The 57,057-nt window shown below is 68.6% G+C and carries 52 protein-coding genes and 1 pseudogene (1 of these 53 only partly in view); 27 read left to right on the top strand and 26 right to left on the bottom strand.

From position 1 onward, the window contains the following. A protein-coding gene (locus CXY82_RS06715) for a hypothetical protein (protein ID WP_233199235.1) crosses the window boundary here: on the top strand, positions 1-210 show its 3' end. Its footprint begins 456 nt before the window's first position; 210 of the gene's 666 nt are visible here — the last part of the coding sequence; its start codon lies beyond the left edge, outside the window; its stop codon occupies positions 208-210. Between the two features lie 192 nt (positions 211-402). Here the strand turns inward: CXY82_RS06715 and CXY82_RS06710 are convergent, their stop codons facing one another. The 3 genes from CXY82_RS06710 to CXY82_RS06700 all read right to left on the bottom strand — a co-directional run bounded on the left by CXY82_RS06710 (position 403) and on the right by CXY82_RS06700 (position 2,108). Further along, complete coding sequence (locus tag CXY82_RS06710; RefSeq protein ID WP_199180897.1) at positions 403-1,257, bottom strand: IS3 family transposase; 855 nt, start codon at positions 1,255-1,257, stop codon at positions 403-405. Then, positions 1,254-1,565, bottom strand: coding sequence for a transposase (locus CXY82_RS06705; RefSeq protein WP_104170229.1), 312 nt, complete (start codon positions 1,563-1,565; stop codon positions 1,254-1,256). Before CXY82_RS06705 ends, CXY82_RS06710 begins: the two co-directional genes overlap by 4 nt. A 210-nt stretch (positions 1,566-1,775) precedes the next feature. Continuing rightward, entirely contained in the window at positions 1,776-2,108 is a 333-nt protein-coding gene (locus CXY82_RS06700; RefSeq protein ID WP_104170228.1) for a helix-turn-helix domain-containing protein, read from the bottom strand. A 211-nt stretch (positions 2,109-2,319) separates the two neighbouring features. Here CXY82_RS06700 and CXY82_RS06695 point away from each other — a divergent pair, with 211 nt between their 5' ends. Beyond that, a complete protein-coding gene (locus CXY82_RS06695; RefSeq protein WP_104170227.1) occupies positions 2,320-2,952 on the top strand; it encodes a hypothetical protein in 633 nt (210 codons plus the stop codon). A 2-nt stretch (positions 2,953-2,954) separates the two neighbouring features. Beyond that, on the top strand, positions 2,955-4,211 hold the full coding sequence (locus tag CXY82_RS06690; RefSeq protein WP_199180894.1) for a regulator: 1,257 nt from the start codon (positions 2,955-2,957) through the stop codon (positions 4,209-4,211). A gap of 87 nt (positions 4,212-4,298) precedes the next feature. Here CXY82_RS06690 and CXY82_RS06685 read toward each other — a convergent pair whose 3' ends face one another. Together CXY82_RS06685 and CXY82_RS06680 are read right to left on the bottom strand one after the other, a co-directional pair. Beyond that, on the bottom strand, positions 4,299-6,005 hold the full coding sequence (locus CXY82_RS06685) for a DUF5671 domain-containing protein (RefSeq protein WP_233199234.1): 1,707 nt from the start codon (positions 6,003-6,005) through the stop codon (positions 4,299-4,301). Next, positions 6,005-6,469, bottom strand: coding sequence for a hypothetical protein (locus CXY82_RS06680; RefSeq protein ID WP_104170226.1), 465 nt, complete (start codon positions 6,467-6,469; stop codon positions 6,005-6,007). Before CXY82_RS06680 ends, CXY82_RS06685 begins: the two co-directional genes overlap by 1 nt. A gap of 76 nt (positions 6,470-6,545) precedes the next feature. On the opposite strand from CXY82_RS06680, the gene CXY82_RS06675 reads away from it, so the two are divergent. Then, the gene (locus CXY82_RS06675; protein WP_104099852.1) at positions 6,546-8,039 is read left to right on the top strand and encodes a sensor histidine kinase; all 1,494 of its coding nucleotides are present in this window, start codon (positions 6,546-6,548) and stop codon (positions 8,037-8,039) included. 177 nt (positions 8,040-8,216) lie between these two features. On the opposite strand, the gene CXY82_RS06670 is transcribed toward CXY82_RS06675, so the two are convergent. After that, entirely contained in the window at positions 8,217-8,465 is a 249-nt protein-coding gene (locus CXY82_RS06670; RefSeq protein ID WP_035837005.1) for a WhiB family transcriptional regulator, read from the bottom strand. Positions 8,466-8,648: 183 nt separating this feature from the next. Between CXY82_RS06670 and CXY82_RS06665 the strand changes: the two genes are divergently transcribed. After that, the gene (locus CXY82_RS06665) at positions 8,649-9,104 is read left to right on the top strand and encodes a hypothetical protein (protein ID WP_233193992.1); all 456 of its coding nucleotides are present in this window, start codon (positions 8,649-8,651) and stop codon (positions 9,102-9,104) included. Positions 9,105-9,268: 164 nt separating this feature from the next. Here the strand turns inward: CXY82_RS06665 and bcp are convergent, their stop codons facing one another. The 3 genes from bcp to aroA form a co-directional block, all read right to left on the bottom strand. Beyond that, positions 9,269-9,748, bottom strand: coding sequence for a thioredoxin-dependent thiol peroxidase (gene bcp / locus CXY82_RS06660; protein ID WP_104099853.1), 480 nt, complete (start codon positions 9,746-9,748; stop codon positions 9,269-9,271). Positions 9,749-9,923: 175 nt separating this feature from the next. Then, positions 9,924-10,973 carry a ribosome small subunit-dependent GTPase A gene (rsgA, locus tag CXY82_RS06655; protein WP_104170225.1) on the bottom strand — a complete coding sequence of 350 codons (1,050 nt, stop codon included), beginning with the start codon at positions 10,971-10,973 and terminating at the stop codon, positions 9,924-9,926. Then, positions 10,970-12,328 carry a 3-phosphoshikimate 1-carboxyvinyltransferase gene (aroA, locus tag CXY82_RS06650; RefSeq protein WP_104170224.1) on the bottom strand — a complete coding sequence of 453 codons (1,359 nt, stop codon included), beginning with the start codon at positions 12,326-12,328 and terminating at the stop codon, positions 10,970-10,972. Before aroA ends, rsgA begins: the two co-directional genes overlap by 4 nt. Before the next feature lie 110 nt (positions 12,329-12,438). Between aroA and CXY82_RS06645 the strand changes: the two genes are divergently transcribed. Both CXY82_RS06645 and CXY82_RS06640 read left to right on the top strand, forming a co-directional pair. Then, positions 12,439-13,044, top strand: a complete 606-nt coding sequence (locus CXY82_RS06645) for a sigma-70 family RNA polymerase sigma factor (RefSeq protein WP_233193997.1) — start codon at positions 12,439-12,441, stop codon at positions 13,042-13,044. After that, positions 13,041-13,283, top strand: coding sequence for a zf-HC2 domain-containing protein (locus tag CXY82_RS06640; RefSeq protein WP_104170222.1), 243 nt, complete (start codon positions 13,041-13,043; stop codon positions 13,281-13,283). Before CXY82_RS06645 ends, CXY82_RS06640 begins: the two co-directional genes overlap by 4 nt. Here the strand turns inward: CXY82_RS06640 and CXY82_RS06635 are convergent. Continuing rightward, on the bottom strand, positions 13,280-14,116 hold the full coding sequence (locus tag CXY82_RS06635; RefSeq protein ID WP_104170221.1) for a VOC family protein: 837 nt from the start codon (positions 14,114-14,116) through the stop codon (positions 13,280-13,282). The two genes, CXY82_RS06640 and CXY82_RS06635, sit on opposite strands and share 4 nt — an antisense overlap. Before the next feature lie 445 nt (positions 14,117-14,561). After that, the gene (locus tag CXY82_RS06630) at positions 14,562-18,374 is read right to left on the bottom strand and encodes a multifunctional oxoglutarate decarboxylase/oxoglutarate dehydrogenase thiamine pyrophosphate-binding subunit/dihydrolipoyllysine-residue succinyltransferase subunit (protein WP_104170220.1); all 3,813 of its coding nucleotides are present in this window, start codon (positions 18,372-18,374) and stop codon (positions 14,562-14,564) included. A 132-nt stretch (positions 18,375-18,506) separates the two neighbouring features. On the opposite strand from CXY82_RS06630, the gene CXY82_RS06625 reads away from it, so the two are divergent. The 3 genes from CXY82_RS06625 to CXY82_RS06615 all read left to right on the top strand — a co-directional run bounded on the left by CXY82_RS06625 (position 18,507) and on the right by CXY82_RS06615 (position 22,622). Continuing rightward, a complete protein-coding gene (locus tag CXY82_RS06625) occupies positions 18,507-19,946 on the top strand; it encodes a GuaB1 family IMP dehydrogenase-related protein (protein ID WP_104170219.1) in 1,440 nt (479 codons plus the stop codon). Between the two features lie 179 nt (positions 19,947-20,125). Continuing rightward, the gene (locus CXY82_RS06620) at positions 20,126-21,568 is read left to right on the top strand and encodes a hemolysin family protein (RefSeq protein ID WP_104170218.1); all 1,443 of its coding nucleotides are present in this window, start codon (positions 20,126-20,128) and stop codon (positions 21,566-21,568) included. Continuing rightward, the gene (locus CXY82_RS06615; RefSeq protein WP_104170217.1) at positions 21,561-22,622 is read left to right on the top strand and encodes a hemolysin family protein; all 1,062 of its coding nucleotides are present in this window, start codon (positions 21,561-21,563) and stop codon (positions 22,620-22,622) included. Before CXY82_RS06620 ends, CXY82_RS06615 begins: the two co-directional genes overlap by 8 nt. A 6-nt stretch (positions 22,623-22,628) precedes the next feature. Here CXY82_RS06615 and CXY82_RS06610 read toward each other — a convergent pair whose 3' ends face one another. Next, positions 22,629-23,720 carry an NADH:flavin oxidoreductase/NADH oxidase gene (locus tag CXY82_RS06610; RefSeq protein ID WP_104170242.1) on the bottom strand — a complete coding sequence of 364 codons (1,092 nt, stop codon included), beginning with the start codon at positions 23,718-23,720 and terminating at the stop codon, positions 22,629-22,631. A gap of 74 nt (positions 23,721-23,794) precedes the next feature. Between CXY82_RS06610 and CXY82_RS06605 the strand changes: the two genes are divergently transcribed. The 3 genes from CXY82_RS06605 to CXY82_RS06595 all read left to right on the top strand — a co-directional run bounded on the left by CXY82_RS06605 (position 23,795) and on the right by CXY82_RS06595 (position 26,305). Continuing rightward, complete coding sequence (locus CXY82_RS06605) at positions 23,795-24,655, top strand: ADP/ATP-dependent (S)-NAD(P)H-hydrate dehydratase (protein WP_104170241.1); 861 nt, start codon at positions 23,795-23,797, stop codon at positions 24,653-24,655. 71 nt (positions 24,656-24,726) lie between these two features. Beyond that, complete coding sequence (locus tag CXY82_RS06600; RefSeq protein ID WP_158252137.1) at positions 24,727-25,965, top strand: glycosyltransferase 87 family protein; 1,239 nt, start codon at positions 24,727-24,729, stop codon at positions 25,963-25,965. A 4-nt stretch (positions 25,966-25,969) separates the two neighbouring features. Next, positions 25,970-26,305, top strand: coding sequence for a thiamine-binding protein (locus CXY82_RS06595; protein ID WP_104170215.1), 336 nt, complete (start codon positions 25,970-25,972; stop codon positions 26,303-26,305). 324 nt (positions 26,306-26,629) lie between these two features. Here the strand turns inward: CXY82_RS06595 and CXY82_RS06590 are convergent, their stop codons facing one another. From CXY82_RS06590 to CXY82_RS06560, 7 genes are all read right to left on the bottom strand, one after another. Next, complete coding sequence (locus CXY82_RS06590) at positions 26,630-27,316, bottom strand: response regulator transcription factor (RefSeq protein ID WP_255408575.1); 687 nt, start codon at positions 27,314-27,316, stop codon at positions 26,630-26,632. A 60-nt stretch (positions 27,317-27,376) separates the two neighbouring features. After that, positions 27,377-28,675 (bottom strand): hypothetical protein, encoded by a 1,299-nt coding sequence (locus tag CXY82_RS06585; RefSeq protein ID WP_104170214.1) that lies wholly within the window; start codon positions 28,673-28,675, stop codon positions 27,377-27,379. Further along, positions 28,672-29,841, bottom strand: a complete 1,170-nt coding sequence (locus tag CXY82_RS06580; protein ID WP_104170213.1) for a sensor histidine kinase — start codon at positions 29,839-29,841, stop codon at positions 28,672-28,674. Before CXY82_RS06580 ends, CXY82_RS06585 begins: the two co-directional genes overlap by 4 nt. A 130-nt stretch (positions 29,842-29,971) precedes the next feature. Then, a complete protein-coding gene (locus CXY82_RS06575; RefSeq protein ID WP_104170212.1) occupies positions 29,972-31,459 on the bottom strand; it encodes a DUF4389 domain-containing protein in 1,488 nt (495 codons plus the stop codon). 125 nt (positions 31,460-31,584) lie between these two features. Continuing rightward, a complete protein-coding gene (locus tag CXY82_RS06570; RefSeq protein WP_104170211.1) occupies positions 31,585-32,811 on the bottom strand; it encodes a homoserine O-acetyltransferase in 1,227 nt (408 codons plus the stop codon). A gap of 357 nt (positions 32,812-33,168) precedes the next feature. Continuing rightward, positions 33,169-34,500 carry a bifunctional o-acetylhomoserine/o-acetylserine sulfhydrylase gene (locus tag CXY82_RS06565; RefSeq protein WP_104170210.1) on the bottom strand — a complete coding sequence of 444 codons (1,332 nt, stop codon included), beginning with the start codon at positions 34,498-34,500 and terminating at the stop codon, positions 33,169-33,171. Between the two features lie 117 nt (positions 34,501-34,617). Further along, positions 34,618-35,814 carry an acyltransferase family protein gene (locus tag CXY82_RS06560; protein WP_104170209.1) on the bottom strand — a complete coding sequence of 399 codons (1,197 nt, stop codon included), beginning with the start codon at positions 35,812-35,814 and terminating at the stop codon, positions 34,618-34,620. Positions 35,815-35,840: 26 nt separating this feature from the next. Between CXY82_RS06560 and CXY82_RS06555 the strand changes: the two genes are divergently transcribed. Then, positions 35,841-36,620, top strand: coding sequence for an SDR family oxidoreductase (locus CXY82_RS06555; protein WP_104170208.1), 780 nt, complete (start codon positions 35,841-35,843; stop codon positions 36,618-36,620). A gap of 84 nt (positions 36,621-36,704) precedes the next feature. Here the strand turns inward: CXY82_RS06555 and CXY82_RS06550 are convergent. The 4 genes and pseudogenes from CXY82_RS06550 to CXY82_RS06535 all read right to left on the bottom strand — a co-directional run. Beyond that, positions 36,705-36,932, bottom strand: a pseudogene (locus tag CXY82_RS06550) (alcohol dehydrogenase catalytic domain-containing protein); the annotation flags it as partial. A gap of 138 nt (positions 36,933-37,070) precedes the next feature. After that, positions 37,071-38,714, bottom strand: a complete 1,644-nt coding sequence (locus CXY82_RS06545) for a cation acetate symporter (protein ID WP_104170207.1) — start codon at positions 38,712-38,714, stop codon at positions 37,071-37,073. Continuing rightward, a complete protein-coding gene (locus CXY82_RS06540) occupies positions 38,711-39,070 on the bottom strand; it encodes a DUF485 domain-containing protein (RefSeq protein ID WP_104099874.1) in 360 nt (119 codons plus the stop codon). The genes CXY82_RS06545 and CXY82_RS06540 overlap by 4 nt, the downstream gene beginning before the upstream one ends. 78 nt (positions 39,071-39,148) lie before the next feature. Beyond that, entirely contained in the window at positions 39,149-41,083 is a 1,935-nt protein-coding gene (locus CXY82_RS06535) for an AMP-binding protein (RefSeq protein ID WP_104170206.1), read from the bottom strand. An 87-nt stretch (positions 41,084-41,170) separates the two neighbouring features. Between CXY82_RS06535 and CXY82_RS06530 the strand changes: the two genes are divergently transcribed. From CXY82_RS06530 to CXY82_RS06485, 10 genes are all read left to right on the top strand, one after another. Then, positions 41,171-41,887 (top strand): GntR family transcriptional regulator, encoded by a 717-nt coding sequence (locus CXY82_RS06530; protein ID WP_104170205.1) that lies wholly within the window; start codon positions 41,171-41,173, stop codon positions 41,885-41,887. A 60-nt stretch (positions 41,888-41,947) separates the two neighbouring features. Then, a complete protein-coding gene (locus CXY82_RS06525; RefSeq protein ID WP_104170204.1) occupies positions 41,948-43,483 on the top strand; it encodes an MmgE/PrpD family protein in 1,536 nt (511 codons plus the stop codon). After that, positions 43,483-44,394, top strand: coding sequence for a methylisocitrate lyase (gene prpB / locus CXY82_RS06520; protein WP_104170203.1), 912 nt, complete (start codon positions 43,483-43,485; stop codon positions 44,392-44,394). Before CXY82_RS06525 ends, prpB begins: the two co-directional genes overlap by 1 nt. Positions 44,395-44,440: 46 nt before the next feature. Further along, the gene (locus CXY82_RS06515) at positions 44,441-45,571 is read left to right on the top strand and encodes a bifunctional 2-methylcitrate synthase/citrate synthase (protein WP_104099879.1); all 1,131 of its coding nucleotides are present in this window, start codon (positions 44,441-44,443) and stop codon (positions 45,569-45,571) included. A 36-nt stretch (positions 45,572-45,607) separates the two neighbouring features. Next, positions 45,608-46,225: a phosphoribosyltransferase gene (locus CXY82_RS06510; RefSeq protein WP_104170202.1), complete on the top strand. Its 618-nt coding sequence runs from the start codon at positions 45,608-45,610 to the stop codon at positions 46,223-46,225. After that, positions 46,222-46,941: a Type 1 glutamine amidotransferase-like domain-containing protein gene (locus CXY82_RS06505; protein ID WP_104170201.1), complete on the top strand. Its 720-nt coding sequence runs from the start codon at positions 46,222-46,224 to the stop codon at positions 46,939-46,941. The genes CXY82_RS06510 and CXY82_RS06505 overlap by 4 nt, the downstream gene beginning before the upstream one ends. 10 nt (positions 46,942-46,951) lie before the next feature. Next, entirely contained in the window at positions 46,952-47,638 is a 687-nt protein-coding gene (locus CXY82_RS06500; RefSeq protein ID WP_104170200.1) for a uracil-DNA glycosylase, read from the top strand. 26 nt (positions 47,639-47,664) lie between these two features. Continuing rightward, positions 47,665-48,243, top strand: a complete 579-nt coding sequence (locus tag CXY82_RS06495; RefSeq protein WP_174720224.1) for a GNAT family N-acetyltransferase — start codon at positions 47,665-47,667, stop codon at positions 48,241-48,243. Positions 48,244-48,287: 44 nt separating this feature from the next. Beyond that, a complete protein-coding gene (locus CXY82_RS06490) occupies positions 48,288-48,650 on the top strand; it encodes a hypothetical protein (RefSeq protein WP_104170198.1) in 363 nt (120 codons plus the stop codon). 72 nt (positions 48,651-48,722) lie between these two features. Continuing rightward, positions 48,723-50,177, top strand: coding sequence for an amidase (locus CXY82_RS06485; RefSeq protein ID WP_104170197.1), 1,455 nt, complete (start codon positions 48,723-48,725; stop codon positions 50,175-50,177). A 151-nt stretch (positions 50,178-50,328) separates the two neighbouring features. On the opposite strand, the gene CXY82_RS06480 is transcribed toward CXY82_RS06485, so the two are convergent. Continuing rightward, positions 50,329-52,395 (bottom strand): MMPL family transporter, encoded by a 2,067-nt coding sequence (locus CXY82_RS06480; protein WP_104170196.1) that lies wholly within the window; start codon positions 52,393-52,395, stop codon positions 50,329-50,331. A 61-nt stretch (positions 52,396-52,456) separates the two neighbouring features. Here CXY82_RS06480 and CXY82_RS06475 point away from each other — a divergent pair, with 61 nt between their 5' ends. The 3 genes from CXY82_RS06475 (at position 52,457) to CXY82_RS06465 (ending at position 55,067) form a co-directional block, all read left to right on the top strand. Further along, the gene (locus CXY82_RS06475; protein WP_104170195.1) at positions 52,457-52,981 is read left to right on the top strand and encodes a MarR family winged helix-turn-helix transcriptional regulator; all 525 of its coding nucleotides are present in this window, start codon (positions 52,457-52,459) and stop codon (positions 52,979-52,981) included. A 92-nt stretch (positions 52,982-53,073) separates the two neighbouring features. Beyond that, positions 53,074-53,574 carry a Fur family transcriptional regulator gene (locus tag CXY82_RS06470; protein WP_233199233.1) on the top strand — a complete coding sequence of 167 codons (501 nt, stop codon included), beginning with the start codon at positions 53,074-53,076 and terminating at the stop codon, positions 53,572-53,574. Beyond that, positions 53,571-55,067, top strand: coding sequence for a catalase (locus CXY82_RS06465; RefSeq protein WP_104170193.1), 1,497 nt, complete (start codon positions 53,571-53,573; stop codon positions 55,065-55,067). Before CXY82_RS06470 ends, CXY82_RS06465 begins: the two co-directional genes overlap by 4 nt. A 102-nt stretch (positions 55,068-55,169) precedes the next feature. Here CXY82_RS06465 and CXY82_RS06460 read toward each other — a convergent pair whose 3' ends face one another. Next, positions 55,170-55,883, bottom strand: a complete 714-nt coding sequence (locus CXY82_RS06460) for a hypothetical protein (RefSeq protein WP_158252136.1) — start codon at positions 55,881-55,883, stop codon at positions 55,170-55,172. A gap of 51 nt (positions 55,884-55,934) precedes the next feature. After that, a complete protein-coding gene (locus CXY82_RS06455) occupies positions 55,935-56,354 on the bottom strand; it encodes a DUF302 domain-containing protein (protein ID WP_104170191.1) in 420 nt (139 codons plus the stop codon). Positions 56,355-57,057: the final 703 nt, after the last annotated feature.

Genomic DNA, 57,057 nt, shown 5'->3' with positions numbered 1-57,057 from the left:
CTGGCGTTCGTGTTGCGAGACCTCTGCCGACGGCGCTCCAACGTGGAGGTGCACACCCGTGCCGGTGTGCTCCCCGGCACCATCGACCGGGTGGGCCGGGACCACATCGACCTGGCCCTGCACGCGCCGGGTACCCTGCGCCGCGAAGCGGAGGTGCACCAGTACCGCATCGTGCCGGTGGCCGAGATCCAGCTCGTTCGGCTGCCCTAACCCGCTGCCCTAACCCTCTGCCCTAACCGTCCGCGCCAACCGTCCGCGCCAACCGTCCGCGCTGAGCCGCCGTGTCTTTCGCGTTCACAGCCCGCAGCAACTCGTCCGAACGAATTCGACGGAGATTTGAGTCTGAACAGCTTGTTTGGGCTTGGGGTGACCCGTGGTTTCCGGACTGGGTCCGTAGTTTCATTATGCGACCAGGGTCAACTCTGCCAGTCGCTCGTGTGGTGTGGCATAGTTCAGGGTTTGGTGTAGGCGGGCCGTGTTGAAGTGGTGGATGTAGCTGATCACTTCGGCTCTCGCGGCTCTGCGGGTTGTGAAGGTGCGCCAGTTGAGTCGTTCGCTCTTGAGTTTTGAGAAGAACGTTTCGGCGGCAGCGTTGTCCCAGCACTGCATCCGGGCGCCCATGGAGCGGAGGATGCCGTGCGTGCCGCAGTACTTCGTGAACCGTTTCGAGCGGTATTGAACGCCGTGATCGGAGTGGAAGACGGCGCCGGGCTTCACATGCCCGGTCTCGATGGCCATGTTCATCGCCCGGGTGATCAGCTGGGTCGTCATCCGGGTTCCCGTCGCGTGGCCGAGGACGGCCCGTGAGGCAAGGTCGATGACGGTGGCAACGTAGAGCCAGCCCTGCTGGGTGTGAACGTAGGTGATGTCGCCGACCATGATCGCCCCGGGCGTCAGGGAACTGAAGTCGCGCAAGAGCAGATCGGCGGGGTCGGAGACGCGCTGGGACCGGCGGTTGGCGACCTTGAAAGCGCGTGCTGCGGCGGGTGAGATCAGCCCGAGGCCCCGCATGATGCCGGCCACGGTCTTCCGGTCCACGATCATGTTCTGGCGGGCCAACGCGGCGGTTACCTTCCGGTATCCGGCCGCGCCCGCGGAGACGGCGAACGCGGTGATCACGTGCTCGGTCACCACGTCATGCCGACGCTGAGCCGGAGACAGCTCCCGGTCCACCCACTCATAAAAACCGGACGTGGACACGGCCAGCTTCCGGCAGAGATACGAAACGGGCAGGTCGGCCTTCAACCGGGCGATCAATTCGAACCGTTCTCGCGTTGATCGAGCTCCCTGAAGAAGGCCTGCGCTTTTTTCTGGAAGTCCAGATCCCGCCGCAGACTCACGTTCTCCTTCTCCAGGTCCCGGATCCGTTTCCGGGCCTCCGGTGTGAGCTCCCCGCCCGGATCGATTCGCTCGAGCTTGGCATCGTTGACCCACTTCCACAGGGTCCGGTGATCGACGCCGATTTCCTCAGCGACTTTCACAATCGATTTCCCACTCACCTCCACACGGGCAAGGGCCTCCGCCCGGAGCTCGGGCGTGTACCGCCCATATTTTCGCTGTGCCATAAGTCCATCCAATCTCAACTTCTCAGAAAGACTGTCCGGAAACCACGGGTCACCCCAGCTCGAGAACGGTTGTTTGACCAAGAATCTCCGTCGAATTGGTTCAACGCCGGGGACAGCGGTCCGCCGTGATGGACACCCCCCCCGTGCGGTCAGCCCTGACCCTCCGGGAGCGGCACAACCACACGACGAGGATTCATCAATCTAGCCGGGTCAGTCGTCGGGACGGATGATCGTGCCGCCGGAAAGCTCGGGGATGTTCCCGAAGTCGGACTGCTGCCACAGCGACATGCGCCGGGCCTCTTCGTACTTGGCCTCGATGAAAGACTCGAGCACGACCCGTTCGACCCGCCACACGCCCGCGCTGCCGGCCCCGATCGTGCCTGCGCCGCCCGCCGGGGTGCTCTGGGTGCCGAGCCGGATGGCCGGCAGCTCACCGGTGCGCACCAGCTCCAGCACCTCGGCCACCGTCAACGAGAGGATCTCCGCGGTGTCGGCCAGGGTGAGGAATCGGCCCACACTGGAAGCAGCCCCGGAATCGTTCATGGATCGATTATCCGTCGGCGGGCGGGCCCTAATCGGGGCGGAGTGAGGCTGTGGATAACTTTCCCGCGTGGGGGCGAAGACGACCACGATGGACGTCGAGGCGGATTCCCGGGTCAAACGGAGTTTCGAGTCGAAACTATTGAGTCGGCACCATCGATTCGGCTCCATCGAGTCAGCACCAATTGAGTCAGTATTGGGGAGGCAGGCGCCCGTGAGCAAGACCGCCAGGAACGCACGACCGAAATTCTGGTTCGATCCGCGATTCGCGATCGGGCTGGCGCTCGTGGTCGCCGCCGTCGGAGGCGTCTATCTGATCGTCTCCGCCGCCGACCGGTCCACGGCGGTGTTCACCGCGCGCTCGGCGCTCGCCGTCGGGGACCGAGTGGAGGCATCCGACCTCGTGGCCACGCAGGTGCGGCTTGGTGTAACGGGAGACCTGTACGTGACCCCCGACGGGCTGCCGGATGACGGGCTGGTCGTCACCCGCACGATCGCCGCCGGGGAACTCGTGCCTGCGTCCGCGGTCGGGCGCACCGCCGGCACCGAGGTCACGAGCGTGGTCGTTGAGCTGACCAGCGCCCTGGCCTCGAACATCGGTCCCGGCTCCGTGGTCGACGTCTGGTCCGCCCGCAAAACGGTCCCGAACACGTTCGGGCCGCCGACGGTGCTCGTCGACCAGGCCGCGGTCGTGCGTCTGGTCGAGCCCACGGGGCTCGTGGCGGGCGGCGGCATCCGAACACTTGAGATCCTGGTGCCGAAGGGAGCCGTCGCGGCGGTGCTGGAGTCCATCGCGAACCGCGACGCCATCGCGGTCGTGCCCGTCAACGCACCGCTGGAGAAGTAAACGTGGCTACCATCGCACTGGCACTCGACCGGAACACCGAAGACCGTCTGCTGATCGACATCATCGAGCAGGGCCATGTGATCGTGGCGCGTTCGACGACTGCGGGCGAAGTGATCCTCGCCCTGCGGAGGCGCGCGCCCGAGTTGGTGATCGTTGGAGCCGGCCGCAGCACGCTCACGGCCGAGCTGATCACCGCCTGCGACGCCCACGGCGCCCGGGTGATCGCACTCGCCGCCAACGACCAGGACCGGCGCAATGCGGCCGGGCTCGGCCTCTTCGACGTGGTCGACGCCGCCGCCGATTGGGCCGAGACTGAGGCGCTGATCGGCGCCGGGGTCGCCATTCCGCTGCGGGTCGGCGATCCGGCGGGCTTGCCCGGCACAAAACGGCAGGGCACGGTCATCGCCGTCTGGGGGCCGGCCGGCGCCCCGGGGCGCACCACTCTGGCGATCAACATCGCGGCGGAGATCGCCGCTGCCGGGCATACCGTCGCCCTGGCGGACATCGACACCTACAGCGGTTCGGTGGCGCCGAGCCTGGGGATGCTCGACGAGGCGCCGGGCTTCGCCGCTGCGTGCCGCCTGGCCGGCTCGGACAGCTTCACCCGGTCCGAATTTGAGCGCATCGCGCAGCGCTACAACTCACCGCAGGGAGCCTTCTGGGTGCTCACCGGCATCGGGCGGCCATCCCGCTGGCCTGAGCTCTCCACCGAGCGGGTGACGCGCACCATCAACGCGCTCCGTATCTGGGTCGACTACGTCGTGCTCGACACCGGGTTCAGCCTTGAGAGCGACGAGGAGATCTCCAGTGACCTGTTCGCCCCGCGCCGCAACGCGGCCACCCTGACGGGCCTCGGACTGGCTGACCACGTCGTCGCCTGCGGCCTCGCCGACCCGGTCGGGATGGCCCGGTTCCTGCGCGCCTGGGTGGACCTGGCCGAGGTGGTCACGACCGATCAGGTCAGCGTGGTCATGAACCGGGTGCGCCGGGGCGCGGTCGGGCTGGATGCGAACGGGCAGGTCGTGTCGGCGCTCCGCCGGTTCGGCGGCATCGAGTCGCCGATCCTGGTGCCGCAGGACCAGGTGTCCACGGATGCGGCCATCGTCGCCGGGCGCACGCTGCGGGATGCCGCGCCGAAGTCCCCGGCGCGCACCAGCATCCGTCGCTTCGTGCGCACTGAGCTGCTGCCGGTGCCCGCGCCCGCCACGGGGCGACGGCGCCGGGAATCGAGATGGCGCCGGCCAGCGGTGGCCACCTGAGCCCACCGTCGGCGTCGAATCCCGCGTCGAACCCCGCGTCGACTTCGACCCTTGTGCCAACCCCGGTGCGGAAGGCCGCACCGGCGCTCATTCCTGAAGCGGGATCACCTCTACCCGGTCGCCGGGGCCCGTGACGACCAGCACCCGCTTTCCGGTTACGCCGGTGAGGGCCTGGGCGAGATGCTCGGCCGTTGCCGAGCTACCGGCGCCGTCGGCGCGCTTCAGCACGAAGACGGCCGCGCCTCCGGTCGCTGCGCCGATTGCGAGGCTGAGTGGTTCCGGGTCGGCGTCCGTTACCAGGAGCACGCGGCCGATGGTGCGCGCCGGCTGCGGGGCCTCTGCACTCACCGAGCGGTCTCGTCGCCAGACAGCGAAATGATACCCAGCGGCGAGGCCGGTGGCTACCAGCAGCCCTAGCGAGGCCCGCACCCGGTCGATCACGCTGTCCCCGGTGAAGTCGCCGAGGGCGAACTCGAAGAGCCGGTAGCCGATCACCAGAAGCGTCACGATGGCAACGACCGCGCTCACGCCGAACACCAGGATCAGGTACACCCTTCGTCCCGTGGAGCGGACCTCCGCGGGGGAGAGCGGCGTCGTAGGCTGCCAGGCCAGCCACCACACCGGGCCGCCGACGACGAGGGCGCTGATGCCGCCCAGCAGGAGGGTTCGGGTTCCTGAACCGGCGAGCGGGGTGGTCGTGGCGGCGAGGATCGCGTTCACGACCACGCCCAGCCCGGAGGCCGCGGCCACGAGACCCACGCCGGAGGTCACAAGCTTCGTCGCCACCCTCGTCGTGTCCGACCGGGCCAGGGTCAGGCCCCGGTGGTAGCTCCAGACGAGTGCGCCGATGAAGGCGACCGAGACGCCGAAACCCAGAAGGTCGAGGATGTCGGTGACCGGGTCGGTGCGGTCGAAGGCCAGTCTGAGCAGCAGGAACAGCACGGTTCCGACCCCGCTCAGCGTCAGGATGGCCGCCCCGGCCACGCCGACGGCCACGACCATTAGATCGGCGAGGCCGCCGCGCAGGTCGCGGGCCTGGCTGCGGATCCAGTGCCACCACCAGATGACCAGCCCGCCGGCGAACCAGATGAGCGCCTGGAGGGTCAACTCCCACCAGGGTTCGCCCGGGGTGAGGCTCGGTGCGGCGTCGACGGCGGCGTCGATGGCGGCGTCGAGAAGAGAGCTGAGGGCCGTGACGGCGCCGCCCACCGCGATCACGAGACCGAAGACGGAACCGAGGATCGGGGCCACGGTGACCAGCTGGGTGGGGCTCTTCTCCTCGTGTCGGGACATCCACAGGTGCCAGACCCACACGCCGGCCCAGACCACTCCGGTGGCGAAGAGGCGCGGTTGCCAGTCCCCGCGCACGAGCACGGCCGCCGTGGTCAGCAGGGCGGTGCTGAACGTGACAAGGGAGACCGTATACAGGCCGGCCAGGTAGAGCCCCCAGGCGACGGATGATCGTTCCGCGCCGTCCATTCGGCGCCACAGCACCCACCAGAGTACGGCCGCGAACGGGCCGGCGATGAGGGTGAACGCGAGCGAGCGGGCGAGCCCGGTGATGTCGCTGGAGGCAAGTGCGTTGCCGGCGTCGAGGAGGCGCCCGAGCAGTCCGCTCACTCCGATGGCGGCAATCACGACCAGGGCGAAGAGCAGAATGTATACGATCACCCGGCGTACCGTGGGCTGGGCCGCGCTCTCCCCGGACGGCGTCGATTTGCGCACCGCGATCACGATGCCGGCGATACCGCCGCCGATCACCAGGACGGCAACCAGCAGCACCACGCTGACCATCAGGAACCGGCTTTCGGATTCGGGCAGATGTTGAGTTCGTAGGGGGCGTCATCGATCAACCACGTGCCGTCGACGGCCACCAGGTCGAAGACGCCCTGGGTCTCGTACTCGTCGGCTCCGAAGGGGCCGCTGCCGTAGGAGGTGACGATGGACACCTTCACGTCGGCCGACTCGGCCCGCTCGGTGGTCGACACGAGAGTGACCCGCATGTTGTCGGTGGGGCCCCGGTCGAAGTCCTCGCAGCCATCGAACGCGTCCTCGGTGAGGTACGCGCCAGCGGCCTGCTCGTCGCCGTCGATGACGGCCGCGGAATAGTCCTGGACGAGGCCTTCCGGGGTGTCGGCGTCAAGCTGTTCGGGTTCGCCGCCGGTGAAGACGACGATGAGGGCGATGACCACCAGCGCTCCGATCACGGACAGTAGGGCAACCAGGGTCCGATCGGGCTTTCCATTTGCTGTGCTCATCTGTTCAGCATGGCCCAAACTACGCGACGGCACCACGACGGCGGTGGCACGTGTCCGGGGGACCTAGGCTATTGCTGTGTCGACGCTCAGTAATCTCGTACTTGCCCAGGGCCGCAGCAGTGCGGAGGATGTGGACTGGCTCCATATGCTTGTCGCGGATGGCCAGCTCCTGGCCGATCTCGCCTTCGCGGACATCGTCGTGTGGGTGCCCAGCAGCACCGGGAGCTTCGTGGCCGTCGCCCACGCCAGGCCGTCGAGCGCCGCCACCCTCTTCTATCGTGACTTCGTCGGGCAGAGCATCAAGGTCGAGTGGCGACAGCAGGTCACCGAGGCTTTCGAAACGGCGAAGATCGTCGACACCACGGCCCCCGACTGGTACGAGGAGACCCCGACCCGGGTGCGCGCGATCCCGGTGCGGCGGCGGCTCAGTTCCACGGGTTCCCAGATCTCGGACACGCCGGTGGCGGTGCTCACCCGGCACACCAACCTGAGTGAGGCGCGCACGCCGAGCCGGCAGGAGCTGACCTTCAACGACTGCGCCAATGACCTCTTCGCCATGATCGCGTCCGGCGATTTTCCCGATCTGGGCGCCCCCACCGGCCCGAGGCGCGGCGCCCCGCGCGCCTCGGACGGACTCATCCGTCTCGACGTCGACGGCGTGACCACGTTCGCGAGCCCGAATGCCCTCTCCGCCTTCAACCGGATGGGGTTCGCCGACGAGCTGGAGGGCGAGTCCCTCGCCGAGGTGACCACTAGCCTGCTCACTGGAACGGCGGTTGTCGACGAGACCCTGCCGCTCGTGGTCACCGGCCGGGCGCCATGGCGCACCGACGTGGAGGCCCGCGGCGTGACGGTCTCGCTGCGTGCCATCCCGATCCGCAACCGGGGCGAACGGATCGGAGCCATCGTTCTCTGCCGGGACGTCACCGAGCTGCGGCACCAGGAACGTGAGCTGATCACGAAGGATGCCACCATCCGGGAGATTCACCACCGGGTCAAGAACAACCTGCAGACGGTGGCCTCGCTCCTGCGGATCCAGGCGCGCCGCACGCATTCCGACACGGCCAGGGAAGCGCTCAACCAGGCGATGCGCCGCGTGGCCGCCATCGCCGTCGTGCACGACACACTGTCCGAGGGCCTCAGCCAGAAGGTCGACTTCGACGTGGTGTTCGACCGGGTGTTGCTGCTGATCATGGAGGTGGCGTCCGCGCACAACACGACGGCGCATCCGAAGTCGTCCGGCAGTTTCGGTATCCTGCCCAGCGCCTACGCGACGCCGCTCGCCCTCGCGCTGACAGAGCTCGTGACGAACGCCGTCGAGCACGGGCTGGCCGGACGCGAGGGGGAGGTGTCGATCGAGGCCGAGCGTAACGAGGAGACTCTCACCGTGCGGGTCCGGGACAACGGCACGGGCCTGCCGGAGGGCAAGGTCGGGTCGGGACTCGGAACCCAGATTGTGCGCACCCTGATCCAGGGAGAGCTCAGCGGCAGTATCGACTGGCACACCATGATGGGCAGCGGCACCGAAGTGACCATCGAGATCCCGCTGCGGTACATGCGCGAAGCGTAGCGCCGGGCGCGGGGTGGCGCCGCGGGGTGTCGCCTCGGGGTGGCGCCGCGGGGTGTCGCCTCGGGGTGTCCCCTCAGTGTGTCGCCTCGGGTGCTGAGCGCGTCGCGCGCAACGAAGAAAGGCCCGGCTGTTCAGCCGGGCCTTTCTCTGTGATCCTGTGGTGCGGGGGGCGCCGTGTTAGGACGCGCGCCGGGCCCGGGCCGCGCGTCGCTTGAGCGCGCGACGCTCGTCTTCGCTCAGTCCACCCCAGACGCCGGAGTCTTGACCGGTTTCGAGGGCGTACTGCAGACACACCTCGGTGACGTTGCAACGGGCGCAGACCGACTTGGCCTTCTCGATCTGGTCCACAGCGGGGCCAGTATTACCGACCGGAAAGAAGAGTTCCGGGTCGGCGGTGAGGCAGGCAGCTTTGTCGCGCCAGTCCATAGGGGTGCTCCTTTATTGCAGGGATGCCTGGCCGATTGGCCGAAGATGAGAGGCTGCCGATTGCAGGAAGGGTAATGGATCTACTCGTTCAGATCGACTCACGTCCCTGTGAGCGTCAACCGGGCCTCAAAAATGATCGCATAATGGTGGAGTCAAATCAATAGTTTTGAATGGGATATCTCTGTGAATGCACGGTCAGACCACAGCGGCGACGACGAGAACCAGGCCGGCCGGGTGCGTCGGCCACGGGCCGTGCTGCTCCTCGCCGCGATCCTCTGCGCGGAGGCAGCCCTCCTCTGGGTCGCGGTCGCGTGGCTTATTCTCGAGTTGCTGATCGCGACGCCGACCTCCTTGGCCACGGCCCTCGCCATCCTGGTGCTCGTGCTGATCGCCGCGTCCTGGGTGACCGCCATCGCGGTCAACTCCCTGCGGCGCCGGTCCTGGATCCGGGGCGCGGCCGTCACCTGGCAGCTGGTGCAGATCGCCGTCGCCATCGGCTCCTTCCAGGGGCTCTACGCACGGCCCGACCTCGGCTGGGCGCTTCTTCTGCCGTCGGTCATGGTCCTCGTGCTGCTGTTCCAGCGGCGCGTAATCGCAGAAACGACGTCGGCGCGCTCCGAGGACGACTTGCCGCAGTAGTGGCGCAGCAGCGGCGCAGCAGGGCCGCTCCGGCGGCGGCAGCGGCGGGGTGGGCAAGACGTGCGTTCGAGCGCTCCGGGCCCGGTATGGGCCACCTGCGGCCGGTGGGGGCAGCGCAGGGACCGTGCAGGGACTGTGCCGGCCGCGTGGCGGCATCCGTTTGGTCAGGCCGGCAGGCCGAGCTTCTTGCGCAGGCTCGCGACATGGCCGGTGGCCTTCACGTTGTAGAGGGCTAGCTCGACCATGCCGGTCTCGTCGATCACGACGGTGGAACGCAGCACGCCCGTGACGGTCTTGCCGTAGAGGTTCTTCTCGCCCCAGGCGCCGTAGCCCGTGTGCACCGCGAGGTCGGTGTCGCTGAGGAGCGCGAACGTGAGCTGCTCGGTCTCCTGGAACTTCTTCAGCTTGACCGGGGCATCCTTCGACACGCCGAGCACCTGGTAGCCGGCCGATGCCAGTGAGCTGAGGTTGTCGCGGAAGTCGCAGGCCTGCTTCGTGCAGCCGGGCGTCATCGCCGCCGGGTAGAAGTACACGACGACCTTCGAGCCGGCGAAATCGGCCAGCGACACGGCGTTCCCGTCCTGGTCGGACAGGGTGAACGGAGGGGCTTGGTCGCCGGTCGCGAGCCGCGTGGAATCGGTCATCCCCCCACGCTACTGGTCCCGCCTGTACCCATTTTCCACCCATCCCTGACGAATTCGACGGAGATTTGGGGTCAAGCACCCGTTTTTTGGCCCTGCAACGCTCTCTAGAGCAAAATCTCCGTCGAATTCGTTCAGTGCAGGGGCTGCTGGCTCGGGGGTGGTGGGTGACAGGGGGCTAGTGGGTGGGGGCGGCGGCGAAGGTGGCGAGCAGGCGCTGCAGCGAGTCCAGGCGCACCTTGCCGGTCTCGCCGAGCTTGCCGGCGCTAACGGCCTCATTGATCGCGCAGTCGGGCGAGTTCGGCAGGTGGGTGCAGCCGCGCGGACACTTTTGGGAGATCAGGGCCAGGTCGGTGAAGGCCTTGAGGATGTTGTCGGTGTTGATGTGGCCGAGACCGAAGGAGCGCACGCCGGGGGTGTCGATGACCCAGCCCCGGCCGGCATCCGTTTGCAGTCGCAGCGAGATGGTCGACGAAGACGTGTGCCGGCCGCGGCCGGTCACCGTGTTGACGACTCCGACGGCGCGGTGGGCGCTCGGCACCAGGGCGTTGACGAGGGTGGACTTGCCGACGCCGGAGTGACCGACGAAGACCGTGTCGTGGCCGACCAGGGCGGCGGAGATCTCCGCCAGCGGCATGGCGTCGTCGCGGCTCTCGAAGACGGGCAGGTCGAGGCCGGCGAAGTTGCGGAGGAAGGCGGTGGGGTCGGCCAGGTCGGTCTTGGTGATGCAGAGAATGGGATTCACGCCCGCGTCGTAGGCGGCGACGAGGTAGCGATCGACGAGACGGATGCGCGGCTCCGGGTTGGCAACGGCCACCACGATCAGCATCTGGTCGGCGTTGGCGACGATCACTCGCTCCACGGCGTCGGTGTCGTCTGCGCTGCGGCGCAGCAGCGTCGTGCGCGGCACGATCCGCACGATTCGGGACAGGCTGCCCGGTGCTCCGGTCGTGTCGCCGACGATGTCGACGCGGTCGCCGGTGACGACGGCCTGCTTTCGCAGTTCGCTCGCCCGGGCGGCGGTCACCCGGCGCTCGGCAGGCAGGTTCTCGTCGAGCATGACGGTGTACCGGCCTCGGTCGACCGAGAGGATGCGCCCGGTCAGCGCGTTCTCGTGGTCGGGGCGGGTCTTGGTGCGCGGCTTGCTGCCCTTGCGGTTGGGGCGCACACGCACGCTCGACTCGTCGAACTCGGGCTCATCGTCGTCGGCACTCGCCCACCACGTCACGACGGGACTCCGGAAACGAGCGCCGACCAGAGGTCGGTGAACTGGGGGAGGGTTTTCGAGGTCGTGCCGATGTTTTCGATCAGCAGGCCGGGAACGCGAAGCCCGATCAGCGCGCCCGCGGTTGCCATCCGGTGGTCGTCGTAGGTGTTCCACGGCCCGCCGTGCAGCGGGCGCGGGTCGATCTGCAACCCGTCGGGCAGCTCGGTGACGGCGCCGCCAAGCCCGTTGATCTCCGCGACGAGGGCCGCCAGCCGGTCGGTCTCGTGGTGGCGGATGTGCCCGATCCCGGTGATCGTGCTCGGGGACTCGGCCAGGGCGGCCAGGGCCACGAGCGTGGGCGCGAGCTCTCCGCCGGTCGACAGGTCGAGCTCCACGCCCCGGATGCGGCCGGTCCCAGAGACCGTCAGCCGGTCGCCCTCCCGAGACACCTCGGCGCCGAAGCGCGGCAGCAGGTCGGCCAGGTCGGCGCCGACCTGGGTGGTGGTCTCGGGCCAGCCGGAGATGGTGACGCTGCCCCCGGCCACGAGGGCCGCGGCGAGGAACGGCGCCGCGTTCGAGAGATCGGGTTCGATGTCGACCTCGGCGCCCTGGATCGGGCCGGGAGCCACGATCCACTCGCCGACGGCCGGGCTGTGCACCGTGACGCCGCGCCGGGCCAGCGTGGCGATGGTCATCTCGATGTGCGGCAGGCTGGGCAGGCGCTCGCCGGAATGGCGCAGGTGCAGGCCCTGCCCGAAGCGCGGCGCGGCGAGCAGCAGGCCGGAGACGAACTGGCTCGACGTGGACGCGTCGATGGTGATCTCCCCGCCGACTAGCGTGCCGGTGCCGTGCACGGTGAAGGGCAGGGCGCCGCGACCGTCGTCGTTGATGTCGGCGCCGAGGGCCCGCAGGGACGAGATGGTGGTGCCCATCGGGCGGCGGCGTGCGCCGGCGTCCCCGTCGAAGGTGGTCGGCCCGAGGCCGAGCGTCGCGACCGGCGGCAGGAAACGCATCACGGTGCCGGCGAGACCGCAGTCGACGGTCGTCGACCCGAGCAGCTCCCCGGGGGTGATCCTCAGGTCGGAACCGAACTCCCCGGCGCCGGGGACCTCCTCGATGACGGTGCCCAGTTGACGCAGCGCCGCGACCATCAAGTCGCTGTCCCGCGAGTGCAGCGGGGCACGCAACAGCGACGGATGCGCGGCGAGGGCGCTGAGCACCAGCTCCCGGTTGGTCAGCGACTTCGACCCCGGCAGGGACACGGACGCTGAGAGCGGGCCGGCGGCCGTCGGAGCGGGCCAGCGGGCATCCGTCACCTCGGGCGACGTGTCGCCGTAGGGATCGAACTCAGGCTTGGAATATCTCGAGATCAACATCGGTTATCAGAATAGTCGGTGATGAAAGAGAGAGGGAGGCCCGGGTGACGCTGTCCATGGTGCTGGAGCGACCCGCGGTCGTTTCACGCGACGGCTTAGGATTGTCCGTGATGACAACCGATGCGATCGAAATGCGAGACCTGTTCGAAGAGCAGGCACTGCCCTTTGTCGACCAGCTGTACGCCGCGGCCATGCGCATGACGCGCAACCCCTCCGACGCCCAGGATCTGGTTCAGGAAACGTTCGTGAAAGCGTTCGCTGCGTTCAAACAGTTCGAGCAGGGCACCAATCTCAAGGCCTGGCTGTACCGCATCCTGACCAACACCTTCATCAACACGTACCGCAAGAAGCAGCGTGAGCCGTTCCAGGGCACCATCGACGATCTCGAGGACTGGCAGCTCGGCGGCGCGGAGTCCCGCACGGCGATGGCGAATCGTTCGGCGGAGGCCGAGGCCATCGACCACCTGCCGGACAGCGCCGTCAAGGACGCGTTGCAGTCCATCCCGGAGGACTTCCGGCTGGCTGTCTACTTCGCCGACGTGGAGGGGTTCTCCTACCAGGAGATCGCCGAAATCATGAAAACACCCATTGGCACCGTGATGAGTCGCCTGCATCGTGGCCGGCGCCTCCTGCGCGACCTGTTGGCCGGTTACGCCCTTGAGCGCGGCCTGGGAACAGCGGCGGGCCAGACTCGAACCGGGAGCACACCAGCATGACCGATTGTGGCTGCGAGAAGGCCAAGGCCGAACTCGAGGAATACCTGCACAACGAACTGTGCGGCGAAGACGCGTCTGACATTCAGGAGCACCTCGCCCACTGCAGCGACTGCAGCGACGAGCACCTGGTCGGGCGCACCCTTACCGAGGCCGTGCAGCGCGCATGCCGTGAAATGGCCCCCGAAGACCTGCGCGACCAGGTGTTGCTGAAGCTGCGCACCATCCAGTCCGCCCACTAGCCGATCGGCAGGTCGGCGTCCTCCTCACCGGCGTCGTCGATGTTCTTCTCCTCGGGGAGCGGCTCGTCGACCGAGCCGAGCACGAACAGGGCCCCGGTCGGGTCGGTGACCAGCGCGAAGGTGCCGAACTCCGCCGTCCACGGCTCACGGACGACCGTGCCGCCGAGCTCTGTCACGGTCGTGACGGCCGCGTGCACGTCAGGCACCCCGAGATAGAGCTGCCAGTGCGAGGGCACGCTGTCGGGCAGGTGTTCCGCGGCGTCGAAGACGCCCGTCACCATCTCACCCTCCGCCCCGATCGTGCTGTAGCGGAAGTCCTCCGTGTCGCTCAGGACGACCGGTTTCCAGCCGAACACCTCGGTGTAGAAATCGAGGGCGGCGGAATAGGAGCGGGTATTCAGCTCGTGCCAGACCGGTGAGCCCGCCTCGCCGAAGACGTCGAAGCCGGTGAACTCGTCGGCCTGCCACACCCCGAAGGGCGCACCCGTCGGGTCCATGAGGATGGCCATGCGGCCCATGGTTCCCACCGTCATCGGCTCGGCCAGCACGGCTGCGCCGGCTGCGCGGGCGACGGCGACGGCGGCGTCGGCATCCGTCACCGACAGGTAGGTGGTCCACGCGTCGGGCAGTTGGGAACCCGGCTCCTGTGAGCTCATGCCGGCGACGTCCGCGTCGCCCTTCCGGAAGGTGACGTAGTTGCCGTACTCCGAACCGGAATCGCTGGCCGTCCAGCCGAACAGCCGGGTGTAGAACTCCCGGGCGCGCGGCAGGTCGGAGGTCATCAGGTCGGCCCAGCAGGGCTGGCCGGTTCGGTTCGCGTGCGGTGCGGGCATGGCGGATCTCCTTGTCGGTGGCCGATGCGTCGGCGGGCGGTGCGGCCAGCCTAGATGAGTGAGTCCTAATAGCCGAGGGGCGATAGGGGTTCGCGGTTCCGAGACGGTTGTTTCCGGTGCCGACGCCGGGCGATCAGGGGACCGTGACGCTGGATGAAGTGTGGACCGCCGTGTCTTTCGAGTCCGAAGCCGTGCAGTAGCGCTGTCCCGAACGAATTCGACGGAGATTCCGCCCAAAACCGACCCAAAACATCCGGAAATGCTGTTTTGGAAGAAAATCTCCGTCGAATTGGTTCGACGCCGGGTCATGACCAGCGCTACGCGGTCGTCGCCTCTGATCTTGCGGGGGTGACACAGCCCGTCGATCAGGACTCACCCGTCGAGGACTGGGCCGTAGCGTCCGGTGCGGCCCATTCTGTCGAACGGTTCTGCCGGTCGGCGCAGGTTACAGGGTAAGCGCCTGGCGTAGTAGTTCGGCCTGCTCGACCGCGTGACGCTTCGCCGAGCCCGCCGCCGGCGACGCCGACGCCGCCCGGGAGAACAGGGTCACCGGGCGCGGGCCCAGCTTGTTCGTCTCGAGGTAGAAGAACGGCCAGGCACCCTGGTTCTCCGGCTCGTCCTGCACCCAGGCGAGTTCAGCGTCGGGGTACTGGTCGGCGACCTGCTTGAGTTCGACGGCGGGCAGCGGGTAGAACTGCTCCAGGCGAACCAGCGCGATCTCCGGGTTCGGGTTCTTGTCGAGTTCGGCGAGCAGGTCGTAGTAGAGCTTGCCAGCCAGGAACAGCACCCGCTTGACGCGCGGCTTGTCGGTGATCCGGGCGTCGTCGATGACCGGTTCGAACCGGCCGGTGGTGAAGTCGGCCACCTCGCTGGTCGCGCCCCGCAGGCGCAGCATCGACTTCGGAGTGAAGACGATCAGCGGGCGCCGCGGGCGCATGTAGGCCTGACGGCGCAGCAGGTGGAAGTACGACGCGGGCGTCGACGGGCGAGCGACGGTCATGTTGTCTTCCGCGCACAGCTGCAGGTAGCGCTCGATCCGGGCGGACGAGTGGTCCGGCCCCTGGCCCTCGTAGCCGTGCGGCAGCAGCAGCACAACGGATGACCGCTGGCCCCACTTCTGCTCGGCGGAGGAGACGAACTCGTCGATGACCGTCTGGGCACCGTTGGCGAAGTCGCCGAACTGCGCCTCCCAGAGCACCAGGGCGTCGGCGCGTTCCACCGAGTAGCCGTACTCGAAGCCCATGGCCGCGTATTCGCTGAGCAGCGAGTCGTAGATCCAGAACCGGGCCTGGTCTTCGCTGAGGTTCGCCAAGGGCAGCCATTCCTGGCCGTTGATGCGGTCGTGCAGCACCGCGTGACGCTGCACGAACGTGCCGCGGCGGGCATCCTGGCCGGCGAAGCGCACCGGGGTGCGCTCGAGCAGCAGGGAGCCGAGGGCGAGGAGTTCGCCGAAGCTCCAGTCGATTTTGCCGTTGCGACTCATGTCGTTGCGCTTCTGCATCAGCTGCTGCAGCTTATTGTGCACGGTGAAGCCGGCGGGCTTGTTCAGGAAGGCGTCGCCGATCAGGTGCACGACCGCTTCGGGCACCCCGGTGGTGGACGGTTCCCCGACCGCGTCGTCGTGCTTGTCGGTACCGTGCTTCTCGGCACCGATTCCCTGCGGCGCGGCACCGGCCGCGCTGACGATCGGGATCGACGAGGACTGCGCCGCGTGCGTCTCCATGAACGCGCGCTCGAGGCGGTCCTGGAAATCCGCGTGCGAGGCCTCGTATTCCTCCTGCGTGATGTCGCCGCGACCGACGAGAGCCTCGGTGAAAAGCTTCCGGACGGAGCGCTTGGCCTCGATCAGGTTGTACATCAACGGCTGGGTCATCGAGGGGTCGTCGCCCTCGTTGTGCCCGCGGCGGCGGTAGCAGACGAGGTCGATGACGACGTCCCGCTTGAATTCCTGACGGTACGCGAAGGCGAGCTCCGCGACCCGCACCACGGCCTCGGGGTCGTCCCCGTTGACGTGGAAGATGGGCGCCTGGATGGTCTTGGCGACATCCGTCGAGTACACCGAGGTGCGTCCGTCACCGGGCAGTGTGGTGAAGCCGACCTGGTTGTTGACGACCAGATGGATGGTGCCGCCGGTGCGGAACCCGCGCAGTTGGGACATCTGGAGCGTCTCCAGGACGATGCCCTGGCCGGCCATGGCCGCGTCGCCGTGCACGAGGACGGGGAGGGTGGAGAAGGTGCCGATCGGCTTGCGGTCCTGCTTGGCGCGCACGATGCCCTCGAGGACGCCGTCGACGGCCTCGAGGTGGGACGGGTTCGCGGCCAGGTAGACCGGCATCTCCGTGCCGTTGGTGGCACGGAAGGTGCCCTCGGTGCCCAGGTGGTACTTGACGTCGCCGGAGCCCTGCACGGTGCGGGGATCCTGCGTGCCCTCGAACTCGCGGAAGATCTGACCGTAGGTTTTGCCCGCGATGTTGGTGAGCACGTTCAGGCGCCCGCGGTGGGCCATGCCGATGCAGACCTCGTCGAGGCCGGCATCCGCGGCACCCTGCAGGATCGAGTCGAGCAGCGCGATGGTGGACTCGCCGCCCTCGAGGCTGAACCGCTTCTGGCCGACGTACTTGGTCTGCAGGAAGGTCTCGAAGGCCTCCGCCTCGTTGAGCTTGCCGAGGATGCGCATCTGCTCGTCATGCGTGGGCTTGACGTAGCTCTTCTCCATCTTTTCCTGCATCCACTTGCGCTGGGCAGGGTCCTGGATGTGCATGTACTCGATGCCGGTCGTGCGGCAGTAGGAGTCGCGCAGCACGCCGAGGATGTCGCGCAGGAGCATCAGGCGTTTGCTGCCGAACCCGCCGGTGACGAACTCGCGGTCCAGATCCCAGAAGGTCAGCCCGTGGTTCGAGATTTCCAGGTCGGGGTGGGAGCGCTGCGTGTATTCGAGCGGGTCGATGTCGGCCATCAGGTGGCCGCGCACGCGGAACGCGTTGATGAGCTCCTGCACGCGGGCGGTCTTGTCGACGGCGCTGGCCAGGTCGACGCTGATGTCGGGCGCCCAGTGGATCGGGTCGTATGGGATGCGCAGGGCCGAGAAGATGTCCTCGTAGAAGTTGTGCTGCCCGATCAGGAGCTCGTGCACGATCTTGAGGAATTCGCCCGAGCCGGCACCCTGGATGACCCGGTGGTCGTAGGTGCTGGTCAGCGTGATGGTCTTGGAGATGGCGAGGCCGGTCAGGGTCTTGCCGCTGGAACCCTGGAACTCGGCCGGGTAGTCGAGGGCGCCGGCGCCGATGATGCAGCCCTGGCCCTTCATCAGGCGCGGCACGGAGTGCACCGTGCCGATGCCGCCGGGGTTGGTGAGGGAGACCGTGGCGCCGGAGAAGTCATCCGCCGTCAGCTTGCCCTTGCGAGCCCGGGTGACGAGGTCTTCGTAGGAGGAGAGGTACTCACCGAAGGTCATCGTGTCCGCGCGCTTGATGGCCGGGACCATCAGGGAGCGGGTGCCATCGGGCTTGGGCAGGTCGATCGCGATGCCGAGGCCGACGTGCGCGGGGGCGATGACCGAGGGCTTGCCGTCGATCTCGTTGTAGTAGACGTTCTGGCTGGGGAACATCTTCAGCGCCTGGATCAGCGCCCAACCGATCAGGTGCGTGAACGACACCTTGCCGCCGCGCGAGCGCTTCATGTGGTTGTTCATCACGATGCGGTTGTCGATGAGGAGCTTCGCCGGGATGGTGCGCACGCTGGTGGCTGTGGGCACGGTCAGGCTGGTCGCCATGTTCGCCGCGAGGCTCTTGGACATGCCGCGGAGCGGGGTGACGACGTCGACCTCGGTGGCCTCGGCGGCGGTCGGCTGCGAGTTCGTGATCGGAATGTCGGCCGGCACGGGGACCCGCTTGGGCGCGCTGGACGTCGTGCGCGCGGTGCGCTGCCCGCCGACGACGGGGATGGGCGCCGTGATCGGGGCCGGCTCCGCCGCTGAGGCGGCCGGGGTTGCGGGGGCGCTTGCCGCGGGTGTGGTCACGTCGGGAGCGATCACGGCGGGCGCGTCGCCTGCGGGTGCGCTGCTCGCGGGAGCCTCTGAACCGTCGCTGCGGCCGTTCGCGGTCCGGTGGTAGCTCTCGAGGACGGGCCACCAGGACTCGTCCACCAGCTTCTTGTCGACAAGGTACCGATCGTACAGTTCGTCGACGAGCCACTCGTTCGCTCCGAATTCACCCGACGTCGTCTCGTCGGACCCACTACCGGTCAACTGGCTTGACACAGCCGGTTCCCACTCTCTACGTTGATTTTGAATGTCCCGAGCGGTCGTGCACGCCCGGCGCGGTCTGCCCGTCCAGCCTAATCCCCTCGGGCCTGGCTGCGGGCATCCGCGCGGGGCGCTAGCGTTATTTCCATGCAGTTCTATGGAGCGGTACCCAGCCACGACCTCACGTATTCCGACGTCTTCCTTGTGCCGAGTCAATCGGATGTGAGCAGCCGTCTCGATGTCTCCCTCGCCCCGGGCGACGGCAGCGGCGCCACCATCCCCATCGTCTCGGCGAACATGAACTCGGTCACCGGGCCGCGCCTGGCGGCCGCGCTCGCTCGCCGCGGCGGGCTCGGCGTGCTGCCGCAGGACATGCACCTGCAGGATCTCGACGCCGCGATCCGCTGGGTCAAGGCCCAATCCACCCGCTTCGACACCCCCTTCAACTTCGCCCCGGGGGACACCGTGGCGCTCGCCCTGCGGCAGGTGCCGGCTGTGGCCGGCCAGGGATTGGTCATCAACGACCAGAACGGCGACTACCTGGGTGCCATCGACGCGTTCCGGCTGGCGACGGCGCTGCCCGACGCGCTCCTCGGAGACCTCCTGCACGGCACGATGACCTCCCTCGACGCCGACGATATCGAAGGCCCGCGCCGCGCGTTCGACGTGATGACCGCGGCCGAGCTCGACTTCGCCACCGTGCAGCACCACGGCCGGGTGATCGGCACCCTCAGCCGCAAGAGCGCGCTTCGCTCCACCCTGTATCAGCCCGCGCTGGACGCGCAGGGCCGACTGCGCGTGGCCGCGGCGGTCGGCATCAACGGCGACATCGCGGCCAAGGCCCGGGCGCTCGTCGCCGCGGGGGTCGACGTTCTCGTGATCGACACCGCGCACGGCCACCAGGGCGGCATGGCGCGGGCGATCGAGATCGTCGCCGACCTGGGCCTCGGCATCCCCATCGTGGCCGGCAACGTCGTGACCGCGGATGCCGTGGGTGACCTCGTCGGCGCCGGCGCCACCATCGTGAAGGTCGGCGTCGGCCCCGGCGCCATGTGCACCACGCGCATGATGACGGCGGTCGGCCGCCCCCAGTTCTCGGCCGTGCTCGAGACCGCCGCCGCCGCCCGGGAACTCGGAGCGCACGTCTGGGCCGACGGCGGGGTGCGCTACCCGCGCGACGTGGCGCTCGCGCTCGCCGCCGGCGCGGCATCCGTCATGATCGGATCCTGGTTCGCCGGCACGATCGAGGCACCCGGCCTGCTCGACCGGGACGCCGCCGGCGGCATTTACAAGGAGAGCTGGGGGATGGCCTCCACCAGGGCTGTGCGCCAGCGGTTCGACCGCCTCGACGCCTACGAGCTGGCCCGCAAGACGCTTTTTGCCGAGGGGATCTCCAGCTCGAAGATCTACCTGGACCCGCTACGGCCGTCCGTCGAGGACCTGCTGGACATGATCACCTCCGGCGTGCGCAGCTCGTTCACTTATGCAGGCGCGACCTCGGTCGCGGAGTTCCACACCCGTTCGCTGGTCGGGATCCAGTCGGCGGCCGGCTACGAGGAGGGCAAGGCCCTGCCCGTCTCCTGGTAGAGGTGGGGGGCCTGACACCCGGGACCGACTCGTGGCCTCGGTGCCGGGCGGTAGACTGGGAGGAATAATGGACGACCCCCCTCCTGCGCATGCGCCCGGTTTCTCGCCCGGAAATTCTTCCCGTCACCCGAACGGCGTCTCGGTCATGAACTTCGGTGCCGCCGTCGTCGAGGTCCGCCATGTATGAGTGGATCATGCTCGCCGCGGGGCTCCTCCTCACCGTCGGCACCGGCCTGTTCGTCGCCAGCGAGTTCGCCCTGGTCAACCTGGACCGGTCGGAGCTCGAGGCCCGCCGCGATCGAGGAGAGACCCGACTCGGCCTGACCATCGCCGCACTCAGGATCACCTCGACGCACCTCTCCAGCGCCCAACTGGGCATCACCCTCACCACCCTGCTCACCGGTTACACCATGGAGCCGGCTCTGACCATGCTGCTGTCGCCGTCGCTGATCGGCCTGGGGCTGTCCCCGGCGGTGGTGCCGGTCGTCGCGGTCACGACCGCGGTCATCGTCGCCACACTCGCCTCGATGATCATCGGCGAGCTGGTGCCGAAGAATTTCGCCCTCGCCCTGCCCGTGCAGACCGCGAAGCTGGTCATCCCGTTCCAGACACTGTTCACGACCGTGTTCAAACCGGCCGTCGTCGTGCTCAACGGCAGCGCCAACGGTGTGCTGCGGTCGATCGGGATCGAGCCGAAGGAAGAGCTGTCCGGGGCGCGCACCGCGGAGGAGCTGTCCTCCCTCGTGCGGCGCTCGGCCAGTGCCGGGCTGCTGGAGAAAGACACCGCCACGCTCCTGCACCGCACGCTGCTCTTCTCCGGGCATACCGCCTCGGACGTGATGACGCCCCGCCCGCGGGTGGCCAGCATCGAGCGCACCGCCTCCGCCCAGGCCGTCATCGACCTCACCCGCCAAACCGGGTATTCCCGCTTCCCCGTCGTCGACGAGGGCGTCGACGACATCGTCGGGATCGTGCACGTGAAGCAGGCCGTGGCCGTTCCCCGACGTCGCCGGGCGGATGTCCCGGTATCGGCCCTGCAGTCCGAGGCCATCCGGGTGCCCGAGACCATGAAACTCGACGGACTACTGGTCGAGCTGCGCGGCCGCGGTTACCAGATGGCCATCGTCGTCGACGAATACGGCGGCACGGCCGGAGTGGCCACGCTCGAGGACCTGGTCGAGGAACTCGTCGGAGAGGTTGCCGACGAGCACGACCGCACCCGCGCCGGTGTGGTGTTGTCTACCGACTCTCTGACATTCCCCGGCATGCTCCGCCCGGACGAGCTGCTCGACCGCACGGGCATCGTGATCTCGGAGGACGGCCCCTACGAAACCGTGGGTGGGTTCGTGATGAGCGAATTGGGTCGCCTGCCCGTGGTCGGCGACGTCGTGCAGCTGGCCGGCGGCGTGCTGTCCGTGGAACGCCTCGACGGCCGACGGATCGACCGGCTCCGCTTCACACCCTGCGGCGAGCCCGGCGAGCCCGTCGAGCCCGAGGAGGGCGGCGAGCCTGCCCGGGGCGACCGCGGTACCAGGACCGACAAGAAATCCGAAAAAAAGTTGGACAAAAAGGGTGACCGCAAGAAGAACGGTATGGAGCGCACGGTGAGTGACCATGAGTGACTGGGCGGGGCTGGTCTGGCTGGTCGTGCTGCTCGCGGCCAACGCCTTCTTCGTCGCCGCGGAATTCGCGGTTATCTCCGCGCGCCGGTCCCAGATCGAACCTCTCGCCGAGGCCGGCAAGAAGCGCGCAATCACAGCGCTGTGGGCGATGGAACACGCCACCCTCATGTTGGCGACCACCCAGCTGGGCATCACGGTCTGCTCGCTGCTCATCCTGAACGTCTCGGAGCCGGCGATCCACCACCTGCTCGAGATCCCGCTGGGCCTGACCCCGCTACCGGAGGAGGCCATCGGCGTGATCGCCTTCGTGATCACGCTGCTGCTGGTCTCCTACCTGCACGTCGTGTTCGGTGAGATGGTGCCGAAGAACCTGTCGTTCTCCATCCCCGACCGGGCCGTGCTCGTGCTCGCCCCGCCGCTCGTCTTCTTCGGCCGCCTGGTCAAGCCCGTGATCGTGACGCTCAACGCCACCGCCAACCTGGTGGTGCGAATGTTCGGGGTCCAGCCCAAGGAGGAGGCCACCAGCACCTACACGTTGGACGAGGTGGCGACCATCGTCTCCCAGTCGACCCGGGAGGGCGTGCTGCGGGACGGCACCGGGGCACTCAGCGCCACGTTCGAGTTCACCACCCGCAAGGTGCGGGACGTCGCGGTGAACCTCGATGGCCTGATCAGCCTGCCCGAGGCGGCCACCCCCGCAGACGTGGAGAAGGCCGTCACCAGACACGGTTTCTCCCGCTATGTGCTGGTGAACGAGTCCGGTGAACCGACCGGGTACGTTCACCTGAAGGACGTCATCGACCTCGACGGCGACACGGCCACCTCGGTCGGGCAGGGCAGCTACGCGGAGCCGATCCCGGGCAAGCGCATCCGTTTGCTGGCGTCGATCTTCGAGGACACCGACCTCGAAGATGCCCTGGCCACCATGCGGCGTTCGGGCGCGCACCTGGCGCGCTCGTTCACCGCGACCGGTGAGACCGTGGGGGTGCTGTTCCTCGAGGACATCATCGAAGAGCTGGTCGGCGAAGTGCAGGACGCGACCCGGCGCCTGTAGCCGTTCTCAGGAGGCCGGCCACCGGGCGCGCAGGTACTGCGGCGGCCAGTAGTCCACGCCGGCGCCGAGCTCGTGGGCGGCCCGCAGCGGGAAGTGCGGGTCGCGCAGGAGTTCGCGGCCCAGAAGGACCGCGTCGGCCCGACCGGATGCCACGATCTGCTCGGCCTGGTGCGCGGTGGTGATCAGCCCGACGGCGCTGACCCGCACGTCCGCCTCCGTTTTCACGTGCTCGGCGAGCGGCACCTGGTAGCCGGGACCCAGCGGGATGCGCACCCCGGTCACGTTGCCGCCGGAGGAGATGTCGAAGAAGTCGGCGCCGGCGGCCGCGGCCCAGCCGGCGACCTCGGCCGTCTCGTCTTCGGTCCAGCCGCCCGGGGTGTAATCGGTGGCGGAGAACCGCACGAACAGGGCGCGCTCCTCGCCGATGGCCGCGCGCACGGCGGCCACGACCTGAAGCAGCAGGCGGGCCCGGTTCGGCAGCCCGCCGCCGAACCCGTCGGTGCGCCGGTTGCTCAGCGGGGACAGGAACTGGTGCAGCAGGTAGCCGTGCGCCGCGTGCAGCTCCACGACGTCGAACCCGGCCTCCACCGCCCGGAGCGCGGCGGACGCGAACCCGTCAACGATTCCCAGGATGCCCGCGGCATCCAGGGCCACGGGCGCTGCGTAGCCGGGGAATGGCACGGCCGAGGCCGACACGGTCGGCCAGCCGCCGTCATCCGTCGCCATGGTGCCGTGCCGGTCTCCGCCCCAGGCCGGCCAGACAGAAGCCTTGCGCCCCGCGTGGGAAAGCTGGATGCCGGCCTTCGCGCCCTGCGCATGAAGGAAGGCCACGATCGGTGCCCAGGCGGCGGTCTGTTCCGCGTTCCAGAGGCCGGTGTCGGCGTAGGAGATGCGGCCCTCCGGGCTGATCGCGGTTGCCTCGACCAGGATCAGGCCGGCGCCGCCCGCGGCCAGCGCGCCCAAGTGAACGAGGTGCCAGTCCCGCGGGACGCCGTCTTTCTCCTGCACCGCGTATTGGCACATCGGCGCCGCCCAGATGCGGTTGCGCAGGGTGACGCCGCGCACGGTGAACGGTTCGAACAGGGCGGCAACAGCCACGGATTTCCCCCAAGGGTCGAGTGGGCGGGCGAAGCGGCCGGCCCGACGCACTCAAAACAACCTATCGTGAGTGCATGAGCGAACCACGGGGATGGCTGGAATGGGACGACTCACGGGCGCGCGAGCGGATCGCGGTTCCCCGGGCGGACGACGACAAGTACCGCCGCGGCGTGCTGGGCGTGCGCACGGGCTCCGACGAGTACCCCGGGGCCGCGGTGCTCGGAGTCGAGGCGGCCCTCCGCACCGGGGTCGGGATGGTGCGCTACCTCGGCCCGAGACGGGCGTCCGACCTGGTGCTGCAGCGCCGCCCGGAGGCCGTCACCGCCCCCGGGCAGGTGCAGGCCTGGCTGCTCGGCTCGGGCCAGGACGCCGCCGCGCGCGACCGGGTGACCGAGGCCGCGCTGCTCGGTGCCCTGGCCGAGGGGCTGCCCACGGTGTGCGACGCCGGGGCCCTCGACCTGGTCGGCCGGGCGACCGGGCCCGTCGTGATCACCCCGCACTACCGCGAACTCGCCCGGCTGCTTACCCGCCTGCTCTCCCCGCAGGGCGAGTCGGTGGCCGGCTCCGAGGTGGCCGCTGCGCCGGGAGAGTGGGCCGTGCGCGCCGCGTCCGGCCTCGGCGTCACGGTGCTGCTCAAGGGAAGCGTCACCTGGATCGCGGCGCCCGACGGCACCCGGCTGACGGTGTCGAAGGCGCCCTCCTGGCTGGCGACGGCCGGATCCGGGGACGTGCTCGGCGGCATCCTCGGCGCCCTCCTGGCCACGCATTCACGGGCGATCCAGACGGATGCCGCCGCGCCGGCCCATCTCGCGGCGACGGCCGCCCTGGTGCACGCCCGGGCAGCGGCCCGGGCGTCCAACGGAGGTCCGATCACCGCGCTCGACATCGCCGGCGCGGTGCCGGCCACGATCGCGGACCTGCTCGGCTCGCGTTGACCGCCGCGCTGGGCCCCGCGCTGACTGTCCCGGTGCGGCGGCGGAGCCGTGGGGGTGTGCGAAGGTGGAGCGTGCCCCAATCCGTCGCAGAACACCTGGCCGCCGGAGCCGGCGTGCCGACATCGCGAACGCTGCTCTGGGCCGGCTTCGCACTGGTGCACGGCGTGCTCTGGTGGCTCTGTTTCGCGTCCCCCGGCTGGCCGCTGGGCGATGTGGAGGTCGTCTACCTCGGCTGGGCGACCGACGCGGCATCCGGTGCCGACGTCGTGGGCATCACCACCGGCTTCGTCTACCCGCTGCTGGCCCTCCTGCCCATCCTGGCGCCGCTCGCGTTCGGCCCCGACCTCTACGCCGCCGGCTGGCTCGGGCTCGTGACCCTGCTGAACGCCGGGACCTTCGCGCTGCTGCTCGGGCGGGGCCGCAACCGGCGTGCCCTGGCCGCGGCGGCCTGGTGGCTGGGTTTCCTGCTGCTGCTCGGGCCCGTCGCCCTCGCCCGGATCGATGCGGTCACCGTGCCGCTGGCGATCGCCGCACTGCTGTTCGTCGGCGCCCGGCCGGTCTGGGGCACCGTGCTGCTGACTCTGGTCACCTGGGTGAAGATCTGGCCGGTGGCCCTGGTGATCGCGCTATTCGTCGTCTCGAAGGACCGCTGGCGGGTGCTCGTCGCCGCGGCCGGGACGAGCCTGGGCATCGTGCTGGTGGCGCTCGGGCTCGGCAGCGGGCCGAACGTGCTCAGCTTCGTCGGCGAGCAGACGAACCGCGGCATCCAGATCGAGTCCCCGGTCGCCGGCCTCTGGATGTGGCCGGCCGCGCTGGGTCTGCCGGGCAGTTACCTCTACTACGACCGGCAGATCCTCACCTTCCAGATCATCGGCACCGGCACGAACGTCGCCATCGTGGCGATGACCCCCCTGCTCGCCCTCTGCGGGCTGGCCGTGGTGCTCCTGGCCTGCCAGCGGATGCGTGCAGGCGCCGAACCGGCCGGCCTGTTCCCGCCGCTGGCGCTGGCCCTGGTGCTGACCCTGATCGTCGTCAACAAGGTCGGCTCGCCGCAGTTCACGACCTGGCTGGCCGCGCCCATCATTTTCGGGCTGCTGGTGCGGGGGCGTGCCTGGCGGCTCCCGGCCGTGCTCGGGCTTGTCATCGCGGCCCTGACCCAACTCGTCTACCCGCACTTCTACGACCGCCTGCTTGTGGCAGACCCGGCTCTGGTGCTGGTGCTGACCGTGCGCAACGCGCTGGAGGTCGTGCTGCTCGGCTGGGCCGTGTGGCAGATCCTGTTCCCACCCACCCCCTATCAGAAGGAGTAACCCCATGCTGGTTGCATTTTCCGTCGCCCCGTCCGGCTCCCACGATGACGAAGGGTCGGTGCACGACGCGGTCGCCGCGGCCGTGCGCATCGTGCGCGCATCCGGGCTGCCCAACCACACCGATTCGATGTTCACCACCATCGAGGGCGACTGGGACGAGGTCTTCGCGGTGGTCAAGGCCGCCACTGAAGCCGTCGGAGCCTGGGGGCCGCGGGTGTCCCTGGTGCTCAAGGCCGACATCCGGGGCCGCCGCACCGGGGAGCTGACCGGGAAGGTCGAGCGCCTCGAGGCGGTGCTGGCCGAGGCCGCAGCATCGGCGGCCGCCACACCGGCCGCGTAGCCAGGTGAATCCCATCTGGTTGCATCGCTCTCCGGGAGTCAGAGCCGACCATACCGCGGGGCGCTGTTTGACCCCGGCGGAACGCCGTGCCGGGCGTCTAACCAATTCGACGGAGATTCTGGGTCAAACCCTCGTTTTTGAGCCCATACGCGCTGCTTAGAGCAATATCTCCGTCGAATTCGTTCGGGCCACCGGCCCCGTACTCTGGAACCATACCTGCTCACGGCCTCGCCATCGCGGGCGACTTCGGCTACGTCGCCCCGGTCTGGATCGGCGCGAGGCAGCCGGGCCGTTCGGCAGCCGGGCCCTTCGGCAGCGCCGAAGTCAGTCGCCCTGGAGCAGGATGCCGTCGTGGATGGCGCGCTTGCGCAGGGCGACCTTGGTTCCCACGTCGAAGCCCGCGAGGCGGTACTTCTCCCGGATGCGCTTGAGGTAACTCTTGGCGGTCTCCTCGGAGATGCCGAGCTGGTGCGCGACGGCCTTGACCGGCTCGCCCGCGCCGTAGAGGGCCATCACCCGGCGCTCCTGCGCGCTGAGGCGGGGAGAACCGCCGTTCGCGCCGTTGTTGAGGGCCTCGTCCAGTTCGGCCGAAATGAAGGAGTCGCCGTCATAGGCGGAGCGGATCGCCTCGACGATCATCGTTGCCTCTTCGCTCTTGACCAGGTAGCCAAGCGCACCGGCAGCCAGCGCCTCGCGCACGAGCCCGGCCTCGGAGTAGGTGCTCATCAACACCGTCTTCACGCCGGCCGTCTTGAGCGTCGAGATCTTCAGTGAGACCGGGATGTTGTCTTTGAGGTCGAGGTCGAGGAGCACGACGTCGACGGGAAATTCGGGGTGGGTGAGCAGCTCGGGCCAGGTGGTGACGGCGGCGACCATGTTGATGTCGTCCGCGGCCCCCCGGATCCACTCGGTGAGGGCCCCCAACAGCATGCGGTGGTCGTCGACGAGGGCCAACCGGATGGGGTTGTCCTTGCTCGGCGCCTCAGTGCTCAACGTGGTTGTGTTCGTCACTTCTGTCTCCTTGTGCTTCTGGCCCCGAATGAGAAGCTCAACAGCGTAGTTCCACGGACCCTAAGCATCCGCGGGATTGTCGATACTGCATTCGATTTCCAGATGCAGACTTCCGTCCCGGCTGGAATCGACGTGAGGGCCGACTATTCGGATAGCTTGCCACGTCTCGGGGTCCACTCGACGCCGTGGCACACCCGTCGTGGTCAATTCGATCGGAAATCGTAACTTCTGGCGAGCGGAGACGCCGTGCGTGGGTCGGATCGGTCCGAGAGAGAGCGAAACGGATGCCTCGTCGCGGGTTGTGTCGCTGATCAGCAGCCAGATCGTGCGCAGAAGGGCATCGCGCTGGTCGGGGTCGAGCATGCCGGCCAGCCCCGCCGGGTCGTGCAGGCCGACGGACGGTCCCAGGAACTCGGACTCGGTGATCGCGTGGTGCAGCCAGGTCTCCCGGCGGCCCCGGATCAGGTGCAGCCGCAGTTGCGTGGCGAGGTCTGCCGCCGTCGTCGACTTCTCGGAACTCAGCGGCAGCGCCGTGCGACCCTTCGCGACGTCGTCGAGCAGAGTCTCCGCGTCGAGGTCGATACGGGCGAGTTCCTCGGAGGCGAACATCCCCACCGCGAACTGCGGCTGGGAGATGGTGCTCTGCACCAGCACCAGGTCGAGCTCGCGCTGGGCCATCCGGCGGAATCCCCGCACCGTGGCGACGCCGAGCAGCGGAGGCAGGATGGCGAGGCTGATCGCAAGGAGGTCGGGGGCGAAGGTGAGCGGATCGGCGCGCTCCTCGGTGAGCGCCCCGAGGAAGAGAAGCAGTCCGAGCGCCATCGCGGCCGAGACGAGGTCGTGCCCGCGGCGCACGGTGGCCAGGGAGATGAGCAGGGTGCCGACGGCGGCGGCGGCGGTCGGGTAGACGCCGGAGTCGGTTTCGCCCCACGACCCGATCAGGTCGAGCACCACCACGGCGACGCCGGTGGCGATGGCCGCGGCGAACAGCCAGTCCGGCATCCGAGCCGAAAGGCGCTGCACCGTGATCAGTGCCAGGACCGTGGTCGCCATCAGGAGACCCCACGCGATGAGGCTGGGCGTCGGGTCGGGATATTCGGACCACTGCACGGCGAACTGCCCGAACAGGAACAGGGTGATGAAGCCGCCGCTGAACGTCAGGCCGATGCCGAGGTGGCGGCCACCCAGGCCGCTCTGGTTGGCGCGCGTGGTCTGCACGGTGCGTTCGGGGCGTCGGAAACTGCGCCGGTAAGCCCGGCGTTCCTGGCGGTCCTGATTGCTCGGCTGGTCGGACCCGCCCGCCGCCGCAGCGCGGCGCGCGTCACGGCGGCGGGCGTCGACGATGCCGGGGACGGTCACTTGGGCACCTCGAGCACGACCGTGGTGCCGGAGCCGGGGGAGGAGAAGAGGCGGGCGTTGCCGCCCACGTCGCGCAGGCGGGCCACGACCGATTCGGCGAAACCGAGGCGTTCGGCGCTGACGCCGCTGAGGTCGAAGCCGACCCCTGCGTCGGTGACCATGGCGCGCACGGTTGTGTCGTCATCAGTGATCGTCACGTCGGCGCGGGCGACGCCGGCGTGACGTCGCACGTTCTCGAGGCACTCGCCGAGGGCGAGGAGGAAGGAGTCGAGCACGTCGCTGGGCAGAAGAACCTGTCCGCTGCCGTGCCAGTCCACATCGAGGCCCATCCGCCCGAACCGCTGCTTGACCGATTCGAGGGTGCTGCCGAGCATTGACTCGGTGGCCGGCTCGAGCGTGTAGACCCCGGAGCGGCGCGGGGTGGGGAGGCCGCCGAGCCGTAGCTGCCGCAGCAACCGGGCGTCATCACCGGCCTGTTGGCGCAGTGCGGCCGGGCTGACGCCGACGCCGGAGTGCGCGAGGAGGGTGAGGGTGGCCAGCACGGTGTCGTGCAGCAGCCGGGCATCCTGCCGGCGTTGGGCTTCGAGCTCGCTGGCATGGCGCTCGGCGAGGTGGGCGCGGCCGATGAAGGCGATGCGCGCCATGACGCGCGGCACGCTCTGGGCCAGCCACCAGGCCACCAGGGCGATGGCAAGCCAGACGCTGAGGGTGAGCAGGAGGGGCACGGTGGCGTCGGACGAGGCGCGGGTGGCGGCGAGCACGCTGGCAACGGTCGCACCGAATGCCAGGAACAGCACCAGCAGGCGGGCGGCGCTGACCACGAGCACGAGGGCGACGCAGCTCAGGGCTCCGGCGGCGATGCCGCCGATGATGGCCTGCTCGACGAGGTTCAGGCCGGTGGCACGCTGGCCCGACCAGCCCACGAGCAGGATCACGGCGATGCCGGAGACCAGGATCAAGGCGACCCAGCGCATCCGGCCGGACCGGCCGAGCAGGTACTGGCCGGCTACCAGCAGCAGCAGCAGTGGCAGGCTCCGGGCCAGGGTGCTCACGGTCAAGCCGCCCGGGACGAGCATCGCGAGGAGCGCGGCGGCCGAGCCGGCCAATCCGCACAGGCGAGCCGCTCTGCGGAGCAGACGGTCACGTTCCTTGTAGATTCGTTGCATAGCGGCGCTCTCACCCCATTTGCCCTCTATACAGAACCCTACCGGCCCGGTGTCCGTTCCCCCGCGCGATCCGTGGCATCCGTCGGCGTCTGCGCGGCCGGAGGCGTTCCCGACGGGCGTTACCGGCGACTCAGGGCGTGCTCGACGCCGCTCCGCCGGCAGGTGCGGCGGGTGCGATCGGTGCTCGTGTGACCGCGGCCTCCGGGGTGTCGGCGCCGCCCTGGTCGAGGCGGAACGGCGGGTACTCGTCGCGGAACAGGGCGGTGTAGACGGCCACCCGGAAGATCCAGCGGTCGATGCCGAGGATCAGATCGAACAGGCTGCGCCGGTACCGGCCGGTGAAGAGGAGGATGACCGCGGCGATCAGCACCAGGACCCCGATCAGGGACGGGACGGTGTTCGAGACCGAGTCGCCCTCGTCGTTCCGCCAGATCGTCGCACTTCCGGTCAAGGCCGCCACGATCAGCAGGTGCGGAATCGCCAACAGCCACCATTTGACCAGAACGAGCCCGTGCGAGAGGCGCTCCGGGTAATCGACCTGCAGATCGGCGGGATAGTCGGCCGACGACGCCAGGCTGAAGGGGGGGTACCGGTCGGTGCCGAGCGCCGAGTAGGCGTAGAAGGACACCCGCCAGCTCCAGCGCAGCACCCCGACGTTGAACTGGAAGAGGGCCGTCGGGTATCGACCGGTGAACAGGATGGCGAACCCGGCGACGATGGTGGTGACGACAAACCCGAACCAGAGGAACAGCAGCACCACCACGTGCGGGAAGATCAGGATCCACTTCACCAACCACAACCAGCGGGACAGCCCCTCGTCGAGGGTTCCGGTCAACCGGGCGGGAAACGTCCGCTCACCGGGATGGGCAGGGACCGCGGTCGCCCCGGGTGGGCCTGCTCCGACGAAAGTTGCTGCTCCGAGCGGTGTGTCGGGCGTGGCGCCGGGCCCGGTTGCGGGCAGTGTGCCGCGGCCCAGGCCGATTGCTCCGAACACGGTCAGCACCAGGCCGATGAGAAGGATGAACAGGCCGACCAGAAGCAGCCCCACCGCCAGCGGGGCGAGGAACCCGAGGCGAATGCCGGCCTGCAGGGCGACCGAGACGCCGGAACTGGCATCCTCGTTCATTACGACGACCGCCCAGCTGCCGCTCGTCAGATCCCAGTCGATCTCCTGAGTGCCGGGACCCTCGGCGGAGGATACCCAGAAGTCCTGGGCGCCGGGGGCTTCGGGAGCGCGGCTGCCCGGAATGTCGCGGTACACCGCACGGAAGGGATTGATGTTCAGGTCGCGCAGCTCGGTGTTATTCACTCCGGCCAGGTAGCGGTCGACGTCGGCCTGAGGCGCGACGCCGATGAAGACGTCCGCTGTGGAGGTGGAGAGCGCGCGGAGTCGGAGACTGCCGATGTCCGCCGGGACGTCCTGGAGCTCGATCGAGCCGATCCGGGGCGAGGTGAGCGCGAACGACTGTACCGAGAACGAGCGGGCGGGGCTGGTGAGGTAGCCGTCCTCGCCCTGCGCGTTGACCACGGCGGTCATCGCTCCGGCCAGGGCCAGCGAGAAGCCGAGCAGGGAGAGGATCGCGCCAAAGATCAACATGATAACGGAACCGGGTTTCATGGCGCGTGTCCTCTCATCGGGTACGTCTTGAGTCAGGGTACGTCTCATTCATGGGAACGACTCGGTTCACGAGGGTGTCGCGTTCCGTGGCCTGCCGGTCGACGTCGTCTTGATCCGGGACCGTGTCAAGCTCGATGCGAGGGAGCGGGACGGCTCAGAACGCGCAGAAGTTGCGCGCCGATGGCCTCGTTCTCGATCAAAAAACCGTCGTGGCCGAAGCCGGAGTGGAGCGTGACGGCATCCGTGCCGTCGATGTTGCCCTGCAGGTGGGCGGCGATGACCTGTTGGCCCTCGAGGGGGAAGAGGCGGTCACTGTCGATGCCGACGACGACGCTGAGCGCATCGATGCGGGAGAGGGCGGATGCGACACCGCCGCGGCCGCGGCCGATGTCGTGCGAGTTCATGGCCTCGACCAGCACGATGTAGCTGTTCGCGTCGAACCGCCGGGTGAACTTGTTGCCGTGGAAATCGAGGTAGGACTCGACGGCGAACCGGCCGCCCGCGCCGAGCGGACTGATCTCGCTTTGCCAGCCGCGCTCGAAGCGCAGGTTGAGCTCCTCGGAGCTGCGGTAGTTCAGCAGCGCCATCCGCCGGGCCAGGGCGAGACCGCGGGTCGGGCCATCGCCGTCCGCGGCGTCGTAGTAGTCGCCGGAGCGGAAGAGTGGGTCGCTGCGGATGGCTTCGATCTGCACCGAATTCAGCGCGATCTGGTCGGCGGTCGTCACCGGCGGTGCCGCGAGGATTGCCAGGCGGGCGACCCGGGACGGATGCTCGATGGCCCACTCGAGCGCGTGCATCCCGCCCATCGAGCCGCCGACGACGGCGGCCCAACGGTCGATGCCGAGATGGTCTGAGAAGGCGACCTGCGCGGCGACCTGATCGCGAATGGTGAGGTAGGGAAAGCGGGTGCCCCATTCGGAGCCGTCCGGGGCGAGGGAGGCCGGACCGGTGCTGCCCTGGCAGCCACCGATCATGTTCGGGGCAACCACGAACCAGCGGTCGGTGTCGATGGCCAGGCCGGGGCCGACGATCCTGCTCCACCAGCCCGCGGTCGGGTGGCCGTGGCCGGCCGGGCCGACCAGGTGGCTGTCGCCGGTGAGGGCGTGCAGCACGAGCACGGCGTTGTCGCCGCTCGGGGACAGTTCGCCCCACGTCTCGTAGGCGATCCGCACGGCGCCGAGGCTGCTGCCCGCCTCAAAGTGCAGCGCACCGACGTCGAGGAAACGACGGTTCCCCACGGGGTCGCCGTCGCGCCACGCACCCGTCGCCGGGGGTTTGCCGAGCAGCGACCGCGCCTGGGCTTCGGTCACGAAGCTCGACGGGACGGTGTCTGCCGAATATTGCCAGTCCATAGGCTCCCTATTCTGCCGGGTGAACAACCCTTCCGGCTTATTGTCACCGCACCGCCTGGTTAGCGCACCGCGCGCCCGGCCGCCGCCGCGGAGTACCCGGCCGGCACTCGGGCTGCACCCGGTTTCCACTCGGGTTGCACTGGGTTTCCACTCGGTTTCCACTCGGTTTCCACTGGGTTTCCACTCTGTTCGCACTCTGTTCGCACTCGGCGGAGCCGAATCAGCTCGCCACCCGAACGAATTCGACGGAGATTTTGGCGATTTTGGCCTGAAACGGGCCGAAACCGGGTGTGGAGGGCAAAANGGGGGGGGGGGGGGGGGGGATACCCATCCGGATTGGCAGCGGCTGGGGGCGTGTCAGGCGTTGGCGCGGGATGCCTGCACAACCGCGCGGGCGGCCGCCAGGCCGGTCTCGAGGTCGGCCGTCAGATCGGCGATGTTCTCGATGCCGACGGAGAGGCGCACCAGGCCCGGCGTCACACCGGCCGTGAGCTGCTGCTCCGGGGTGAGCTGCGCGTGCGTGGTCGAGGCCGGGTGGATGACGAGCGACCGCACGTCGCCGATGTTGGCCAGGTGGCTGAACAGGGAAAGGTTGTCGACGAGGGCGCGGCCGGCATCCACTCCGCCCTTCAACTCGAAGGACAGCACGGCGCCGACACCGCGGGGCGCGTAGGTGTTGGCGGCGGCGTACCAGGGGCTCGACGGCAGGCCGGCGTAGTTGACCGAGGCGATGTCGGGGTGGTTCTCGAGCCACTCCGCGATATCCTGGGCGTTCTGCACGTGGCGTTCGATGCGCAGGCTGAGAGTCTCGATGCCCTGGATGAGCTGCCAGGCGCTCGCCGGGGCGATCGCGGATCCGAGGTCGCGCAGCAGCTGCACGCGCGCCTTGATGATGTAGGCGATGCCGTCGCCGACCGCGCCCGTGTAACTGACGCCGTGGTAGGACGGGTCCGGCTCGGTGAGGCCGGGGAACTTCTCCACGTTCTTGGACCATTCGAACGTGCCGCCGTCGACGATGACGCCGCCGATGACGGCACCGTGGCCGCCGAGGAACTTGGTCGCCGAGTGGACGACGATGTCCGCGCCGTGCTCGAACGGGCGGATCAGGTAGGGGGTGGCGATGGTGCTGTCGACGATGAGCGGCACCCCGCCGGCGTGCGCCACATCGGCCACGAGACGGATGTCGAGCACATTGATCTTGGGGTTGCCGATGGTCTCGGCGAAGAAGAGCTTGGTGTTGGGGCGCAGCGCCCGGCGCCACTCCTCGGGGTCGTCCTGGTTCTCGACGAAGGTCGTCTCGATGCCCAGCTTGGCCAGCGTGTACTTGAACAGGTTGTAGGTTCCGCCGTAGATTGAACTCGACGAGACGATGTGGTCGCCGGCTTGGGCGATGTTCAGCACCGCGAACGTGGAGGCGGCCTGGCCCGAGGCCAGGAGCAGGGCTGCGGTGCCCCCTTCGAGGGCGGCGACGCGCTCTTCGACGACGGCCTGGGTCGGGTTCATGATACGGGTGTAGATGTTGCCGAATTCGGCCAGTGCGAACAGGTTCTGCGCGTGCTGGGCGTTGTCGAACACGTAGGACGTGGTCTGGTAGATCGGGGTGGCCCTGGCATTGGTGGTCGGGTCGGGCTGGGCACCGGAGTGCACCTGCTTGGTTTCGAACTTCCAGTCTGCAGCGTTATCGCTCATGAGGTGATCTCCCGGGTGATCCTCGACGAGCGTGGACCTTCCAGCGCTCTGCCAGCGATTCTAGGCAGGGGGTTGTCGAGCTGGCAACGGACACCGCAACACAGCGTCACGAAGCGGTCAGCGCGGCGTGTCGCGCGGTGTGCCGGTGGCAGGGTCTGCGGGCGGTGCGTCTGCGGGAGGCTCTGCGGGAGGCTCGGCGGCGAGCGTGCCGGCAGGCGCGTCGAGGTGCGGAAGCACGATCGTGCCGGTGTCGGTGCGCGCCTTCTTGCGGAACAGCCAGCGGGCGCGCGGCTCGATCAGCGGGTGGAACACCCTGCGCACGATCCGCTGCGAGAGGGCGATGGAGATCAGCGCGCTGAACCCGATCATCGCGGGCAGCACCCAGCCCGGCTGGGGTCCGCCGAGCACCCCGCTCTCGCGCAGGAGGAACAGCACGAAACTGTGCAGCAGGTAGATGTACATCGTGGCCGCGCCGTAGGGCGTGAACCAGAGCCGTCGCCGGGGCATGAGCACCAGGAATGCCACGATGAGGGCGAACGCGAGCAGCAGCAGACCCAGACGGATGACGCCGGCCCAGAGCTGGTCGTAGCCGAACGCCGGGTAGGCCTCGTCGTAGAGCAGGAACTGGCGCACCTGCGCCTCACGAAGGGCGTCGATGTTCGCCACGATCACGCCCAGCAGTGCCGTGAACAGGGTGAACGCGCCGATCCGCCAGTGCCATACCGCGGCGGCGTGCAGCCCCAGCCAGCGGTCGGTGAGCTTCCACTGGCGTAGCTGCCAGCCGAAGACGAAGAACGGCAGCAGCCCGAGCGTGCGCGACAGCGCGAAGGTGCTGTCGATCGACGCGAAGTACCCGGCGCCGACGGAGATGATCACACTGATCAGCAGCGGATGGCGCAGCAGCACGAGGAAGGGCAGGGCGAGGCGCCAGGCCAGGAGGGCGATCAGGAACCACAGGGTCCAGGAGGGGGACGAGTAGTCCAGGCGGAATTCGCCGCCGAGTAGCCAGTGCACGACTGTCCAGATCGTCTCGAAGATCACGTAGGGGAGCACGATGTCGGTGACCAGACGATGCAGCTGGCGGGTGCCGAGCGGGCCCGACCGGGCGAAGTACCCGCTGACGGCGACGAACAGCGGAACGTGGAAGGCGTAGACGAACAGATAGAACTCGTAGGCGACATCCGACTCGGCGATGAGTTTCAGGATGGCGTGCCCGAGCACAACCAGGGCGATCGCGATCCAGCGCGCACTGTCCCAGAGCGGCACGCGTCGTTTCTGCACGTGCGGTATTCCGGCGGCGCGTGGGCTCATCATGCTGCTTCTCCGACCAGAATGGAACCATGGGTACAAAAAGAGTCGTTGTGACCGGTGCGAGTTCGGGGATCGGTGCCGCCACCGTGCGCCTGTTCCGCCAGCGGGGCTGGGATGTGGTGGGGGTGGCTCGCCGCACCGACCGCCTCGCGACGCTGCAGGCGGAGACCGGGGCGCAGGTCTTCACGGCCGACCTCACCCGGCAGGCCGACGTGGACGCGCTGCGCGACTATCTCGCGGCGTCCGGGCCGGTGCACGCGCTGGTCAACAACGCGGGCGGCGCGGTGGGGCTGGACACCGTCGAGGAATCGAAGGTCGAGGACTGGGCCTGGATGTTCGAGATCAACGTGCTCGCGGTCAAGCGGGTCACGAGCGCCGTGCTGCCCTTGCTGCGGGCCGGGATCCGGGCGGAGGGCGGCGCCGCCGACATCGTCACGGTCACGTCCATTGCGGGTCATGTCGCCTACCTCGGAGGTGGAGGGTATAACGCGGCGAAGTTCGCCGCGCACGCCCTGATGGAAGTCTTGCGCCTGGAATTGAATGGCGAGCCGATCCGGGTGATCGAAGTTGCCCCCGGGATGGTGCAGACCGAGGAATTCGGGCTGGTGCGCTTCAACGGTGATGCGGAGAAGGCCGCCGCGGCCTACGCCGGGGTGCCGAATCCGCTCACCGCCGAAGATATTGCCGAGACGATCGTGTCGAGCGTCGAACGCCCGGCCCACGTCAATCTGGACCTGATCGTGATTAAGCCGGTTGCACAGGCGGCCCCCACGCGAGTCGCGCGGGGGCCGCTGGCACCCAAAGACTGACGCACTCAAGCGTTCTGCCTAGGGGTGGACCAGGATCTTCACAGCGGTGTCGTTGTGGTTGATCAGGGTGTCGAAGCCCTCGCTGGTGAGGTCGAACTCGTGGCCCATGGTGACCGGGAGGGATTCATGCGAAAGCGGATGCGGGTGGCCGGGCGCCGAGATGAAGATCGGGCCGTCGAGATACTCGTGAAGGTCGGTGCCGCAGATGCCGCACCAGGCGACTGCGATCTTCACTGTGCCGCTGCGGGTCTCCGGCTCTTCGATGTTTTCAATGCGGACGTTTTTCTGGCCGTGGAAACGTGCAGCTTTCATTGAGAATCTTCTCCAGTCATGCGTCAAAGGCTCGGCGCAGGCGGATGGTCTGGCCCTCCAGCCCGCGGAACGACACTACTCCCCCCGGCTGGGGTGCAGCCGAGGGGAGTAGTGGTCATGCGGGTCGTACGGTTTCGATCAGTGCTCGGAGGCCTTCTCGGCGCCGAAGCCGGTCATGGACCGCACGGACATTTCCGCGGCCAGCAGCGGGTCTTCCTTGCGGGTGCTGGTGACCGAGCCGAGCCAGCCCAGGAAGAACCCGATTGGGATGGAGATGATGCCGGGGTTGCTCAGAGGGAACCAGGCGAAGTCGACGTCTGCACCGAACATCGACGTCTCCGTGCCGGAGAAGACCGGCGAGAAGATGATCAGACCGACGGTGACCGCAAGGCCGCCGTACATGCTCCACACGGCGCCGCGGGTGGTGAAGCCGCGCCAGAAGAGCGAGTACAGGATGGTCGGCAGGTTGGCGCTCGCCGCGACGGCGAAGGCCAGGGCCACCAGGAAGGCGATGTTCTGCCCCTGCACGCCGATGCCGCCGGCGATCGAGAGGATGCCGATGATGACGACGGTACGACGTGCGACCTTGACCTCGGCGTCGGGGTCACCCTTGCCCTTCTTGATCACGCTCATATAGATGTCGTGAGCGAAGGAGGTCGCGGCGGTGATCGTGATCCCGGCCACCACGGCCAGGATCGTGGCGAACGCAATGGCCGAGATGAAGCCGAGCAGCAGCGGTCCGCCGAGCGCGAGGGACAGCAGCGGCGCGGCCGAGTTCACTCCGCCGGGAGCGGCGAGGATGACATCTGCTCCGACGAGCGCGGCGGCACCGAAGCCGAGCACCAGCGTGAACAGATAGAACGCACCGATCAGCCAGATCGCCCAGACGACCGAGCGACGGGCTTCCTTGGCGCTGGGCACCGTGTAGAAGCGCATCAACACGTGCGGCAGGCCCGCGGTGCCGAGCACCAGGGCGATGGCGAGCGAGACGAAGTCGAGCGGGTTCTCGCCGTATTTCAGGCCGGGCACCAGGATGGCGTCGGCCGGCACACTCGTCGAGGCGGCGATGGCCGAGTCGAGAAGCGCCGAGAAGTTGAAGCCGTTGATGGCCAGCACCCAGACGGTCATCGCGAATGCGCCGATGATGAGCAGGAACGCCTTGATGATCTGCACCCAGGTGGTGCCCTTCATGCCACCGATGAGCACGTACATGATCATCAGGCCGCCGACCACGGTGACCACGACGGACTGCCCGACCTTGTCGTTGATGCCGAGGAGCAGCGACACGAGGCCGCCGGCTCCGGCCATCTGGGCGAGGAGGTAGAAGAAGCAGACGGCAAGGGTGGTCGTCGCCGCGGCCACGCGCACGGGACCCTGACGCAGGCGGAAGGAGAGCACATCCGCCATGGTGTACTTGCCGGTGTTGCGCATGAGCTCGGCCACCAGCAGCAGGGCGACGAGCCAGGCCACGAGGAAGCCGATCGAGTACAGGAAACCGTCGTAACCGCTGACCGCGATCGCCCCGACGATGCCGAGGAACGATGCCGCGGAGAGGTAGTCGCCGGCGATGGCGAACCCGTTCTGCGGGCCGGTGAAGGACCGGCCGCCGGTGTAGTAGTCGGCCGCGGTCTTGTTGTTGCGCCCGGCGCGGATGACGACGATCAGGGTGACCGCCACGAAAGCGAGGAAGATCGAAATGTTCAGCACGGGGTTGTTTTCCGCGGGTTCGACGGCTTGGGCCAGGCGGCCCGGCAGGGACTGCAGAATGCTGGTTGCGATCATTTCTTGTCCATCTCCTCAAGCTCGGCACGCAGCTCGGCCCCGAGGGGGTCGAGACGGCGGTTCGAGTACGACACGTACCACATGGTGATGGCGAAGGTGGTGACGAACTGGCCGAGGCCGAGCACCAGTCCGAGGTTGAACTTGCCGAAGACCGGGATTGCCATCACGTCGGGCAGGTAGGCCGCGACGAGCACGAAGGCGAAGTACCAGATGAAGAAGAAGGCGGCCAGCGGCAGCACGAACCCGCGGCGCTGCTTCTTCAGCTGGATGAACTTCGGCGTCTTCTCATACGCGATGTAGTCGATGGTGGACGGTTTTACTCCGTCCGGGAGTTTGTCTTTCAGTGATTCCGCCATGCGGGCTCCTTTGCTCCGGTGAAGGGATGTGACTGTGTGGGATGGTGCTGGGGTGATCTGTGGGGGTCGACTGGTGCTTCAGGCGTTCGGGCCGACTCCATGCACGGCCTGCTTGAGGGCGTCGAGAACCGTGGGATCCTCGATCGTCGGCGGCACGGTATAGGCCTCGCCATCGACGATCTGCCGGATGGTCTTGCGGAGGATCTTCCCCGACCGGGTCTTCGGCAGCCGGTCCAGGATGGTCACGTCTCGGAACGCGGCCACCGGCCCGACATGCTCCCGCACCAGCGCGATGAGCTCTGCGCCGAGAGTGTCGTGGTCGATCGTGGCCCCGGACTTGAGCGTGACGAAGCCGGCCGCGCGCTGCCCCTTGAGCGGGTCGCGCACGCCGAGCACCGCGCACTCGGCGACCGCGGGGTGCAGGGTGAGCACCTCCTCGAGCGAGCCGGTGGACAGTCGGTGCCCGGCGACGTTGATCACGTCGTCGGTGCGGCCCATCACATAGAGGTAGCCGTCCTCGTCGAAGTGGCCGGAATCTCCGGTGGCGTAGAAGCCGGGGAAAGCCGACAGGTAGGAGCTTTCGAAGCGGTCTTCGCTGCCCCAGATCCCGAGCAGGGTGCCGGGCGGCAGCGGGAGGCGGATGGCGATGTTGCCGTCCTTGCCGGCCTTCGTGACCGGCTTGCCCTGGGAATCGAGGATGGCGATGTCGTAGCCGGGCACCGGGAACGTGGCCGAGCCCGGTTTCGTCGGGATGTCGGCGATGCCCCGCGGGTTCGCGCAGATCGCCCAGCCGGTCTCGGTCTGCCACCAGTGATCGACCACCGGGCAGTGCAGCCCGTCATTGGCCCAGTGGTATGTCTCCGGGTCGAGGCGTTCGCCGGCCAGGAACAGCCCGTGCAGGCTCTGGATGTCGTGCCCCGCCAGTTCGACCAGGTCAGGGTCGACGCGGCGGATGGCACGGATGGCCGTGGGCGCCGTGAACAGGACTGACACCTGGTAGTCCTCCACCACGCGCCAGAACGCCCCGGCATCCGGGGTGCCGACCGGTTTGCCCTCATAGATGACCGTGGTGGCGCCGACCAGCAGCGGGGCATAGACGATGTAGGAGTGGCCGACCACCCAGCCGACGTCAGAGGCCGCCCAGAAGACGTCGCCGGGCTTGACGTTGTAGATGTTAGCCATCGACCAGGCCAGCGCCACGGCGTGGCCGCCGTTGTCGCGGACGATCCCCTTCGGATTGCCGGTCGTTCCGGAGGTGTACAGGATGTAGAGCGGGTCGTCGGAGCGAAGGCTGATCGGCGCGGCCGGGGAGGCCTCGTTCTCCTCGTGGGCCCAGTCCAGCCAGGCCACGTCGCTGGTGCCGGCGTAGTCGGCGGCGCAGCCGGGGACCATCTCCCGGTCGCGCACGATGACGGTGTGCACCGAGCCCTTGCTGCGAGCGAGGGCGCGTTCGACCAGAGGCAGGTATTCGACCGCCCGGCCCGGTTCGAGGCCGCCGGAGGCGGTCACGATCACGGTCGGTCGCGCATCGTCGATCCGCACGGCGAGCTCGCTGGCGGCGAAGCCGCCGAAGACGACGGAGTGGATGGCGCCGATGCGGGCACACGCCAGCATGGCGACGATGGCTTCCGGGATCATCGGCAGGTAGACGATCACCCGGTCGCCCTGGCCGACGCCGCTGGCGCGGAGCACCCCGGCGAAGCGCTCGACGCGTCCCAGAAGTTCGCGGTAGCTCAGGCGCACCCGGGTGCCGGACATCGCCGAGTCGTAGATGACGGCCGTCTGTTCGCCGCGGCCGGCAAGCACGTGGCGGTCGAGCGCGTTGTAGCTGGTGTTGAGTTCGCCGTCCGGGAACCAGCGCCAGGCGCCGGGGAAGCGTTCCTCCAGCGCCACCGTCGGCGGAACGGTCCAGTCGATTGCCCGGGCTGCCTGCAGCCAGAACGCCGAACGCGTGCCGTCATCGATGCTTCTCTGCCACAGGTCGTGATACCCCGCCGAAGCTTCCCCTGACATTCGAACCTCTCCGTTGAAGTTCCTATGTATACATAGAATTCGTGAAGTCTGGCACAAATCCCGCAATAAGGGAATAACATGTGATTTGTGTATACAGAAACCCCAACGACGGGGACCACGGTTCCGGTTCGCGCAAGTGAACGCGCCTACCGGCAGCTGCGCGGCGAGATTCTCGACGGCCTCCTGGCGCCCGGCACAGGGCTGCTCGAGGTGGAGCAGGCCGCCCGGATCGGGGTGTCGCGCACCCCTCTGCGCGCGGCGATCGCCCGGCTGATCGCCGACGGTCTGGTGGCCGGCCGCACCGGCCGTGGGTTCATGGTCACCGAGATGAGCGTGGACAGAATCGGGGAACTCTACGAGGTGCGACGGGCGTTGGAGGAACACGCCGCCCGGATCGCCGCCGAGCGCCGCGACCCGGCGGTCTTCGAGGCTCTCCGCACGCAGTTCCTTGCGGCCCCGGAGCTGCTCCGGCACGGCAAGGCGGGACTACGCCGCTACTACGAGCTGATCGACGAGTTCGACCTGGCCCTCGACGTGGCCGTGGCGAACCCCTTCCTCGTGGGTGCGCTCGCCGGGGTGCGCACGCACCTCGCCCGCATCCGTCGCCTGGCCCGGGACAACCCGGACCGGCTCCGAAGCGCCGCCGCCGAGCACCTGCTCATCGTGGACGCCGTTCTGGCGGGTGACTCGTCGCTGGCCGCCCACGCCACGCACGTGCACCTCCACCAGAGCCTCACCAGCGTTCTCGCGACCCTCCGGGGATCGTCGGCCGTTCCGGCCGACCCATCGCCTCCACCGCGCTAACCGCACTATTCGAACCAATCGAACCAATCGAACCAATCGAACCAATCGAAGGGATCCACCGTGCAGCTCCACCACGTTCGTGTTCACCGCAGCGACGAGAACCTTGCCCGCACCGACCAGCTGGCCTGGAAGATCGCCGAGGTCGCTGCCGATCCGGTCGCGGTGAGCGACGCGGTGACCGAGATGATCGTCAACCGGGTGATCGACAACGCCGCCGTCGCCGCGGCGTCGCTGACCCGGCGCCCGGTGGTGTCGGCCCGCTCGCAGGCGCTGGCGCACCCGCGTTCGTTCAACGGCGTCGGGGCGACCGTGTTCGGTGAGCAGCGCTCCCGCCGGGTGTCACCGGAGTGGGCGGCCTGGGCCAACGGGGTCGCCGTGCGTGAGCTCGACTACCACGACACGTTCCTCGCCGCCGAGTACTCACACCCCGGCGACAACATCCCGCCGGTCGTCGCGGTCGCCCAGCACCTCGCCACCGCCCGCGGATTGACCGGTCGCGACCTCGTGCGCGGCATCGCCACGGGCTACGAGATCCAGATCGACCTGGTCAAGGGCATCAGCCTGCACGCGCACAAGATCGACCACGTGGCCCACCTCGGCCCGTCGGCGGCCGCCGGCATCGGCACCCTGCTCGGGCTCGACCCCGAGACCATCTTCCAGGCGGTGGGGCAGGCGCTGCACACCACGACGGCCACCCGGCAGTCCAGGAAGGGCGAGATCTCCAGCTGGAAGGCACACGCCCCGGCCTTCGCCGGCAAGATGGCGGTGGAGGCGGTCGACCGCGCGATGCGCGGCGAAACCAGCCCCACCCCGATCTACGAGGGTGAAGACGGCGTGATCGCCTGGCTGCTCGACGGGCCGGATGCCGCCTACGAGGTGTCGCTGCCGTCGAATGGTGAAGCCAAGCGCGCCATCCTGGACAGCTACACGAAGGAGCACTCGGCGGAGTATCAGGCGCAGGCGTGGATCGACCTGGCCCGGAAGCTGCACCGGGAGCACCCGGCCCTGTCCGATCCGGCCAACGTCGTATCCGTCGTCATCCACACCAGCCACCACACCCACTACGTGATCGGCTCGGGCGCGAACGACCCGCAGAAGTACGACCCCACGGCCAGCCGGGAGACCCTCGACCACTCCATCCCGTACATCTTCACGGTCGCCCTGCAGGACGGCAGCTGGCACCACGTGGATTCCTACCGGCCCGAACGCGCCGGCCGGGCCGACACGATCGCCCTCTGGAACAAGGTGACCACCACGGAAGACAGCGAGTGGACCCGCCGGTACCACTCGCTCGACCCGGCCGAGAAGGCCTTCGGCGGTCGAGTCGAGATCGAGCTCACCGACGGCAGCCGGGTCGTCGACGAGATCGCCGTCGCCGACGCCCATCCGCTCGGCGCGAAGCCGTTCGGGCGGGCCGAATACGTGCACAAGTTCCGCACCCTCGCGGCCGACGTGGTCGAGGAGGGCGAGATCGTGCGCTTCCTCGCCGCGGCCGAACGCCTGCCGCGGCTTGGCGCCGGGGAGCTCGGCCAGCTCACCATCGTGGCCCGTAACGGGTTGCTCGCCTCACTTCCCACCCCGAACGGAATCTTCTGATGTTGTACTCGAAAGTCAGCCCTGCCGCCAAGCGGGCCGCGTTCCGCGAGGACCTGGCGAGCGGCCGGCTGCTGCGCTTCCCCGGTGCGTTCAACCCGCTCTCGGCCCGACTGATCGCGGCCAAGGGCTTCGAAGGGGTGTACATCTCCGGCGCGGTGCTCTCGGCCGACCTGGGTCTGCCCGACATCGGCCTGACCACTCTCACCGAGGTGGCCGGCCGGAGCCAGCAGATCGCCCGGATGAGCGACCTGCCCACGATCGTGGACGCCGACACCGGCTTCGGCGAGCCGATGAACGTGGCACGCACGATCCAGACGCTCGAGGATGCCGGCCTGGCCGGCATGCACATCGAGGACCAGGTCAATCCGAAACGCTGCGGTCACCTCGACGGCAAGCAGGTCGTCGACGACGACACGGCGGCCAAGCGCATCCGGGCGGCCGTCGATGCCCGGCGCGACCCGAACTTCCTGATCATGGCGCGCACGGACATCCGTGCCGTCGACGGCCTGGCTGCCGCGGTCGACCGGGCGAAGAAGCTCGTCGACGCCGGGGCTGACGCGATCTTTCCGGAGGCGATGGCATCCCTGGCCGAGTTCGCGGCCATCCGCGCCGCCGTGGACGTGCCGGTGCTGGCGAACATGACCGAGTTCGGCAAGGGCGAGCTCTACACGACCCAGCAGCTGGCGGATGTCGGCATGAACATCGTCATCTTCCCGGTGTCCCTGCTGCGCCTCGCGATGGGGGCGGCCGAACGCGGCCTCGACACCATCGAGGCGCAGGGCTCACTGACCGGCTTGCTGCCGGAGATGCAGCACCGGGCGAGGCTCTACGAGCTGCTCGACTACGAGTCGTACAGCCACTTCGATTCCGGCGTCTTCAACTTCACCCTCAACCCGGATGTTGCCTCGTAGCAGCCCGGCCCCGCACGCAGATCCAGTCTCAACGCAAGGGAGCTACATGAGTCAGAACGAACCGACCATTTACAAGGGCCTCGCCGGCGTCGTGGTCGACCATACGCAGGTGTCCAAGGTCAACCCCGAATCGAACTCGCTGCTGTACCGGGGCTACCCGGTGCAGGAACTCGCGGCACAGAAGAGCTTCGAGGAGGTGGCCTACCTGCTCTGGCACGGCGAGTTGCCGACCGACGTCGAGCTGGGTGAATTCGAGGAGCAGGAACGCTCCCTCCGGCACCTGACTCCTGCGGTGAAGCGCGTCATCGACGAGCTGCCGATGACGGCGCACCCGATGGACGTCGTGCGCACGGCGGTCAGCCTGATCGGCGCGAACGACCCCGATGCGGCCGACGCGTCGCCGGCGGCCAACCGTGCCAAGGGCCTGCGGCTCTGGGCCCAGATGCCGGCGATCGTGGCCTACGACCAGCGCCGCCGCCACGGCCTCGAGCTGATCGAACCGCGCAGCGACCTCGGCTACTCGGCCAACTTCCTGTTCATGACGTTCGGCGAGGTGCCCGAACTCGTGGTCGTGAACGCGTTCGATGTGTCCATGATCATGTATGCGGAGCACTCCTTCAACGCGTCGACGTTCACCGCCCGCGTGATCACCTCGACCCTGTCCGACCTGCACTCCGCGGTCACCGGAGCGATCGGGGCTCTCAAGGGCGCGCTGCACGGCGGGGCAAACGAGGCCGTGATGCACATTTTCGACGAAATCGGGCTCGGCCTGGGCGCCGGGAAGCGCGCCGAGGCGTGGCTGAACGAGACCCTCGCCGCAAAGCGGAAGGTGATGGGCTTCGGCCACCGGGTGTACAAGCACGGGGACTCGCGGGTGCCGACCATGCGCACTGCGCTGGTCACCCTGGTCGAGCATTATGACCGGCCGGACCTGCTGGAGCTCTACGAATCCCTCGAGGCGGGGATGACGACGCGCACCGGCATCCTGCCCAACCTGGACTACCCGTCGGGACCTGCGTACAACCTGATGGGATTCGACACCCTCACTTTCACGCCGATCTTCGTCGCGGCGCGACTGACCGGGTGGACCGCGCACATCATCGAGCAGACCGCATCGAATGCCCTGATCCGGCCGCTCTCGCTCTATAACGGCCACGAGGAGCGGCACCTGGCCTGAGCTCACCGTGACCGCGCCGTGACCTACCATTGGGAAATGGGATTCGACGCGGACGACGCTGCACGTGATGTGACCGGAATTGAGCGGGAAGTGCTGGGCTGGGACGTGTTCGCGGACGCGTCCCGCCAGCTGTCGAAGGCGGTGCTGTCGAGCGGTTTCCAGCCGGATGTCGTGATCGCCATCGCCCGCGGCGGGCTGCTGCTCGCCGGCGCCATGTCGTATGCGCTGGGCACCAAGAACTGCGGCAGCATCAACGTGCAGTTCTACACCGGCGTCGACGAGCGCCTCCCCGTGCCGGTCCTGTCGGGACCGATGCTCGACGCGCCGTCGCTGACCGGCCTGCGGGTGCTGCTCGTCGACGACGTCTCCGACTCCGGGCACACCCTCGCGATGGTCGTCGCGCTGCTGCGGGAAACCGCCTGCGAGGTGCGCACCGCCACCCTGTACACGAAGCCTCGCACCGTGCTGGTGCCCGATTTCACCTGGTGTGAAACGGACCGCTGGATCGTGTTCCCCTGGTCCTCGCTGCCTCCCGTAGCGGAGAGCCTCACCGGTGCGAGCCTGCCGGGCGGCGCACAGCTCGATGACGCCCTGCCTGTCGCGAGCCTGCTCGCCGCCAGCCTGCCCCTCGTGGCCCGGGGCGCCCTGCTGTGAGCGTGCACCTGGTCGGCGGCGGTTGGAACCCCCGGACAGACGCGGCCGTCTTCGGACCCTTCCTGGCCGAGGCCACGGCGCGCGGAGTCGTGGCAGGCCGCGCGGAGCCTGGCATCGCGATCCTCGTCGTGCGTGCCGAAGACGCCGCCGACCACGCCGCGAACCTGGTCGCCGCCGTTTCCGCGGCCGGCGAGTTCGAGCCGAAGGTCACCGTCGTCGCCCCGGGCGACGTCTTCGCCCTGACCGCTGTGTCCGAGGCCGACGGAATCCTGGTCGGCGGCGGAGTCACCCCCGCCTACCTGGTCGCCGTGGCCCCGATATTCGGTGAGATCCGTCGTCAGGTGGCCGCCGGCGTCCCCTATCTCGGATTCTCTGCCGGCGCGATGATCGCGGCCGAGCGTGCCCTGATCGGCGGCTGGCGCATGGGCGGCGTCGAGGTCAGCGGCGAACACGCCGCCGAGGGGCTCGACGAGATCACCGTCGAACCCGGCATCGGGCTGCTCGACGTCACCGTGGAGGTGCACGCCGCCCAGTGGGGCACGCTGTCCCGGCTGGTCGCGGCCACCGAGGCCGGCCTGATCGACGGCGGCCTGGCCGTCGACGAGAACACCGCGCTGGTCGTCGGCGAGGGCGCGCTCAGCGTCGTCGGAGCCGGCAGTGTCTGGCGGGTCAGCGAGGCCGACGGCGGGGTGCTCGTGAGCACCTTCGGGGCCTGAGCCGAGCATCATGCCCGTCACCCTCGCGGCGCTGACCGAGAGCCGGGCCATCGATCTTGGCTGGGCCCAGGCGCTGGCGCCGGTGGGGCCGGAGATCGACCGGATGGCGGAGCTCCTGCGCGCCGAGACTCTGGCCGGCCGCATCTGGCTACCGTCCCCGGAGAACGTCTTCCGCGCCTTCGCCGAGCCGTTCGACGCCGTGCGGGTGCTCATCGTCGGCCAGGACCCGTACCCGACCCGGGGACATCCGATCGGGCTCGCCTTCGCGACCGAGGCACACGTGCGACCTCTGCCGCGCAGCCTGGCGAACATCTGCCGGGAGCTGCACGACGACGTGGGCGTCACCGCCGCCACCGGAGACCTCTCGCCGTGGTCGCGGCGGGGGGTGCTGCTGCTCAACCGCGTACTCACCGTGCAGGCCGGCCTGGCCGGGTCGCACCGGCGCCGCGGCTGGGAAAGCGTGACCGAGCAGGCCATCCGTGCCCTCGTCGCCCGGGACCGGCCGCTCGTGGCGATCCTGTGGGGGAAGGATGCCGGCACGCTGCGGCCGCTCCTCGGGGACACGCCGGTGATCGAGTCCGCGCACCCGAGCCCGCTGTCGGCCAGGCGCGGATTCTTCGGTTCAAAGCCGTTCAGCCGGGCCAACGAGTACCTCGGCCGCACCGGGGCGGCCCCGGTGGACTGGTCCCTCGGGTAATCTGGAGCTCTCTGGAGGAGTTAGCTGTGCTTGAAGAGGAATACCAGCCGCGTCGGCAATTGCCCCGACACCTTCGACCGACGCCCGCGGAAGAGGCGCCGTTCGGATTCACCATGCGTGAGGCCCAAATCACCGATCTGCCGTATATCCGGGAGGTCTACAACTACTACGTCGCCAACAGCACGGTCACCTTCGACGTCGACCCGATGACCCTGGCCGAGTGGCGCAGCAAGTTCTACTATCTGGGCAAGCTCGGGATGCCTTTCATCGTGGCCGTCTCCCCGGCCGGCCAGCTGCTCGGCTACGCCCTGGTCAGCCCGTGGAAGCAGAAACGCGCCTACCGGTTCACGGTCGAGAACTCGATCTACCTCGGAGCGGCCTCCACCGGCAAGGGACTGGGCCGGATGCTGCTCGGCGAACTCATCGAGCGCTCCCAGGCGGCCGGGCTCAAGGAGATCATCTCGGTCGTCGCCGACCAGGGCGCCGACGCGTCGATCAAGCTGCACCTCGACTTCGGATTCGCGGAGATCGGCCGGATGGGCAAGGTCGGCTTCAAGTTCGACCGCTGGCTCGGCACCGTGCTCCTGCAGAAGAGCCTCAAATAGGCGGAGCGGCGAGCCTGCGGCCAGCGGACGCCTAAAATCGAGGGATGACCGATGCCCTGCCCACCCTGCCCGAGCGCCACACCGTGTTGCGCTCGTTCGCAGGACACCTCGAGGCCGGCCCCGACGCCGTGTTCAACCGGCTCGTGACGGCGATGGCCTCGGGGGCGGCCGGCGGGGGCAACGTGCACACCGACCGGGACCGACGCCGACTCGTGCTGCGGCGCGGCTGGTGGTACCGCGGCGAGTACCAGGTGCTGCCCGAGGAGGAGGCCGGGTCGCTCGTGCAGTACGAGATCATCAACGTCGCGCAGCTGCTGCCGTGGGCCGGGTCGTGGGCGGCGGTATCCGTTCTCCGCGCCGCGCCGCGGGCGTTCCAGGCGTTGCTGACCGGGCTGTCCCACTCCTGAGCGTCGCGCCGCTGAGCGTCTCGCCGCTCCGTCGCGCCGATGCCCGGCATCCCGGCTGGCTAGGCTCGGGGGATGGCCGCTCCGCATGAACTGACCGCTCTCGAACAATGGCAGGCGCTGCAGCGCGGTGAGATCAGCCCCACCGAGCTGACCGAGCACTACCTGGGCCGGATCGAGGCTCAGGACTCCGGCCTCGGCGCGTTCGTGAGCGTGACAGCGGATGCCGCGCGGAAGCGGGCCCGCTTCGTCGAGCAGCTGATGCCGCGCAGCATGCCGCTCTGGGGTCTGCCCTTCGCCGACAAGGACCTGCAGAGCCGCGCCGGCGTGCCGGCCCGGTTCGGATCGCGGCTGATGCAGGATTACGTGCCGGCCGAGTCCGACGATCTCGTGCTCGCCCTGGACGCGGCCGGCGGCGTGAGCCTCGGCAAGACCAGCACGCCCGAGTTCGGGCTGCCGTCGTACACCGAGACGCTGGCCGGGCCGCCCGCGCGCAACCCGTGGGACCGCTCCCGGGGCGCGGGCGGCTCCAGCGGCGGGGCGGCGGTGGCCGTCGCCGCCCGGCTGCTTCCCTTCGCTCCGGGTTCCGACGGCGGCGGCTCGGTGCGGATCCCCGCGGCAGCCTGCGGTCTCGTCGGCCTGAAACCGTCGCGCGGCCGGGTGCCCTCGTCGTCCGGGATCAACGCGCTCGGCGGTCTCAGCGTGGCCGGACCGCTGGCACGTACGGTGGCGGATGCCGCCCTGCTGCTGGACGCCATGATCGCGCCGCGAGGCGGGCATCCGCAGCATCTGTACTCGCTCCGGCCCCCCGGCGACGATGCACCTCTGCTGGCCGCCGCCGTGCGCGGCGAGGGCCGGTTCCAGCTCGGCGTGATGACAACCTCCGCCTGGGATGACGCCTACCCGATCGAGATCGCTCCCGAGGCGCTGGCCGCCCTGATGGTGGCCGTCGACGGGTTCGCGAGTATGGGCCATGGCCTGGAGGAGACGGCGCTCGAGCCCGACGACAGCTATGTGCCGGCGTTCCGCACGATCTGGCAGGCCGGCGCTGCGGGCATCCCCGCCGACACCCCGGAGCAGGAGAAGCTGCTCGAGCCGCTCACCCGCTGGCTGATGAACCGCGGCCGGGAGCTGTCCGCTCGGGATCTGGCTCAGGCGCTCGCGGCCCTGTCGGCTTACGAGCGGTCGTTCATCCGCCAGTTGTCCCGGTTCGACGCGGTGCTGACCCCGGCGCTCGCGCTCACGCCGCGCCCGCTGGGCTGGTACGACGCGGTCGACGGGGAGCGCAACTTCGCCCAGCAGGTGCAGTACACCCCGTTCACGTCCATGGTCAACGTGAGCGGACTGCCCGCGATCGTGCTGCCCGTTGCCGAAACCGGGGCTGGACTGCCGATGGGAGTACAGCTGATCGGCCGGCCGGGCGGGGAGGCCACGCTACTGGCGCTCGGTGCGCAGCTCGAACGGAGGCTGCAGTGGCAGCACCGCACGCCGCCCGAGGCCGGCGGCCTCGGACTCCCGTGCGCCCGCTGAGTGATTCCGAGCGCGCGGCGTCAAACCAACTTGACCCAATTCGACGGAGATTTTGGGTCAAACACCGGTTTTTGAGCCTAAACACGCGGTTTAGAGCAAAATCTCCGCCGAATTCGTTCGGGGTTCGACACGGATTCTCGACCGCGGTGCGCTAGACCAGCGGGGCCTTCGCGGCCGGACGGGACGGCCACCAGAACCTGTCGCCGGTGAGGAACACCAGCGCCGGCACCACGAGGGTGCGCACCACGAGCGTGTCGAGCAGCACGCCGATGCAGACGATGACGCCGATCTGGGTGAGAGCCACGACCGGCAGCACGCCCAGCACGGCGAAGACCGCCGCGATCAGGATGCCGGCGCTCGTGATGACCGCGCCCGTCGACGACAGGGCGCGCACCATGCCCTCCTTCGTGCCGAACCGGATGCTCTCTTCCCGGGCTCGGGTGGTGAGGAAGATGTTGTAGTCCACTCCGAGGGCCACCAGGAAGAGGAACGCGAACAGCACCACGTTGGTGTTGAAGGCGGGGAAGCCCATCAGGTTCTGGAAGATCCAGTTGGAGGCACCGAGGCTGGCGAAGTACGTCGCCAGCACGCTGAGGATCAGCAGAACGGGTGCCACCAGGGAGCGCAGGAGCAGGGCGAGGATGGAGAACACGATCGCCAGGATCATCGGGATGATCAGGGCCTGGTCGGCCTGGGCGCTCGTCTTGTTGTCGAACGCCGTGGCGTCGCTGCCGCCGACCAGCGCCTCGGACACGTCGCCCGAGGTGTCGGCATAGGTTCCGCGCAGTGTGTCGATGACGGAGAAGGTTTCGTCGCTGCCCGGCTCGCTGGACAGGGAGAGGTTCAGCCGGGTCAGGCCGTTCGCGCTCTCGCCGGGCAGCACGGACTCGACGCCGGGCGTGTCGGTGGCAAGCGTCGTGGCCTCGGCGGCCGCGGCATCCGGTACCAGCACGATGGTCTGGCTGGTCAAGCCGGCCGAGAAGGATTCCTTCACGATGGCCTGCGCCTGCACCGATTCGGGCTTACCGAGGAGCTGGTCGGCCTGCGACAGCCCCACGGAGGCGCCGATCAGGCCCAGGCTGAGGGCGCCGATCGCGGCGACGGATGCCGCGGTGACCACGATCGGACGGCGCTGCACGCCCCGACCGAGGCGGGTCCAGAAGCCGGGACGCAGCTCGGCACCGGCGCCCGGCACGAAGCGGGGGATGAACGGCCAGAACAGGCCGCGACCGCAGACCACAAGGGCAGCCGGCAGCACGACCAGCGCGAAGATGATGGCGATGACGACACCGATAGCGCAGGCGAAACCGAGCGCGCGGTTGCCGGACAGCTCGGCGAACAGCAGGGTGAGCAGGCTGAGCGCGACCGTGCCGCCACTGGCGGCGATGGCCGGGCCGGCACCGCGCACCGCGGCCAGCATGGCGTCGTTGCGGTTCTCGGTGCGGAGTAACTCCTCGCGATAGCGGGCCACGAGCAACAGGGCGTAATTGGTGCCAGCGCCGAAGACCAGCACGGACTGGATGCCGGCGACGGAGGGGTCGAGGGTGATGCCGAACGGCTCGGCCAGGGCGCCGACGACGACCCCGGACAGGCCGTCCGCGATGCCGACGACGACGAGCGGAACGATCCAGAGCACGGGACTGCGGTAGGTGACGATCAGAAGCACGGCGACGACGATCACGGTGACGAGCAGCAGCCGGAAGTCGGCACCGGCGAAGGCGTTGGTGATGTCGGACTGAAAGCCGACGGCGCCGGTGACAAAGGCGTTCAGACCGCTCGGCAGTGCGTCGGACGCGGCGTCACGGATGCCGGTGGCCGCCCCGCCGATGTCGGCGTTGGCCTCGTCCGCGTCCAGCGGAACGATGCTGATCGCGGCCTGCCCGTCATCGCTGAACCGCGGCATGGTGGCCTGCGGCACGATCGACTGCTCGGCGAGGGCGGTGCCGCGTTCGGCGATGGCTGCGATGTCGGCCCGGGTCAGGTCGGCACCCTCCCGGGTCCAGACCACGATCGCGGAGGTCTGCTCGGCGGAGGGGAACTCGGCGAGGAGAGCGTCGACCTGTGCGGCCTGGCTGGATGTAGGCAGCCCGGAGGTGGGGAACTCCTCGGAATCGTCGGAGGGGAGGAGGGAGAAGAGCAGACCGACGGCGACGATCGTCGCGATCAGTACGATCCAGGCCGTGCGCCGACCGGTGATGAACCGCTGAATCGCGAGCAAAATTCCTCCAAGAAGCCTGATTGCTAGGCGTCCTAGCAATCTTCGTAATAGTATGGCTCCTATGGAAGAGCGTCGCAAGTTCGCTCCCGGCTCCGCGCCCGGGGTCGTCGGCGCGCCGGGGGGCGGCGAAAGTCGGGATTCCAGTCTGCCGGTTTCGGACCGGATCGGCTTCCAGCTGCACGACATCGTGCACCTGTCCCGCGCCTTCGAGCGCCAGGTCGGGCAGGCGCTCGAGGTGAACGCCACCGACCTGTCCGCGATGGAGCACCTGATCCGGGAGGGGTCGCTGACCCCGGGCGAGCTGTCCCGCCGCCTGGACATCTCCACGGCGGCAACCACTCTCGTGGTCGACCGGCTCGTGGCCCTCGGTCACGCCCAGCGCCATCCGCACTCGTCGGATCGGCGCAAGGTGGTCGTGGTGCCGGCTCAGGAGTCGGTTTCGCGGGCGTTCCAGCAACTGCTTCCGGTGATCGGGGGAGTGGCGGCGCTCAGTCAGGATCTCTCTGAGGAGGAACGAGAGGTCATCGAGGCCTTCCTGGCCCGGGTCGTCGACGTTTACCAATCGGCACTCGGCTCGCCGTCCTGAGCCGGTGATCCGCGCCCAGCAGCCCGCGCGCGCCACGCCCGGTGGTCGCCAATTGTTTTGAGTAATTCAAAACAACTGTTAGCGTGGGGTGCATGACGGAAACAGGGCGGATGCGGGCGGTTGAGGCGTCCGGCCTGCTCGCCGACAGCATCCGTGCGTCTGGGCTCAAAGTCACCGGGCCCCGCTTAGCGGTGCTGCGTGTTCTCGACCAGGCCCCGCACTCGACCGCGGAGCGGCTCTACGCCACGGTTCGAGCCGAGCTGCCGGGCACCTCACTGCAGGCGGTATACGGTGTGCTCGCGGCCTTCACCGGCGTGGGGATCGCCCGCAAGATCGAGCCGGCCGGCTCCCCGGCTCTCTTCGAACGCCGGGTCGGCGACAACCACCACCACATCGTCTGCACCCGGTGCAGCGCGGTGCACGACGTCGACTGCGCCGTGGGTGAGTCCCCCTGCCTAACGCCCACGAACACCTCCGGATTCACCGTGCACACCGCCGAGGTCACCTACTGGGGTCTCTGCCCCGACTGCCAGACCGCCACACTTACCGCGCTTTCCACACCTGCACCGCTGTCGAACGAAGGAGCACGATGACAATCAAGCCCACCACCACGCAGACGGGAACGCCCGTCGCCAGCGACGAGCACTCCCTGACCGTTGGAACCGAGGGAGTCACTGCCCTGCACGACGTCTACCTGGTCGAGAAGCTCGCCCAGTTCAACCGCGAGCGCATCCCGGAGCGCATCGTGCACGCCAAGGGCGGCGGAGCGCACGGCGTCTTCGAGGTGACCGGCGACGTCTCCGCGTACACCCGCGCCGCCGTCTTCGCGCCCGGAACGACCACCGAGACGCTGCAGCGCTTCTCAAGCGTTGCCGGTGAGCAGGGCAGCCCCGACACCTGGCGCGACGTGCGCGGCTTCTCGGTGAAGTTCTACACCTCCGAGGGCAACTACGACATCGTCGGCAACAACACACCGGTGTTCTTCATCCGCGACGGCATCAAGTTCCCCGACTTCATCCACTCGCAGAAGCGCCTGCCGGGCTCCGGCCTGCGCGACGCGACCATGCAGTGGGACTTCTGGACGCTCTCCCCGGAGTCCGCGCACCAGGTGACCTACCTGATGGGCGACCGCGGCCTGCCGCGCTCCTGGCGCGAGATGCCCGGCTTCGGCTCGCACACCTACCAGTGGATCAACGCCGCCGGTGAGCGCTTCTGGGTCAAGTACCACTTCACCTCCAACCAGGGCAACATCGAGATGGAGGGCTCGGAGGCTGAGCTCATCGCGGGGGCCGACGCCGACTACTACCGTCGCGACCTCTTCGACGCCATCGATGCCGGAAACTTCCCGTCCTGGGACGTCTCGGTGCAGATCATGCCGTACGACGACGCCAAGGCCTACCGGTTCAACCCGTTCGACATCACCAAGGTGTGGCCGCACGCAGACTACCCGTTGGTCAAGGTCGGCACGCACACCCTGAACCGCAACCCGGAGAACTTCTTCGCTGAGATCGAGCAGGCCGCGTTCTCCCCGGCGAACTTCGTGCCCGGCATCGCGGCGAGCCCTGACAAGATGCTGATGGCGCGCATCTTCTCCTACCCGGACGCCCAGCGATACCGTGTCGGCACGAACTTCAACCAGCTGCCGGTGAACGCCGCGAAGGCTCCCGTGAACAACTACTCGCAGGATGGCGCCGCTCGCTATCACTTCAACGCGACGGATGTCCCGAACTACGCTCCGAACTCGCTGGGCGGCCCGGTGGCCGACCCGCAGGCGGCAACCGACGGAAGCTGGGAGAACGACGGCGAACTCGTGCGCGCCGCCGCGCAGCTGCGCAGCGAGGACAGCGACTTCGGCCAGGCCGGGACGCTGTACCGCGAGGTCTACGACGATGCCGCCAAGGCGCGCTTCCTCGACACCATCACCGGTGCCATCAGCGGGGTGGAACGTCCCGAAGTGACCGAGCGAGCCATCGCGTACTGGACCAGCGTCGACGCAGACCTCGGCGCGAAGCTGCGCGCGAACCTCGCAACCTGGGCCGAGGCCGACCTGCTGGCCGAGGACGCAGCCGGTTACGCCGCCCCGTAGCAGCATCCGCTTGACCGAAAACGCCCGGCCTCTTCGAGGTCGGGCGTTCTCGTGTCCCGCTCCCGTGTCCCGCTTTCTATCCGGTGCGTTGGTGGCCCGGCGTCAGCAGTAGAAGGCGCGCGTCGTGTCGGGCGCGACGATCGCCTTCACGACACCGCCCGGCTGGAGCAGGGCCACTCCGCCGAAGGAGGAGCCGTCCTCACCCCAGGGGGCACCGTCAGCCACCTTGTCGTAGACGAAGGGGCCTGAACCGTCGTTGTATTCATCGTGCGCCTGATCCTCCGGGAGCGCATCGAAGAAGGCCTGGGCATTGTCGCCGACCGCGAATCCACCGCTGCTCCGAAGGGCTATCCCCGCTACGGAGGGGCCGCTGAACCTGACCGTGAACCCGATGGACGACACGGAGAGCATTGCGTCGTCCCAGACATAGTGGGTCGAAGGCGAATCGCAGGCTTCGTCCTGAGTCATCTCGGTCTGGATCGGCGACGTTCCGAAGGCGTTCGTGAGCAATGCGATGGCCGTGTCGGGGCCGTCGTCCAAGACCGCGGTCTGCACGGTCTGCCCGTCGGGGGTCTGGCTGACCAGTCGGGAGCCGCTCATCACGATCGTCGACACGGTGGGCGCCGCGGCCTGCGTCGGCGTAGCCGTTGTCGTGGGAGTGGCCACCGCAGTGGCCTCCTCGGTGGCCGTGGGGGTGGACCCCGGTGCGGGGGTCGAGGAGCAGGCACTCAGCAGCAGTCCCGCCAGCACTGTCAGGGCGACGCCGCCCCGGATCCTGGACCGGGTCCGATCACCTGTTCCGGTGCGTTCGTTCATTGATTCCCCCGCTGGTCAACGTTTTCCCGCCTGATCAGGCCTGGCCCAAGGTTACTGCGCGGCGCCGGCGAGCACGGCGGCGAGGGCTGCGCGCAGCCCGGCATCCGCTTCGATGGAGACCTGCTTGATCTCCGGTTTCGCGCTGAGCTGCGCCATGATGGCCGGGTCGAGGGCTTCCACGGTGGTTTCACCGGCCCCCGCGTGGCGGCGCACGACCACGTTGCAGGGGAGCAGGGCGCCGATGCCTGGGTCGGCGGTCACGGCCCGCTGGGCCAGGGCGGGATTGCAGGCACCGAGAATCAGGTAGTCGCCGACGGCGTCGGCGGCCTCCTGGCCGAGCTTGGCGGCGAAGGTGGACTGTATGTTGATTTCGGTCAGTATGCCGAATCCCTGGTCGGCCAGTGCTTCCCGGGCCATCCGGACCGCTTCGTCGAACGAGACATTGACCGTGACGGTGTGTGCGTAGCTCATGCTGTTCCTCCACTTGGGTGACATTCACCCGGTTCATTCACTCGGTGACATTCACTGGGGACCGCGACGGCCCCCAGACCATCATGCGCGCCACCGGCCCGATCTGCCACCGTGAACGGGTGGATTCTCGTTAGGTCAGGCATTTCATACGTGGGACATGCTCACCTCGACGGATGCGCCCGGCGCCACCCGCCCCCGCGCGAGCTGCCGGCCATTCGCGGTCGAGGTTGCTCACGTGCTCCGGCTGTCGTCCCCATTCACCCGGTCCACTTTCACCGGCCCCGAGCTGCACCGGTTCGGCCACAAGGGAGCTCAGGGTGGGCGCCCGAACCTAGAGGTGCCGCGGCACGTCCGGCTCGTCGTGTGGCCAACTCAGGAGATCCGTCCGGGCCCTCCGGACATCCGTGCTGATCCTGCACTGCTCCGCACCGGCTGGTAACTGCGGGTGACGGATGTCCTGAGTTGGCCACACGCGCGCGCTTGGCCGCCCTGACCCGCGGAGGCAGGACGCAGGGCGGCAAGGCCCATCGACCGGAGCCGTGGCGAGCCCGGTGCGCAGCCGGAGTTTCTCCCGTTTGGAGTTCCGCACCGCGACCCGAACCCCGAACGAATTCGACGGAGAATTTTGGCTCTCCTGTCGTAACCGTGGGTTAATCCCGGCCGGGGAGTGCGGGTTTGTGGCCGCCGAGGCTGAGCATGGCGA

The organism is Cryobacterium sp. M23 (genome assembly GCF_002929655.1).
GTDB classification, from domain to species: domain Bacteria; phylum Actinomycetota; class Actinomycetes; order Actinomycetales; family Microbacteriaceae; genus Cryobacterium; species Cryobacterium sandaracinum.
This window is presented reverse-complemented; position numbering and strand designations above follow the sequence as displayed.

Coding starts and splice junctions, on each gene's coding strand:
- CXY82_RS06705 (WP_104170229.1), bottom strand. CDS start 1,565: ATGGCACAGCGAAAATATGGGCGGTACACGCCCGAGCTCCGGGCGGAG.
- CXY82_RS06700 (WP_104170228.1), bottom strand. CDS start 2,108: ATGAACGATTCCGGGGCTGCTTCCAGTGTGGGCCGATTCCTCACCCTG.
- CXY82_RS06685 (WP_233199234.1), bottom strand. CDS start 6,005: ATGGTCAGCGTGGTGCTGCTGGTTGCCGTCCTGGTGATCGGCGGCGGT.
- CXY82_RS06680 (WP_104170226.1), bottom strand. CDS start 6,469: ATGAGCACAGCAAATGGAAAGCCCGATCGGACCCTGGTTGCCCTACTG.
- CXY82_RS06670 (WP_035837005.1), bottom strand. CDS start 8,465: ATGGACTGGCGCGACAAAGCTGCCTGCCTCACCGCCGACCCGGAACTC.
- bcp (WP_104099853.1), bottom strand. CDS start 9,748: ATGACCGATTCCACGCGGCTCGCGACCGGCGACCAAGCCCCTCCGTTC.
- aroA (WP_104170224.1), bottom strand. CDS start 12,328: ATGTTGATCTCGAGATATTCCAAGCCTGAGTTCGATCCCTACGGCGAC.
- CXY82_RS06645 (WP_233193997.1), top strand. CDS start 12,439: ATGACAACCGATGCGATCGAAATGCGAGACCTGTTCGAAGAGCAGGCA.
- CXY82_RS06640 (WP_104170222.1), top strand. CDS start 13,041: ATGACCGATTGTGGCTGCGAGAAGGCCAAGGCCGAACTCGAGGAATAC.
- CXY82_RS06635 (WP_104170221.1), bottom strand. CDS start 14,116: ATGCCCGCACCGCACGCGAACCGAACCGGCCAGCCCTGCTGGGCCGAC.
- CXY82_RS06625 (WP_104170219.1), top strand. CDS start 18,507: ATGCAGTTCTATGGAGCGGTACCCAGCCACGACCTCACGTATTCCGAC.
- CXY82_RS06620 (WP_104170218.1), top strand. CDS start 20,126: ATGTATGAGTGGATCATGCTCGCCGCGGGGCTCCTCCTCACCGTCGGC.
- CXY82_RS06615 (WP_104170217.1), top strand. CDS start 21,561: ATGAGTGACTGGGCGGGGCTGGTCTGGCTGGTCGTGCTGCTCGCGGCC.
- CXY82_RS06605 (WP_104170241.1), top strand. CDS start 23,795: ATGAGCGAACCACGGGGATGGCTGGAATGGGACGACTCACGGGCGCGC.
- CXY82_RS06595 (WP_104170215.1), top strand. CDS start 25,970: ATGCTGGTTGCATTTTCCGTCGCCCCGTCCGGCTCCCACGATGACGAA.
- CXY82_RS06580 (WP_104170213.1), bottom strand. CDS start 29,841: ATGCAACGAATCTACAAGGAACGTGACCGTCTGCTCCGCAGAGCGGCT.
- CXY82_RS06575 (WP_104170212.1), bottom strand. CDS start 31,459: ATGAAACCCGGTTCCGTTATCATGTTGATCTTTGGCGCGATCCTCTCC.
- CXY82_RS06570 (WP_104170211.1), bottom strand. CDS start 32,811: ATGGACTGGCAATATTCGGCAGACACCGTCCCGTCGAGCTTCGTGACC.
- CXY82_RS06565 (WP_104170210.1), bottom strand. CDS start 34,500: ATGAGCGATAACGCTGCAGACTGGAAGTTCGAAACCAAGCAGGTGCAC.
- CXY82_RS06560 (WP_104170209.1), bottom strand. CDS start 35,814: ATGATGAGCCCACGCGCCGCCGGAATACCGCACGTGCAGAAACGACGC.
- CXY82_RS06555 (WP_104170208.1), top strand. CDS start 35,841: ATGGGTACAAAAAGAGTCGTTGTGACCGGTGCGAGTTCGGGGATCGGT.
- CXY82_RS06545 (WP_104170207.1), bottom strand. CDS start 38,714: ATGATCGCAACCAGCATTCTGCAGTCCCTGCCGGGCCGCCTGGCCCAA.
- CXY82_RS06540 (WP_104099874.1), bottom strand. CDS start 39,070: ATGGCGGAATCACTGAAAGACAAACTCCCGGACGGAGTAAAACCGTCC.
- CXY82_RS06535 (WP_104170206.1), bottom strand. CDS start 41,083: ATGTCAGGGGAAGCTTCGGCGGGGTATCACGACCTGTGGCAGAGAAGC.
- prpB (WP_104170203.1), top strand. CDS start 43,483: ATGTTGTACTCGAAAGTCAGCCCTGCCGCCAAGCGGGCCGCGTTCCGC.
- CXY82_RS06515 (WP_104099879.1), top strand. CDS start 44,441: ATGAGTCAGAACGAACCGACCATTTACAAGGGCCTCGCCGGCGTCGTG.
- CXY82_RS06510 (WP_104170202.1), top strand. CDS start 45,608: ATGGGATTCGACGCGGACGACGCTGCACGTGATGTGACCGGAATTGAG.
- CXY82_RS06500 (WP_104170200.1), top strand. CDS start 46,952: ATGCCCGTCACCCTCGCGGCGCTGACCGAGAGCCGGGCCATCGATCTT.
- CXY82_RS06490 (WP_104170198.1), top strand. CDS start 48,288: ATGACCGATGCCCTGCCCACCCTGCCCGAGCGCCACACCGTGTTGCGC.
- CXY82_RS06485 (WP_104170197.1), top strand. CDS start 48,723: ATGGCCGCTCCGCATGAACTGACCGCTCTCGAACAATGGCAGGCGCTG.
- CXY82_RS06475 (WP_104170195.1), top strand. CDS start 52,457: ATGGAAGAGCGTCGCAAGTTCGCTCCCGGCTCCGCGCCCGGGGTCGTC.
- CXY82_RS06470 (WP_233199233.1), top strand. CDS start 53,074: ATGACGGAAACAGGGCGGATGCGGGCGGTTGAGGCGTCCGGCCTGCTC.
- CXY82_RS06465 (WP_104170193.1), top strand. CDS start 53,571: ATGACAATCAAGCCCACCACCACGCAGACGGGAACGCCCGTCGCCAGC.
- CXY82_RS06460 (WP_158252136.1), bottom strand. CDS start 55,883: ATGAACGAACGCACCGGAACAGGTGATCGGACCCGGTCCAGGATCCGG.
- CXY82_RS06455 (WP_104170191.1), bottom strand. CDS start 56,354: ATGAGCTACGCACACACCGTCACGGTCAATGTCTCGTTCGACGAAGCG.